We start from the raw sequence: 55,366 nt of genomic DNA on the forward strand, positions 1-55,366 counted from the left end.
CGGCGCCGCGGAAACCAAGCCGCGCCGCACCCGCAAGACGGCGGCGAAGGCCGAAACGGTGCTCGACACCGCCGAGGCGAACGCCGAGCCGGTCGGCGCCGCGGAAACCAAGCCCCGGCGCACCCGCAAGACGGCGGCGAAGGCCGAAACGGTGCTCGACACCGCCGAGGCGAACGCCGAGCCGGTCGAGACGACGGAGACCAAGCCCCGGCGCACCCGCAAGGCCGCCCCGAAGGCCGAGACGGTCGTCGAGGAGGCGGAGGCCAAGCCGCGCCGCACCCGCAAGACCGCCGCGGCGAAGGCCGAGGAGGCCGTCGACACCGCCGAGGCCAAGCCCCGGCGCACGCGCAAGACGGCAGCCGCCACCGCGGCCGTCGACACGGCCGAGGCCACCGGGGCCACGCCGCGCCGCCGCACCCGCAAGGCCGCCGAGCCGGCGGAGCCGGCCGTCGCCGTCGGGATCCCCGCGCAGACGGCGCCGGAGGCCGAGGACGCGGAGGCCAAGCCGCGCCGCACGCGCAAGACGGCCGCCAAGAAGGCGGAAGCCGCCGTGGACACCGCCGAGGCCAAGCCCCGGCGCACGCGCAAGGCGGCAGCCGCCACCGCGGACGGTGACACCACGGAGGCCGCCGAGGCCAAGCCGCGCCGCACGCGCAAGGCCGCCGCCGACATCCCGGCGCAGTCCGCGCCGGCGACGGAGGCCACCGAGGAGGCGAAGCCCCGGGTCCGCCGTGCCCGGAAGGCCACGGCCGCCGCGGAACCCGCGGAGGGCTGACGCACCCACCCCGACGGCCCGGTCCCCACGCGCGGGACCGGGCCGTCGGCATGTCCGCCCCACAGCCCCCCGCCCGCGCTCTGCCCCGTCCCGTCCCGTCCCGCGGCACAGGACCGTCCGCCCGGCCCCGGCCGCCGCTCCCCCTCCCGAACCGCGCTCACCCCGCGGTGCGTCAGGCTGTCCGTCCGAGCGGTTCTCCCTCACCCGCCGGCCAAGCGGCCAGGAAGGCCCACGCACACCCCCAGAGCCCGCCCGCGCCCGCCTCGGCGGGCCTTCCGCGTGACCGCCGGCGGCGGCTCGTCGCCGCGCCCGCCGTGCCCGCCGTGCCCTGTCGGCCGCGGCGGACGGGGCGTCGCCCGGAGGTCCCGTCCGGCGCCGGCCGCCGCTGTGGTCGCACCCGCTACCCTCACCCACGTGACCAGCCATTCCGCCCCCGTCCTGCCCTCCGGCTCACGCCGACTGCGCACCGCCCGTGGTGAGTTCGCCGTCGTGGACGTGCCGCCCGCCCCCGGGGCCACGGCCCGCGGGACCGTGCTGCTGCTGCCCGGGTACACCGGCAGCAAGGAGGACTTCGCGCTGGTGCACGAGCCGCTCGCCGCGCGCGGCTATCGCACCGTCGCCGTGGACGGGCGGGGGCAGTACGAGTCGGACGGGCCCTCGGACGACGAGTCCGCCTACGCGCAGGAAGGGCTGGCGCGGGACGTGCTCGCCCAGGCGGAGGCGCTGGACGTGCCCGTGCACCTGGTCGGGCACTCGCTCGGCGGTCAGATCGCCCGGGCCGCCGTCCTCCTCGACCCCACCCCCTTCCGCACCCTCACCCTCCTCTCCTCGGGGCCGGCCCGGATCTCCGCCTCCCAGGAGCAGCGGGTGAAGCTGCTGCGGGACGCGCTCGCGGTGATGTCGATGGCGGAGTGCTGGGAGGCGATCCTCGCCATGGGCCCGCCGGAGGAGGTCGGCGGGCCGGCCCGCGGGATCGGGGGTCAGCAGTGGCTCAGGAAGCGCTGGTTGGGCACCAAGCCCGCGCAACTGCTTTCGACCGGACGACAGTTGTGTACCGAACCGGACCGCGTCACCGAACTCGCCGCCGTGCCGCTGCCGTTCCACGTCCTGTCGGGTGAACGCGACGACACCTGGCCGGTGCCGGACCTCGACGTGATGGCCCTGCGGCTGGGCGCGCACCGCACGGTCGTCCACGGCGCCGAGCACTCACCCGCCGTCGACCGGCCCGCGCCGACCGCCCGTGCCCTCGCCGACTTCTGGGACGCCTCCCGCTAGCACTGCGCCTGAAGATGGGCCCAGAAGCCGTCGCGCAGGGAGCGGCGCAGGTCCGCCTGGCCGCGCAGGGAGTACTGGAGCAGGCTCTCCGCCTCCACCAGCAGGTCCTGGTCGACGGACCCGGGCAGATAGGGATGGCCGGGGAGGAGTTCCGCCATGGCTTCCCGGCCGCGTGCGCCCAGCCACTTCGCGGCGATCTGCGCACCGACGAACCGGACGTCCTCGCGGGTGGGCCGGCCCGTGGTGGCGTCGTACGCCGGTGCCGTGCGCCGGGAGACGTAGGGCTTGAAGAAGTCGAGGTCGAGGGTGCGCTGGCTGTCGACCTCCCAGAGCAGCGGCTCCGCCTGGTTGCGGCCCTCGGGCGCCTCGATGCCCCAGAGGTGGACCCGTGCGCCGTAGCCCTGTGCCGCCTCGACGGCGGAGACGAGGTCCTCGTCGCCGCCGAGCAGGGCCGCGTCGCTGATGGCGCGGTGCCGGGCCAGTGACTCCAGGTCGGTGCGGATCAGGGAGTCGACGCCCTTCTGCTGGTTGTTGGCGTTGAGGTTGCCGAGGCGGACCTTGACGTCGGGGAGTTCGGCGATGGTCTGCTGCTCGGCGGTGTGGATGCGGCGCCTGGCCCCGTCGTACCAGTAGACGCGCAGCAGCCTGCTGTCGGCGAAGATGGTGCGCGCCCGGTCGATCAGCGCGTCGATGAGTCCTTCGGCGTCGAGGTCGAAGGCCCGGCGGTCCTCCGTCCCGGCCACGAGCCGGCCCGCGGCGGCGTACAGGTACCCGGCGTCGACGAAGATCGCATGGGTCGAGGGTGTCTTCGCCACCTCGGCGAGCATGCGCTGAAGCAGTTCGTTCGTGCGGTCGATACGGGCGTGCAGGGCCGCGAGGTCGTCGTTCATCACGTCCATTGTCCCGGTGGTCACGCTATGAACACAACCGGTCCCGGTCGGTCCTCTTCGAAACCCTTACTCGTCAGTATTTAGTCGATTGAACATTTTCTTTAGCATAGGGAATGTCTGCGCCACGGATGCCGTTGAACCGTTCAGGAAACACGGGCCCCGGATGCCCGTGGGCCGCCCACCCAGTAGTTCTCCTCCAGGAGGATGACCAGACGAAGGGAGAAGCCCTATGCGCTTCGAAATCATGCGACTCGACGACGTCGACGGCACACCCGTGGACTCGACCGTCGTGGACGCCGCCTCCGTCAACAGCATCGTGCAGCAGGCCGCCGCCATCGGACAGCGCCTGTGGATCCGCCCGGCCGACACACCGGCCTCGTAACGCCCGTCGCGCGGGGACACCGGCCACACGGGCCGGGAGACCCTGGATCGCATGCTTCGAGGCCCCCGTACCGCCAGCGGTACGGGGGCTCCGCGCGTCTCCGCGCCGGTGCGGCGTTCAGGCGCCCTGGATCACCTGGGTGACGCCGTTGATGATCTGCTGCACCGCGATCGCGGACAGCATCATGCCCGCCAGACGCGTCACCAGGACGACTCCCCCGTCCTTGATGACCCGGATGATCAGCAGCGAGTAACGCATCACCAGCCACAGCACGACGTGGATGGCGAGGATCGCCGACCACACCGAGAGCTGCCCGGTGACGCCGTCGGCCTTCTGGACGGCCAGGATGACCGACACGATCGCCCCCGGTCCGGCGAGCAGCGGCATGCCCAGCGGGACGAGCGCCACATTGACGTCCTTGGTCTGCTGGGGCTCGTCGGTCTTGCCGGTGAGCAGGTCGAGGGCGATCAGGAGCAGGAGCAGCCCGCCCGCGATCATCAGCGCGGGCACCGAGACGTGCAGGTAGGCCAGGATCTGATGGCCGAGCAGCCCGAATACGGTGATCACTCCGCCGGCCACGCAGACGGCCTGGAAGGCCATCCGCTTCTGCACCTTGGCGGGCCGGCCCGCGGTCAGGGCGAGGAAGATCGGGGTGATCCCCGGGGGATCCATGATGACGAACAGGGTCAGGAAGAGAGAGCCGAAGACGGCGATGTCGAGCATGACTGCCTTGCTGAAGAACCGGTGAAGACGTACGGGGGCGCACGAGAGCGCGTGCGGCGATACGCACGCACGACGGGACCCGCGTGCGGAATGGTGTGGGTCGAGTGGGTGAGGGGCCGGCCCCGGACGCGTCGGCGCCGGGCCCGCCGGGCGGATCAGACTCCTCCGGCCCCCGGCACCGGGAACGCCCCGGTCGCGCGGCGCGTGATCTCGCCGTACACCTCGGGGTCGGTGGTGAATTCGCCGAGGACGCAGGTCTTGCGGCTGCCGTGGTAGTCGCTGGACCCGGTGACCAGGAGCCCGAGCTCCTTGGCCAGGCCGCGCAGCCGCGCCCGGGTGTCGGGGTCGTGGTCCATGTGGTCGACCTCGATGCCGTCGAGACCGGCCTCGGCGAGCGCGGCGATCGCGGACTCCGGCACGGTCCGGCCGCGCTTGGCCGCGGCGGGATGCGCGAAGACGGCGACCCCGCCCGCGTCCTTGACCAGCCGCAGGGCCTCGAAGGGGTCGGTCTCGTGCTTCTCCGTGTACGCGCGGCCGCCGTCGGCCAGCCACTGACGGGTGAAGGCGTCGTTGACGCTCGGCACGACCCCCAGCTCGACGAGCGCGGAGGCCACGTGCGGCCGTCCCACCGAGCCGTCGCCGGCGATCCGCGCGACCTGCTCCCAGGTGACCGGCACACCCAGCGCGTTCAGCTTGGCGATCATGCCTTTGGCGCGGGGCACCCGGTCGTCCCGGACGAGTTCGCGCTCGGCGAGCAGCGCGGGCTCCTCGGGGTCGAAGAGGTAGGCCAGCATGTGCATGCTGATGCCGTCGAGCCGGCAGGAGAGTTCGGCGCCGGTGACCAGGGTGAGCCCCGCAGGCAGCACGGAGAGCGCCTCGGCGTGTCCGCGGGTGGTGTCGTGGTCGGTCAGCGCGACGACGTCCAGACCGGCGGCGGCCGCCTTGCGGACCAGGTCGGCCGGCGTGTCCGTACCGTCGGAGGCGGTGGAGTGGGTGTGCAGGTCGATGCGCACGACGCGTTACTCCAGGCGGTGACGGACGGAGGGGGACGCTCCAGGATAACCGGATCCGTGACCTCCTCCGTCATACCCGAACCCGCCCCGCGCCCCCTACCGATCCGCCGCCACGCGTCGCACCGGGGTCGCTATGCCTCGCTCCGGGGTCGCTAGGCCTCCAGCAGTCGCGGGGAGAGCGCCCCGCAGGGCACCAGTTCCACCTCGGCCCCCGCGTCCCGCAGGTCGGTCAGGACCAGCTCGTCGTACATCAGCAGTCCGGACTGCTCCGGCCACACCACCGCCCACAGCCACATGCCGAGCGCCTCGCCGGCGAACACGGCACGGTCGTCGGGCGTCCCCGAGACGTGCCAGAGCGGGGTCGGCCGGCCGGCGGCCAGCACCTTCGCCTGGGGCGGCTTCTCGACGTTCATGTACGGGCCCGGGTCCGGACCGTCCGTGCCGGCGTACCGCGCGCCGAGGCCGACGCCGAGCTCCTCGGCGACCAGGATCAGCTCTCCCATGCCGCCGAGCGGTCCCGGGCCAGTACAGGCGACGGCGGTCGCCCGGCCCCCGCTGCGGTCGTCGCCCGCGCTGGCCGCCCCTGTGAAGAGCCAGCCGACCGGCAGCGGCCAGGGCATCCACACCGGCACTCTGGTGCGGTGCACGACGACCTCGAGGGCCTCGACGCTCGGTGGTATCACGGGCTGCATCGGGTGCACGGTGCCGTGTGCGTCGCACTGCCAGGCATCCGAGAAGAGGCCGGGAGCCCTGACCCGGCCACCGCACTTCGGGCAACTGGGTTCGCCCCTCATAGGGCCCCACGGTCCTAGCTCTGCCGCGCCACGTCAAGGACGATCACCCGTCCAGCGCACTCATCTTGTGGAATGAACACATCCATCGCGGCGACGCGTCCCGACCGCCGGGCTCAGTCCAGCGAGGCGGACCTGCGGGACGGGTCGCGCAGGTCCGTGCCCTGGTTCAGCCAGCGTTCCTGGAGGGCCTGGGCGCCGTGCACGCGCTTCCAGGCGGCCTCGTTCGGGGTCATCGGCAGCAGCGGCAGGAACCGGACGGGGTCCAGCGGCTCGTCGAGCTCCAGGTCCTCCACCAGCCCGCCCGGCTCGGCGACCAGCACCGAGGTGAACGGGGCGCCGGGCCACAGCGCTTCACCCACGTCGAGCGAGGCGCCGGGGGCCACGACCACGCCCTCGACCTGCGGGGACGCGGCCAGGACCGCGAGCGGGCGGAGCACCTTGTCGGTGTCCGCGACGCCGGCCCGCACCGACAGCACCAGCTCGACACGCGGCCCCCTGACCGGGTCCGCGACCACAGCCGTGGGGTCGGTCATGGGCTGCGCGGACATGCCGAGGGTGGCGTAGCGCGCGATGTCGCCCTCGTGGAAGCGCAGCACCTCGATCCGGTCCGTGCCCAGGAAGGTCACCGCCGCGCGTGCGTCCGGTTCGCCCAGCGCCGTGCGCAGCCGGGCCTCGACCAGAGGAAGAACATCAGCCATGCCGCGAGCATAGAACTCGTCGGTACGGGGCGAAGCGGGGCCTTGACACGGCAGTCGGCTGATACGCTTGCCCGGTGATTCGGGCAGCACGTGGCGTCCGATCGTCCCGAACGCTGTACGACACTCCCCGGTCACGGGGAAATCCCCCAAGGGGATCGTGGATCGTCCCTCACGAGGGACCGGCCGGAGGAGGTGGGGCTGGCATGGACCGAAGTCGACCGTGCAGTATCACCCGCTCTTCCGCCCTCTGATGTAGCTCCCTGTCCGGCTGCCGCCTCACTCTCCGCGCGCGTCTCCATCGGAAGAGCACTTCGTTTCGTTCCGTCTGATCTGCCCCAGTAGCTGAATCAGCGACGAAGCTCGCCACCGCGACGGTGCGGTGCTCCCCGCTTTGTGGACGTGCCCACACGCACAGTCCAGGACGTCCTCATTCCGGGTTGTTCCACCCGTCGTTCCGGCGCCTTTCGTTGCCTGCCCGCGAAGGAGCCCGCCATGTCGATGATCCGCGACCTGCGCGCCGTGGTCCGTCCCTCCTCCCGCATCTCGCTGCGCAAGGAGAGCGGCCCCTACGACCCCACCCGCGACACCGGGACGGCCAGCGCCGTCGTGGACTGCGCCGTCTACCGCGACGGCCGCCGCCTGGAGGCCGGGGACGGCCCGCTCACCCCCCAGGAGGCGATGCGCCTCGTACGCCGTGACGGGGGCTTCGTGTGGATCGGCATGCACGAGCCGAACGAGGCCGAATTCGCGGACATCGCGCAGGAGTTCGGGCTGCACCCGCTGGCCGTGGAGGACGCCGTCCAGGCCCATCAGCGGCCCAAGCTGGAGCGCTACGACGACTCGCTGTTCACGGTCTTCAAGACCGTCCACTACCTCGACCACCAGCGGCTCTCCGCCAGCAGTGAGGTCGTCGAGACCGGTGAGGTGATGTGTTTCACCGGCCGGGACTTCGTCATCACCGTCCGGCACGGCGGCCAGGGCTCCCTGCGGGCCCTCAGGCACCGCCTCCAGGACGACCCCGAGCTGCTGGCCAAAGGACCCTCGGCCGTGCTGCACGCGATCGCCGACCACGTGGTGGACGGCTACATGGCGGTCGCCGACGCGATGCAGGACGACATCGACGAGGTCGAGACGAAGGTGTTCTCGCCGGGCCGCAAGGGCACCCCGCGCGGTACGGACGCCGGTGAGATCTACCAACTCAAGCGTGAGGTGCTGGAGTTCAAGCGGGCCGTGGCACCGCTGCTGCGGCCGATGCAACTGCTGAGTGAGCGTCCGATGCGGCTGGTCGACCCGGAGATCCAGAAGTACTTCCGGGACGTCGCCGACCACGTGGCCCGGGTGCAGGAGCAGGTCGTCGGCTTCGACGAACTGCTGAACTCCATCCTCCAGGCCAACCTCGCCCAGGCGTCCGTCGCGCAGAACGAGGACATGCGGAAGATCACCTCGTGGGCCGCGATCATCGCCGTGCCGACCATGGTGTGCGGGGTGTACGGGATGAACTTCGACTACATGCCGGAGACCCACTGGAAGTACGGCTACCCGGTGGTCCTCGGTGTCACGGTGGCGATCTGTCTGGGCATCCACCGCTCCCTGAAGCGCAACGGCTGGCTGTGAGGGCGACCGGACCGGGCCTGGATAGGCTGCCCCCATGACAGGTGCGCTGCTCGACCGGGCCCTCATCGAGGAGGCCACGAAGAAGTCCGGCCTCGTCTGGGCCGGGGGCCCCGGCGTTCCCGCCCGCGCGCTGTGGCACGTGTGGCACGAGGGCGCCGCGTGCGTGGTCGGTGACGGACCCGGGGAGCAGCCGCTGCCGGGGCTGGCCGACGGCGGGCCCGCCGAGGTGACGGTGCGCAGCAAGGACAAGGGCGGCCGGCTGGTGACGTGGGCCGCGACGGTCGTGGAGCTGGCGCCGCACTCCGAGGCGTGGGCCGCGGCGGTCGCCGAACTCAAGGGCAAGCGGCTCAACGCGCCCGACGCCGAGGCGATGCCCGAGCGCTGGGCCCGCGAGTGCCGGGTGCTGCGGCTGGAGCCGACGGGGGCGACGTCGCCGCTCCCCGAGGGTTCCCTGGCCGAGGCTCCGCTGCCGACCCCGGTGACGACCCGCCGGCCGGTCCCGGCCGGACTGCCCCGGCTGCTGCTGAAGAGGAAGCGGCGCCGGGGTTAGGTGTGCTCTCCCGGGACACCGTGCCTAGGACGTCGGGAGCTGTTTCCCGTAGTCCAGGGTCTCGTCCTCGGCCGGCTTCTCCAGCGGGAAGTCGGTGCCCCAGGCCGAGAAGGTGAGGGTGCCCGCCTCGCCGGCCCGCACCAGGCGCACGGGGTAGGGCTTGCCCTCGAGCGAGACGTCCAGGGTGCCTCCGGAGCCCTCGTCGCCGGTGACCCGGATGGTGCGCACGCCGGACTGCTCGTGGTGGCCGTCGGTGGCCAGCGTGCCGTGCAGGGTCAGCAGACCACTGAGCAGCACACTCTTGTCGGTGAAGCCGATGAACTTCTTGTACGAGGGATCACCTTGCGGGACCTTCACGTACTTCGAGGCGAGCTTCTCGGCCGCCGCCGCGTCCGCCTCGCCGCCCGACCCGCCCTCGGCCCCGTCGGCCCCCTGGCCCCAGAACCCGGCGTCGGCCTTCAGGAACAGCTCGTCGTCGATCCGCAGCAGGCGGAAGGTCTCCCCCTTGGTGGTGACCGAGCCGACGCCGCCCTCCTCCTTCAGCCGCATGTCGAGCGTGTACGTGCGTCCGCTGCTGACCACGCTGCCGTGCAGCCGCACCGTGCCGACCGAATCGGCGGCCTTCTGCGCCCTGTTCCGGATCTGGTCGGCGGGCAGCCTGCCGACCCCGTTGGTGCCCTCGTTCGGATCCTCGGAGCATCCCGTGAGCGCCGTCCCCGTCACGAGCAGTGCGCACACGGCACCGGCCAGCGCGGCCCTGCGGGATCGGCCCGGGGAGATCGGAATCACAGGTGGGCTGCCTCTCTTACGGGGGACCTGAACGGCGTACCGCAGAGTACCGGTGCGCTCGCGGCCGGGCGGAGCCAGTCCGTCCGGACCGGCCGCGAGCGCACCGCCGATCGGGACGGGCTAGCCTGAAGCCCACCCGAGCGGGCAATCCGGAAAACGAACGCAGCAGGCAGTACACGGCAACGAAAGACCCCGCACGCAAAGGAGCCGCCGCCATGGCAGCGGGTGCCCCCCGGTTCTTCGTCTCCCACGTCTCCGGTGTCGCCGTCTTCGACCCGGCCGGCGACCAGGTGGGGCGCGTGCGCGATCTCGTCGTCATCCTGCGGCCCGGCCGGCGGCCCCCGAGGCTGCTCGGTCTGGTGGTCGAACTCTCCACCCGCCGCCGCATCTTCCTGCCCATGACCCGGGTGACCGCGGTGCAGTCCGGCCAGGTCATCACGACCGGGGTGCTCAATGTGCGGCGCTTCGAGCAGCGGCCCACGGAGCGGCTCGTCTTCGGGGAGCTCCTCGACCGGCGGGTGACGCTCGTGGAGAGCGGCGAGGAGGTCACCGTCCTGGACCTGTCGGTGCATCAGCTGCAGGCCCGCCGCGAGTGGGAGATCGACCGGGTCTTCGTGCGCAAGGGGAAGAAGGGCGGCGCGTTCCGGCGCGGCAAGGGCGAGGCGCTGACCGTGGAGTGGTCCGCGGTGACCGGCTTCTCCCTGGAGGAGCAGGGACAGGGCGCCGAGAACCTGCTCGCCACCTTCGAGCAGCTGCGCCCCGCCGACCTCGCCAACGTCCTGCACCACCTCTCCCCCAAACGGCGGGCGGAGGTGGCCGCCGCCCTCGACGACGACCGGCTCGCCGACGTGCTGGAGGAGCTGCCCGAGGACGACCAGATCGAGATCCTCGGCAAGCTGAAGGAGGAGCGTGCCGCGGACGTCCTGGAGGCCATGGACCCCGACGACGCGGCCGACCTGCTCGGTGAGCTGCCGGAGGAGGACCAGGAGCGCCTGCTGAGCCTGATGAAGCCCGCCGACGCCGCCGACATGCGGCGCCTGATGTCGTACGAGGAGCACACGGCGGGCGGTCTGATGACGACCGAGCCGATCGTGCTGCGGCCCGACGCGACCGTCGCCGACGCCCTGGCGCGGATCCGCGAGCCCGACCTGTCCCCGGCGCACGCCGCGCAGGTGTACGTCTGCCGCCCGCCCGAGGAGACGCCGACCGGCAAGTACCTGGGCACGGTGCACTTCCAGCGGCTGCTGCGCGATCCCCCGTACACGCTGGTCGGCTCGATGCTGGACGACGATCTGCAACCGCTGGACCCGGACGCGGCCCTGCCCGTGGTCGCCGGGTTCTTCGCCACGTACGACATGGTGGCGGCGCCCGTGGTCGACGAGTCGGGGGCGCTGCTGGGCGCGGTGACGGTGGACGACGTGCTGGACCACATGCTGCCCGACGACTGGCGGGAGACCGAGTTCCACCTCGACGGCGAGGAGGCGGTGCCCGATGGCGGCTGAGCGCGACGGCGCACGCGAGCGGCTGCCCGCGGGCGCCACGGCCGCCGGACGGCCGCGCACGCCCCGGCTGGACCAGCCGCGGCCGCCCAGGCGCCGGTTCCTGCCCGAATGGGACCCGGAGGCCTTCGGACGGCTGTCGGAGAGCGTCGCGCGGTTCCTGGGCACCGGGCGGTTCATCGTCTGGATGACGTTCGTCATCATCCTGTGGGTGCTGTGGAACGTCTTTGCGCCGAAGGAGCTGCGCTTCGACGAGTACCCGTTCATCTTCCTGACCCTGATGCTGTCCCTCCAGGCCTCCTACGCGGCCCCGCTGATCCTGCTGGCGCAGAACAGGCAGGACGACCGCGACCGGGTCAACCTGGAGCAGGACCGCAAGCAGAACGAGCGGTCCATCGCGGACACCGAGTACCTGACCCGGGAGATCGCCGCACTGCGGATCGGTCTCGGGGAGGTGGCCACCCGCGACTGGATCCGCTCCGAGCTGCACGACATGGTCAAGGACATGGAGGCGCGGCAGAACGGACACAAGGACCAGCACGGGTCGTTCCCGGCGATGCGGGCGGAACGGCCACCGGGACGTGACGCAGACGACCGCTGACGTCCTTACCGGCGGGCGCACCCGGCGCCGTACCATCGTCGGTATGGCTACGGAAGACGCGGTGCGCGAAGCACTGGCGACGGTGAACGACCCCGAGATCAACCGGCCCATCACCGAGCTCGGGATGGTCAAATCGGTGGAGATCGGTGCGGACGGTGCGGTCGCGGTCGCCGTGTACCTGACGGTGTCCGGCTGCCCCATGCGGGACACCATCACGCAGCGCGTGACGGACGCGGTCTCCCGGGTCGAGGGCGTCACCGGCGTCGAGGTCACGCTGGACGTCATGAGCGACGAGCAGCGCAAGGAGCTGGCCAGCGCCCTGCGCGGCGGCCAGACCGAGCGCGAGGTGCCCTTCGCCAAGCCCGGCAGCCTGACCCGGGTGTACGCGGTGGCGTCCGGCAAGGGCGGCGTCGGCAAGTCCTCGGTGACGGTGAACCTGGCGGCGGCGATGGCGGCCGACGGCCTGAAGGTCGGTGTCGTGGACGCCGACATCTACGGCCACTCCGTGCCGCGCATGCTGGGCGCCGACGGGCGCCCCACCCAGGTCGAGAACATGATCATGCCGCCGTCGGCGCACGGCGTGAAGGTCATCTCCATCGGCATGTTCACTCCGGGCAACGCGCCGGTGGTGTGGCGCGGCCCGATGCTGCACCGCGCGCTTCAGCAGTTCCTGGCGGACGTGTACTGGGGCGACCTGGACGTGCTGCTGCTCGACCTGCCGCCGGGCACGGGTGACATCGCGATCTCCGTGGCCCAGCTCGTGCCGAACGCGGAGATCCTCGTCGTCACCACGCCCCAGCAGGCGGCGGCCGAGGTGGCCGAGCGGGCGGGCTCGATCGCGGTGCAGACGCATCAGAAGATCGTCGGCGTGGTGGAGAACATGTCCGGGCTGCCCTGCCCGCACTGCGGCGAGATGGTCGACGTGTTCGGCACCGGCGGCGGCCAGACGGTCGCCGAGGGCCTGACCCGCACGACCGGTACGAACGTGCCGGTGCTCGGCGCCATCCCCATCGACGTCCGGCTGCGCGAGGGCGGCGACGAGGGCAAGCCCGTGGTGCTGTCCGACCCGGACTCCCCGGCGGGCTCGGCGCTCCGCTCGATCGCCGGCAAGCTGGGCGGCCGCCAGCGGGGCCTGTCGGGCATGTCCCTGGGGATCACCCCGCGCAACAAGTTCTGAGGGTGGTGACGCCGAAGGGCGCCGTCCGCGTGGACGGCGCCCTTCGGCGTACACGCTCGGTGCGGGGATCGCTCAGTCGTCGTACGCGGCGATGTCCTTGACCACGGCGAAGCCCAGGCCGTAGGCGCTCATCCCCCTGCCGTACGCGCCGACGTGCACGCCGGTCCGCGTGGAACCGGCGAGCACCCAGCCGAACTCGGACTCCCGGTAGTGGAACGGGGTCGGCACCCCGTCCACGGGCAGGGACAGGGTCGACCAGTCCTCGCCCTCCATGTCGTCGGCGAGGGCCCAGGCGGTCTCGGTCTGCTGCTCCAGCCAGTCGTCGCGCAGGGAGTGGTCCATCTGGCCGGGCCAGGTGAAGGACAGCAGTCCGACACCGGCGAGCCAGGCGGCGGAGGACACCGAGGTGGCCTCCAGCAGCCCGGTGCCGTCGGCGCTGCGGCGGACCGGGTTGGCGGCCACGGTCACCACGACGGCGAACTTCTCCTTGGCCTCCGGGTCGCCGCCGGCCACGACCTCGCTGCGCACCGAGGGCTCGTCGCCGTGGCCGACCGATCCGTGCTCCACGGCTCCGTCGGCGGCCAGTCCGACCTGCATCAGCCAGCGCGGGCCCGTGAAGGCCTCGTCGAGGCCGTACCAGGGGAACGGTGCACGCAGATAGCCGTCGACCGTACGCCGGGCGGAGGGGACGTGTTGTCCGTCCTCCGCGGCCGGCGCCTGCGCGACCGCCGAACTCGTCGTCTCCATGTGCCCGGACGCCTCCTCGCTCTCGTCGGACCGGGCGGCCCGCCCCCCTTCGGGCGTACTCGTCCGCTCCGCACAACAACTCGGCAGCATAGTCACCTTGTGGCCACAGGTCGGGAAACCGCCCGGCACGTGGGTCACCCGGACGTCCGGATCGGGCCGCACGGGGCCCGGGTGGAGTATGAAACGCGTCACGTGCGCGGGGGCGTACGCCCGGTGCCGTCGGGCACGCGGCGTCCGGGCCCGTGGATCAGGTGGCGTCCATGTCGAAGGGCGGGCGGTCGTCGGCGGCCGCCGCACGCTCCGGCTTCTTGGTCATGTCCACGCGGCCACCGGTGGGGTCGGCGGAGGCCGGCGCGGCCTCGCTCTCGCGGCCGTGGACGGCGTCCGTGACCTCGGCCATCTCCTTCTTCAGGTCGAAGCCGCTACGGATCTCCTTCAGCCCCAGCTCGTCGCTGTCCAGCTTCTTGCGGAGATACGTCTTGGGGTTGAGGTCCTCGAACTCGAAGTCCTTGAACTCCGGGCCGAGCTCCTCCCGGATGTCCTGCTTGGCGCTGTCCGAGAAGTCCCGGATCTTCCGGATCGTACGGGTCACGTCCTGGATGACCTTGGGGAGCTTGTCCGGACCGAAGACGAGCACGGCGAGGACGATGAGCGTCACCAGCTCGAGCGGTCCTATGTCATTGAACACCTGAAGCTCCTCGCGATGCCTTCGGTCCTCGGCCCTCGGTGCCGGCCTGTGCTCTGTCCGTGGTCCGGGCCGGGTCCACGGTACCCGGCCACCCCGTACGACCGGTACTGTCCCGGGCCCCGTCGTGGTTCAGTCGCCGCCGGAGGAACCGAGCACCAGGGAGACCTTCCGCTCCTTACCGTCCCGCTCCACGGTGAGCTCCAGCCGGTCGCCGGGGCGGTGGGCGCGGGTCTTGACGATGAGCTCCTCGCCGGAGTGGACGCGGCGGCCGTCCACCTCCGTGATGACGTCACCGGCCCTGATCCCCGCCTTGGCGCCGGGGCCGCCGGCGGTGACGGGGGGTCCGCCCCCGCTGCCCCGGGCGGCGACGCGCGCGCCGTCTCCGCTGTAGTCCATGTCGAGGGTGATGCCGATCACCGGATGGGTCGCCCTCCCCGTGTTGATCAGTTCCTCGGCGACGCGTTTGCCCTGGTTGACCGGGATGGCGAAGCCGAGTCCTATGGAACCGGCCCGGCCGCCGCCGTCGGGGGCGTCGCCGCCGCCGGCGGAGCGGATCGCGGAGTTGATGCCGATCACCCGGCCTCCGGCGTCGAGCAGGGGACCACCGGAGTTGCCGGGGTTGATCGGCGCGTCGGTCTGGAGGGCGTCGACGTACGACACGTCACTGCCGTCGCCCTTCTCGCCGCCGGCGGTGATGGGCCGCTCGCGGGCGCTGATGATGCCGGAGGTGACGGTTCCGGCCAGGTCGAAGGGGGCGCCGATGGCGACGACGGGGTCGCCCACGCGCACGTTGTCGGAGTTGCCGAGGGGCAGCGGGGCGAGCCCGCTGACGCCCTTCACCCTGACCACGGCGAGGTCGTAGCCGCTGTCCCGGCCGACGACGGTGGCCTCGGCGGTGTCACCGCTGTGGAAGGTGACGGTGATGTCGCCGTCGTCGCCGGCGGGCTCGACGACGTGGTTGTTGGTGAGGATGTGGCCGCGCTCGTCCAGCACGAAGCCGGTGCCGGTGCCGGCCGCTCCGGCGCCGCTGACGTGCAGGGTGACGACGCTGGGCAGGGCCTCGGCGGCGATGCCGGCGACGCTCGCGGGGTCGCGCCCGGCGTCGTTCTTGGCGGCCTGTGGCAGCTCCACGGTCCCGATGCCGCCGTTGCGCTCCAGATGGGCGCCGACGATCCCGCCGACGCCGCCGGACACGAGGGCGAGCAGCAGCGCGCCCGCGACGAGCGTCCGCCGGGTGCGCCCGCGCTGCCGTTTCCGGTCCGGCAGGGCGGGCTCGGCCTGCTGCAACGGCGTGGCCGCGGCGGCCGCCCAGGGGTCGTAGCGGCCCCAGGGGTCGGCGGGCGGGGTGACCGCCGGGGTGTCCGCGTGCGCCGGGGCGGGGGCGGGCGGGGCCGCGTCCACGGCCGGTGGCGGGGCGGAGCCCAGCACACCGTGCGCGGGGGTGTTCCCCGGGTGCTGCACGGGCGGTGCGGGCGCCCAGGGGCCCGGTTCGCCGTACGGCGGGGTGCTGTAGGGGTCGGGATCGTGCAGCGGCCGCGCCTGCCCCTCGGCCGGCCCGGCGCCCGCATCCGCTCCGGCCGGAGGAACACCCTGGCCGCCCGTCACGCCGCCCCGCTCGGCCACGGAGTCCGCCGGGTGGCGGTCGTCGGCGCCTGACGCTCCGGCGGGCACCGGAGGGGTCGTCCCGGGGCCCGGTGCGCCGCTCACGGCGGCTTCGGGGCCGGGGGCGCCGGGGGAAAGCGGAGCCGCACCCTCGTCCGGCGCCTCGGGTCGGGCGGCCGGGGCCGCGGTCCCGGCCGGAGGGAGGGTGGTCCCGGGGCCGGACGGCTGGGGGCGCTCCAGTTCGTAGTCGCCCTCGTCGTGGGCGGCTGCCCGGGCCGGGCTCGGCAGTTCGAAGTCCCCCTCGGGTGTCTCCGGACGCGCGGTCGGCTCATCCCCCGGTGGGCCCGGCTTCCCCTGGTTCATGCTCTCCCCACAGCTGGACACTGACTCGGCGCCCGGCCGGAGGGGCCTGGGCGCGCCACCTGGAATTCAACCAGGTTCGCGCGCCCCTGCGCAGTGAACGGTCAGCGGGCCGTGCGGGCGGGCGTCGGCTCCGGCGTCGTACCGGCGGTGACGGGCCCGGGTGCCCGGAGGCCGGCGGACGCGGCCCAGGCGGTCAGGGTGAGCGGCGGGGCGGTGCCGAGCGGGCGTATCAGCGGGGACACCGCTGTCGCGCCGCCCGTGGTCTGCGCCGGCAGACCGGGCAGCAGCGGTGCGGCCGCGGAGGTCGGGGCGACGGGGGTGTGTCCCAGTCCGCTGTGGCCCGTCAGCTGCCCCAGCAGTGGTCCGACGCCACGGCGGCGCGTGTCGGGCGTCGCCGACGCCGCGCCGGCGCCCTGGGTCCGCACGGGCGTCACGTTGCTGCCCTTGCCCGAGCCGCGCGTCTCCGTGTCGACGGGCCCGCTCACCGTGACGCCGCCCAGGGCGATCGCGGCCAGCGACACCGCTCCGGCGGCGACGAAGGCGAACCGCAGTCCGCGGGAGGACGGCCGGTCGGTCTCGTGACGGCTGACGTCGTGGACGCCGAGGCCCCGGCCGGTCGCCGCGGCCACCGGCGGGTGCCGCCGCACCGGCGTGTACGCGAACTCGAAGCGCTCGCTCCGCCTGGGTCCGAAGACCCCGGACGGACCGAAACGCCCGGAGGCTCCGCCCGGCAGCCCGCCACCGCCCAGCGGTGAGCCGCCGTCGCCGAGGTCGCCTCCGCCCGGCAGCCCCTGGAGACGGGCCAGGAGGCTCTCCGAGGGCGGCGGCGGGGCCGCCGCCGCGAAGACGTTCTTCAGACGGCGCTGCGCGTCCACCTCGGCCTTGCATTTGGGGCAGGTCGCGACGTGTGCCAGTACGCGCTCACGCGCGTCATGACCGAGCTCTCCGTCCACCAGGGCGGAGAGTCGGTCTCCCAGGTGCTGCTCTGCGAGGTGTCCCTCGGCCGACTTCGGCTGTGAACCGCTCACGCGCTCGCGCCCCCTCCTCCCAGTGCGGGAACACGCGGCACGAAGGAGCGGCGCTCCGCGCGTGCCTTGGGCGAGCGGTGTGCGAGGGCCTTGCGCAGCTGGGAACGGCCGCGGTGGATCCGGGACCGGACGGTGCCGAGCTTCACGCCCAGCGTCGCCGCGATCTCCTCGTACGACAGCCCCTCGATGTCGCACAGGACGACGGCGGCGCGGAACTCGGGGGCCAGGGTGTCGAGCGCCTGCTGGACGTCCGCGTCGAAGTGGGCGTCGTTGAACACCTGCTGCGGCGAGGGCTCCTTGCTGGGCAGCCGCTCGGCCGCGTCGTCGCCGAGCGCGTCGAAGCGGATCCGCTGCTTGCGGCGGACCATGTCCAGGAAGAGGTTGGTGGTGATGCGGTGCAGCCAGCCCTCGAAGGTGCCCGGCGTGTACGTCGACAGGGAACGGAAGACGCGCACGAAGACCTCCTGGGTGAGGTCCTCGGCGTCGTGCTGGTTGCCCGTGAGCCGGTAGGCGAGCCGGTAGACCCGGCCGCTGTGCATGCTGACGATCTCCTCCCAGCTGGGCGGAGTCCACGCCTGCCCGTCCGCGTCGCCGGAGAAGGTGGCGGTCTGGGCCGGGTCGCCGGCGCGGTCGTGGTCAGCTGCGGTGTCGTTCACGGATTTCGGCCTGCCCGCCGATCCGAGGATGCGCCGCAGCACTCCTCCGCGATCCACAGGTGCAGCCGCACCTCCCCTGTCGGCTCTGGTGGTGTCCAGTGGAGCCCCTACCATAGCCACCTCGCCCGTTAGCTCCGGATAAGCGGTTTTACGAGAATTTGATCTGGGGTGCCACGGCTCGTACGGCTGCGTCAGCACTTGCTCGGCGTCCTCGCCCACTCCCTGCCCCCCGTCATGGCGCACACCACTCGCTCACCCCTTCAAACGACCGGTCCCATCTGCGGGTTCCCGACGCCAACGGATACAGTCACGCCCAGGCAACCACGGGGACAGGAGAGGGTCATTACCGCCAACCGGCAGACGAGCTGGGCGTTCGCCGACGCCTATGTCGCCGAGGACGAGGCGCTGCACTGGGCCCGGGACCGGGCTCGCGACGCAGGCCTGCGCTCGGTGTCGCCCGGCACGGGCGCGGCCCTGCGGTTGCTCGCCGCCAGCGTGGACGCCAAGGCGGTCGCGGAGATCGGCACCGGCTGCGGCGTCTCCGGGATCCATCTGCTGCACGGCATGCGGCCGGACGGCGTGCTGACCACGGTCGACCAGGAGCCGGAGCACCAGCAGTCCGCCCGGCAGGCGTTCCGCGAGGCCGGTTTCGCCGGCAACCGGGCACGCTTCATCCCCGGCCGCGCGCTGGACGTGCTGCCCCGTCTCGCGGACGCCGGTTACGACCTGGTCTTCTGCGACGGCGACCGGCAGGAGTACCAGGACTATCTCGCCGAATCGCTGCGTCTGCTGCGCCCGGGAGGCCTGGTCGCCTTCGAAGGTCTCTTCGCGAACGGACGCACGGTGGACTCCGGTCCGCAGCCCTCGGAAGTACTGCGGCTGCGGGAGCTGGTGCGGGCCGTCCGCGAGAGCCAGGAGCTGGTGTCGTCACTGCTGCCGGTGGGGGACGGGCTCCTCTGCGCCGTGAAGCGGTGACCGGCCGGCCCCTGCGGCGCCCCTTCCCCGCGCCGCGCCCGCACGCGAAACAGCCGCCCCGGTACCGCGTGCGGCACCGGGGCGGCTGAAAGGGTATGGTCGCTTGCGCGTCAGCCGACGACCTTCTTGAGGGCGTCGCCGAGCGCGTCGGCCTCGTCCGGGGTCAGCTCGACGACGAGCCGACCGCCGCCTTCGAGCGGAACGCGCATGACGATGCCCCGCCCCTCCTTGGTCACCTCGAGCGGGCCATCACCCGTCCGCGGCTTCATGGCCGCCATGCTCGTTCCCCTTCCTGAAACCCAGCTAAACCGTCTGAGCCGACGGCCCACTGAAGGGCACATGCGGTCCCTGAAGCAGGACACACGCCACCGGCATCGAACACATTGCTTCCAGGCCATTATCCCGCATGGCAGGACCCGATGACCAACATCAGTAGGCATCGCTTGGGCAACGCGCGCGAGCAAAACCACTCAATTCGGCGATGTGACTGCGATACTTCGCCGCCGCACTCACTCCCGGCGACCGGAAACGGCCCCGGATTGTTTGACGCAGCTCACACGGAGGGCCTCCTCCACGGCCGGTGATCTCCGTCATGCTGTCCAGCAGAGGGGGACGCACGCACCGCTACGTCCCGAGCCGCACACGGAGGGATACACCATGGCCGACACCGTGCTCTACGAGGTGAGCGACGGGCTCGCGACGATCACGCTGAACCGCCCCGAGGCGATGAACGCGCTGAACGTCGCGGCGAAGGTCGCCCTCCGGGACGCGGTCCGCTCCGCGGCGGACGACGACGCCGTACGGGCCGTGCTGCTGACGGCCGCCGGTGACCGGGCGTTCTGCGTCGGCCAGGACCTCAAGGAGCACATCACGCTGCTGACCGAGGACCGGGAGACGGGTTCGGGGCAGACGATGAGCACGGTGCGCGAGCACTACAACCCGATCGTGAAGGCGATCGCCGGAGCCCCGAAGCCGGTGGTCGCGGCGGTGAACGGGGTCGCGGCGGGCGCGGGCTTCGGGTTCGCGCTGGCCGCGGACTACCGGATCGTCGCGGACTCGGCGGCGTTCAACACCTCGTTCGCGGGGGTCGCGCTGACCGCCGACTCGGGGATCTCCTGGACGCTGCCGCGCGTGGTCGGCCCCGGGCGCGCCACCGACCTGCTGCTCTTCCCGCGCGGCATCTCCGCCCAGGAGGCGTACGAGCTGGGCATCGCCAACCGTCTGGTGCCTGCGGCGGAGCTGCGCGCCGAGGCGGAGAAGGTGGCCCGTGCGCTGGCCGGGGGGCCGACGGTGGCGTACGCGGCGCTGAAGGAGTCCGTGGCGTACGGGCTGAGCCACTCGCTGGAGGAGGCGCTGGAGAAAGAGGACGAGCTGCAGACCCGGGCGGGTTCCTCGGAGGACCACGCGATCGCGGTACGGGCGTTCGTCAACAAGGAGAAGCCGAAGTACCTGGGTCGGTGACCTCGGGAGTGCGGCGGCGGCTGCGGGTTCGTGGCTGGTCGCGCAGTTCCCCGCGCCCCTGGAGGGAGCCCGGGGCTGCGCCGCCGCCTTGAGCTGCGGGTTCGTCGTGGCTGGTCGCGCAGTTCCCCGCGCCCCTCAAGGGGCGCTTCTCATGGCGCAGGTGTCCAGGTGGTCGTTGACCAGTCCGCATGCCTGCATCAGGGCGTACGCCGTGGTCGGGCCGACGAAGCGCACGCCCCGCTTCTTCAGGTCCTTGGACAGGGCCGTCGACTCGGGGGTCACCGCCGGGACGTCGGTGAGGGTCGTCGGTGCCGGCCGGACGGCCGGGTCGGGGGCGTGCGACCAGATCAGCGCGTCCAGGGCACCGGGCTCCCACGCGGCCAGCAGGCGCGCGTTGGCGAGTGTGGCGTCGATCTTGGCGCGGTTGCGGATGATCCCGGTGTCCGCCAGCAGGCGTTCGCGGTCGGTGTCGGTGAACTCCGCGACCGTGGCGATCTTGAAGTCGGCGAAGGCGGCGCGGAAGCCGGGGCGGCGCCGCAGGATGGTGATCCAGGACAGGCCGGACTGGAACGCCTCCAGGCTGAGCCGCTCGAAGAGCGCGTCGTCCCCGCGGACCGGGCGGCCCCACTCCTCGTCGTGGTACGCCACGTAGTCCGGGGTGGACAGGGCCCACGGGCAGCGCGGGAGGCCGTCCGGGCCGGCGACGGCGGCTGCTCCCCCGGTCACGGCCGCTCGTCCTCGTGGTGCGGGGCGGACTTGTCCAGGGACATGTGCGCGGCGGCGGCGCGGGCGCCTGCCAGCGCGGCCTCCAGGTCGGCGATCCGGGCGTCGCGCTCGGCGATCTCGGCGCCGAGGCGGCCGAGGGCGTCGTCCACGTCGGCCATGCGGTAGCCGCGGGGGGCGAGCGGGAAGCGCAGGCCGTCCACGTCCGCGCGGCTGACCGGCCGGTCCGGCGGGAGGTGGTCCACCAGGCGCTCGGGGGCGGCGTCGGGCAGCGGGCCGTGGTCGCCGCCGCCCACCACGGCGAGGGTCACCGCGGCGACCACGACGGCGAGCGCCACCACCAGGAACAGGAACATAACCATCGCCGGGGCCCCCACGGTCGGATGAGTCGGAGTCGGATGTGTGGCTCCGATCGTGCCATGCGAGTCTGACACCCGGGGCCGTCGGGCGGACACGGGCGGCCCGGACCGGACGCGCGAGGAAGAGGTCTCAGGGGATGCTCAGGCTGGGCAGGCGGGAATTCGCACCGCACGAGCGGGTGATCATGGCGATCGTGAACCGGACCCCGGACTCCTTCTACGACCGGGGCGCCACGTTCCTCGACGAGCCGGCGCTCACGCGCGTCGAGCAGGCCGTGGCCGAGGGCGCCGCGATCATCGACATCGGCGGGGTGAAGGCCGGCCCCGGCGAGGAGGTGTCCGCCGAGGAGGAGGCGCGGCGGACGGTCGGCTTCGTCGCCGAGGTGCGGCGGCGCTTCCCGGACGTCGTGATCAGCGTGGACACCTGGCGGCACGAGGTCGGCGAGGCGGTGTGCGAGGCGGGCGCGGACGTCCTGAACGACGCGTGGGGCGGGGTCGACCCGCGGCTCGCGGAGGTCGCCGCGCGGTACGGGGCGGGCCTGGTGTGCACCCACGCGGGAGGCTCGCAGCCGCGGACGCGGCCGCACCGGGTGGCGTACGACGACGTCATGGCCGACATCCTCGACGTGACCGTGGGGCTGGCGGAGCGGGCGGTGTCGCTGGGGGTGGCGCGGGAGTCGGTGATGATCGATCCGGGGCACGACTTCGGGAAGAACACCCGGCACAGTCTCGAGGCGACGCGGCGGCTGGGGGAGATGGTGGACACCGGGTGGCCGGTGCTGGTGTCCCTGTCCAACAAGGACTTCGTCGGGGAGACGCTGGACCGGCCGGTCAAGGAGCGGGTGGTGGGGACGCTCGCCACGACGGCGGTGTCGGCGTGGCTGGGGGCGCAGGTGTACCGGGTGCACGAGGTCGCGGAGACGCGGCAGGTGCTGGACATGGTGTCCGCGATCGCCGGGGAGCGGGAGCCTGCCGTGGCGCGGCGGGGACTGGCCTAGGACCAGGGGGCCGGCGGGCGGGTGCGCCGAAGTGCTTCCGCCCCGCCGCCGTTCCCGGGGTTTTCTAGCGCCCCGCTTCCTTGGAGACCAGGGCCACCGCCTCCTCCACGTCGTCCGTGACGTGGAACAGGAGGAGGTCCTTCTCGGCCGCCTTGCCCTGGGCGATGACCGAGTTGCGCAGCCAGTCGACCAGGCCGCCCCAGTACTCCGTGCCGAACAGCACGATGGGGAACTGGGTGACCTTCTGGGTCTGGACGAGGGTCAGGGCCTCGAAGAGCTCGTCGAGTGTGCCGAGGCCGCCGGGCAGGACCACGAAGCCCTGGGCGTACTTCACGAACATCAGCTTGCGGACGAAGAAGTACCGGAAGTTCAGGCCGATGTCGACGTACTGGTTCAGCCCCTGCTCGAAGGGCAGCTCGATGCCCAGGCCGACCGACATGCCGTCCGCTTCGAGGGCGCCCTTGTTGGCCGCTTCCATGGCTCCCGGGCCGCCGCCGGTGATCACCGCGAAGCCGGCTTCGACCAGGCCCCGGCCCAGCCGTACCCCGGCCTGGTACTCGGGCGAGTCGACGGGTGTGCGGGCCGAGCCGAAGACGCTGATGGCGGGCGGGAGTTCGGCCAGCGTGCCGAAGCCCTCGATGAACTCCGACTGGATGCGCAGCACCCGCCAGGGGTCGGTGTGCACCCAGTCCGACGGGGCGCGCTCGTCCAGCAGGCGCTGGTCGGTGGTGCTTCCCTGCACCTGGCCGCGCCGGCGGAGCACCGGCCCCAGTCGCTTCTCCTTTGGTGGCTGCCGCTTGCCCTCCGGGTTTCCCGTAGCCATGTGCGCTCCCTCCGATTGCCAGGTCGTACCGCCTCAGCGTAGATCCACGCGGGTTACGTACGGGGGACGTCAGCATGTCCACGGGAGACGGTTCCAAACGCCCCCGCGCCCGTGCGGGCTCAGGCGGTCAGCCAGGAGCGCAGCCGTTCCTCCCCCGCGAGGATCTTCGACGTGTCCACGCGCTCGTCCCGCTTGTGCGCCAAGTGGGGGTTGCCGGGGCCGTAGTTGACGGCGGGGATGCCCAGGGAGGCGAAGCGGGAGACGTCCGTCCACCCGTACTTGGGCTGCGGGGTGCCGCCCACCGCTTCGATGAAGGCGGCCGCAGCCGGGTGGGAGAGGCCGGGGAGGGCCGCGCCGCTGTGGTCGTCGACGACGAAGTCGCTCACCTGGCAGTCCGCGAAGACCTCACGGACGTGCGCCAGGGCCTCCTCCTCGCTGCGGTCCGGGGCGTAGCGGAAGTTGACGGTGACGACGCACTCGTCGGGGATGACGTTGCCCGCCACTCCCCCGGAGATGCCGACCGCGTTCAGGCCCTCGCGGTACTCCAGGCCGTCGATCACCGGGTGGCGCGGCTCGTAGGAGGCCAGGCGGGCGAGGATCGGGGCGGCGGCGTGGATGGCGTTGGAGCCCATCCAGCCGCGCGCGGAGTGGGCGCGCTCGCCGGTGGTCCTGAGCAGCACCCGCAGCGTGCCCTGGCAGCCGCCCTCCACCTGGCCGTCGGAGGGTTCGAGGAGCACCGCGAAGTCGCCCTCCAGCCATTCGGGGTGGGCCTCGGCGACGTGCTTCAGGCCGTTGAGGTCGGCGGAGACCTCCTCGTTGTCGTAGAAGACGAAGGTCAGGTCGCGGTTGGGTGCGGGGACCGTGGCCGCGAGGCGCAGCTGGACGGCCACGCCGGCCTTCATGTCGCAGGTGCCGCAGCCCCACAGCGTGCCGTCGGCGTCGAGCCGGGAGGGGACGTTGTCCGCGATGGGGACGGTGTCGATGTGGCCGGCGAGGATCACCCGCTCCGCGCGCCCGAGCCTCGTACGGGCCACGACGTTGTTGCCGTACCGGTCGACCGTGAGGTGCGGCAGTGTGCGCAGCGCGGTCTCGATCGCGTCCGCGAGTGGCTTCTCGGAGCCGCTCTCGGAGGGGAAGTCGACGAGCTGCGCGGTCAGCCGCGCGGCGTCCAGCGTGAGGTCAAGCGGGGTGTCGGCCATGGCCTCGACCCTAACCCGCCGGGCGTGCGCGCACGGTGCGCACCCGGCTCACAGCGAACCGTACTCTCCAGTACCTTGTACGCGTGCCAGAGCCGTCCCTTCCCACCAAGCGCACGCGTCGCGGCCGTGTCTTCCGCTGGAGCGCGGGTCTCGTGGTGCTGTCCGCGGTCGCCGGATACGTCGTGGTGCAGTACGACACCGGGGGCACCCGCGGTCCGGGCTGCAAGGTCGTCTCCGGCAGGGGCGACGGTGCGACGTACGAGTTCACACCCGAGCAGGCGGTGAACGCGGCGACGATCACCGCCGTGGGCACCGCGCGCAACCTGCCCGAGCGGGCGGTGACGATCGCGCTGGCGACCGCCCTGCAGGAGTCGGCGCTGCGCAACATCGACTACGGCGACCGTGACTCGCTGGGCCTGTTCCAGCAGCGTCCCTCGCAGGGCTGGGGCACGCCGCGGGAGATCATGGACCCGTCGTACTCGGCGGACAAGTTCTACGAGCACCTCGAGGAGGTGCCGGGCTACACCCGGCTGCCGCTCACGGTCGCCGCGCAGCGGGTGCAGCGCAGCGGCTTCCCGCAGGCGTACGCCAAGCACGAACCGGACGCCGCCCTGCTGGCCGCCGCCCTCACCGGGCGCTCGGCGGCGACGCTCACCTGCGAGGGCCGTCCCTCGGCGACCCGGGCGTCGGGTACGGACGGGGTGCGTCAGGCGCTGGCGCGGGACTTCGGGCGGGACGTGCTGGAGCCGGCGGGTGCCCAGGTGGGGGGCTCGGCGACGGCCTCTCCCTCCGCGGACGCCTCCGGTGGCTCCGACGGGCGGACGGTGACGCTTCCGGTCACCGGGGACGCCGGTGCGGGTGCCGGGCGGAGCGCCGGGGCGCGGGGCTGGCAGCTCGCCCACTGGGCCGTGGCGAACGCCTCGGAGCTGCGCATAAAGCGGGTGTCGTACGCCGGGCGGGAGTGGGTCGCGGGGACGACCGACGGCCAGTGGCGGCAGGACGACGCCAAGGCGCCGGCCGGGGACGGGGACGGCGGCGCCGGGACGGTCAGGATCACGACCGTGCAGTAGTGCGGGCTGTCCCCCGCAGGCGTTGAACGCGGCCGGTCGGGCGGCGCATTGCCAACTCTTTACGGTGCCGCGCCGCAACCTTCCTGGCGGTCGAGCGGTAGTCACTGCGTCCGAGTTCTCTGCCGTCGAAGGAGCACCATGTCCCTCCCCCTGACCCGTCGGATCGCCCGTGCCGCGCTGATCGTCGCTGCGGGAGCGGCCGCCGGGGTCGGTGCCGCCGGTTCCGCGAGCGCGGCTCCGCAGCTGCCGGCCGCGCCCGGCCTCGGGCTGAACGCCCTCGACGGTGCCCCCGGCACCACCATGGACAACGTGTCGAGGGGTGTCGGCAAGACCACGCCCGACGCGGGCCAGGTGGCGCCGGCCGCGGGCACGGCCGTGAAGAAGGCCGTGCCGGTGGTGAAGGAACTGCCGACGGACTCGCTGGGCAAGGGTGGTGGCCCGGCGCAGAACCTGCCGGTCGAGGGGCTGCCGATCGGCTGAGGCCGGCTTGCGGCCGGGCTGTACGGCGACGGGGTCCGGGGTGCTTTCCCAGGCCCCGTTCTTCGTGTGCGCGCACCTGCGGGCGCCGGGGCTGCGCGTCGCCGCCGGCGCCGCCCCGGCCACCGGTCCGGCGAGGCCGGGGTCAGGCGGTCAGGCGGGTGACCGCTGCCTGGACCCGGGCGTCCGACGCCGTGAGGGCGACGCGGACGAAGTCGGCGCCCGCCGGGCCGTAGAAGTCGCCGGGGGCGACGAGGATGCCGAGGTCGGCGAGGTGGGCGACGGTGGTCCAGCAGGACTCGTCGCGGGTGGCCCAGAGGTAGAGGCTGGCCTCGCTGTGCTCGATGCGGAAGCCGTGGGCGAGGAGGGCGTCGCGCAGGGCGGTGCGGCGGGCCGCGTAGCGCCCGCGCTGGACGCGGACGTGCTCGTCGTCGCTCAGCGCCGCCACGACGGCCGCCTGCGTCGGCGCGGACGTCATCATCCCGCCGTGCTTGCGGATCTGGAGCAGCGGGCCGAGGACCGCCGGGTCACCGGCGAGGAACGCGGCGCGGTAGCCGGCGAGGTTGGACCGCTTGGACAGGGAGTGGACCGAGACGATGCCGTCGTAGGACCCGCCGTTGACGTCGGGGTGCAGCACCGAGACGGGGTCGGCCTCCCAGCCCAGTTCGATGTAGCACTCGTCGGAGAGGAGGAGGACGCCGTGCTCGCGCGCCCAGGCGACGATCCGGGTCAGCTCCTCCCGGGAGAGCACCCGGCCGGTCGGGTTGGACGGGGAGTTCAGCCAGAGCAGCTTCAGGTTCGCCGGGTCCAGCTCGGTCGGATCGTCGTAGGCCTCGTACTGCGCGCGGGCGAGGCGGGCGCCGACCTCGTACGTCGGGTAGGCCAGGCGCGGGAAGGCGACCTTGTCGCCGGGACCCAGTCCGAGCTGGGTGGGGAGCCAGGCGACCAGTTCCTTGGAGCCGACGACCGGCAGGACGTGGTGGTGGGTCATCCCGCGGGCGCCCAGCCGGTGCTCCGCCCAGCGGGTGATCGCGTCACGCAGTTCCGGGGTGCCCCAGACGGTCGGATAGCCCGGGGAGTCCGCCGCGGCGGTCAGCGCCTTCTGGATCGGCTCGGGCACCGGGTCGACGGGCGTGCCGACCGAGAGGTCGACGATGCCGTCGGGGTGCGCGGCGGCCGTCTTCTTGTACGGCTCCAGCCTGTCCCAGGGGAAGGTGGGCAACCGGTCGGAGACTGCGGACACGGGCGGGGCTCACTTTCTGGTTCGGCGAACGCCTCGGCCCCGTACGGCGGCGGGGCCGTACGGGACCGGGGCGGCACGTCGGTGCGGGGCCGCTTGCGGGACGGTTACGCCTGCGGCGGCAGCGCGGCGATGAACGGGTGGTCCCGCTCGATCAGGCCCAGCTTGCTGGCCCCGCCGGGCGAGCCGAGCTCGTCGAAGAACTCGACGTTCGCCTTGTAGTAGTCCTTCCACTCCTCGGGAGTGTCGTCCTCGTAGAAGATGGCCTCGACCGGGCAGACCGGTTCACAGGCGCCACAGTCGACGCATTCGTCCGGGTGGATGTACAAGGACCGCTGGCCCTCGTAGATGCAGTCGACCGGGCACTCCTCGATGCACGCCTTGTCCTTCACGTCGACACAAGGCTGCGCGATGACGTAGGTCACGCTGTCGTTCCTCCTCGATAGGGCGCTGGCGGGCCTCCTCAGGCTCCGCCGCCTGGCGCGCGGGAGCGCGGCGTCGTCGATGCCCGCCCCTAGTATCTCCGTTTCTGGGCATGATCCGAACAGGAGGGGTGAACTGACCTGTGGAAATCTCTGCCGCCGGGCGCCTCGAGGTCCGTATCACCACTGCTGACGTGGGGAAACGGGTCTCCGTGAGGAGCTTGGTCGAACATGGCCCCCCGGGTGAGAAGTTCACTGACACGGTCGGTGTTCTCACATCATGGGACGACGGTGTGCTGCGGATCACACGGAAGAGCGGGGAGAGTGTCCGCGTCGCCGAGTCCGCGCTGGTCGCGGCCAAACCCGTGCCGTCCGCTCCGGCGCGTCGGCGCGGTCCGGCCGCCTCCTACGAGGAGCTGGCCCGGGTCTCCGCGCGGGCGTGGCGGCCCGTGGAGAGCGAGCGGCTCGGGGAGTGGGAGCTGCGGGCCGCGGCCGGGGAGGTGCCGTGCCAAGGACGTCCTCGGGGGGCGGTGGCCGGGCGGCGGGAGGGCTTCACCCGGCGGGCCAACTCCGTGCTGCCGCTCGGGGACCCGGGCGTGCCGCTCGACGAGGCGCTGGGGGCCGTACGCGGCTGGTACGCGGCTCGCGGGCTGCCCGCGTACGTCCAGACCGCGACGGGTGCCGAGGGGACTCAGGAGCTGCTCTGCGCGGAGCTGGAGCGGCGCGGCTGGGTGCGGGAGGTGACCGCCGAGATGTGGGTGGGTCCGCTGGCGCCGGTCGCGGACCTGGACGGGGACACGTCGGGGGTGGTGTTGTCGCGGGAGGCCGGTGAGGCGTGGCTGGCCCGGTATCAGCGCAAGGGGGTGAGCGAGGTGGCCCTGCGGGTGCTGACGGGCGGGCCGTCGGTGTGGTTCGCCACGGTGCCGGGCGGCGCGGACGCGCCGGCGGCCATCGGGCGGTGCGTGGTGGACGGTCGGTGGGCCGGGTTCGCGGCGGTCGAGGTGGATCCGGAGCGGCGCCGACGGGGGCTGGCGACCGCCGTGATGGCGGCGCTGGCCCGGCGGGCGCTGGACGAGGGCGCCTCGGCGGCGTGGCTCCAGGTGGAGGCGGACAACGCGGGCGCGCGGGCGCTGTACGAGCGCATGGGGTTCGCCGCGCACCACGCGTACCACCACTACCGCGCCCCGGAGGGTGAGGGAGCGCCGTGAGCGGGCACGTACCGGGTATGCGCTCCCCCTGTCCGCCGCCTCCCGGACGCTCGGCCGAACTGCGCGGGCGGTTCGCCGAGGAGGCCCGCAGCGAGCGGCCCGGACTGTCCGCGCTCTGTCTGCTGGTGGGCGCCGTGGGTGACGGCACGCTGGACGAGGCGGGGATGGACGCCGTGGAGGTGGAGCTGGACCGGCTGGCCGGTGAGCTGCCCTACCGGCCGGGTTCGCCGCACGCGTGGGCGTCGGCGCTGCGGGAGCTGCTGGGTGAGCGCTACGGCTTCCGCGGCAGGCCGGAGGACTACCAGCGGCTGGAGTCGTCGCTGCTGCACGAGGTGGTGCGGCGGCGGTGCGGGCTGCCGATCCTGCTGTCGGTGGTCTGGCTGGAGGTGGCGCGGCGGGCGGGCGCGCCGGTGTACGGGGTGGCGCTGCCCGGGCACTTCGTCGTCGGGTTCGGGGAGCCGGGGGCGGGGCAGGTGCTGGCCGATCCGTTCGACGGGGGCCGGGTGCTGACCGGGGCGGACGCGGAGCTGCTGGTCGCGGGGGCGACGGGGGCGGCGCTGGACGCGTCGATGCTGACGCCGGCGGGGCCGCTGGAGGTCGTCCTGCGGATCCTGAACAACGTGCGGGCGTGGGCGGCGGCCCGGCCGGAGCGGTCGGACGTGGGCCTGTGGGCGGTGGACCTGTCGCTGCTGCTGCCCTCGCACGCGGCGCGGCTGCGGTACGAGCGGGCCCGGCTGCTGGTGCAGCGGGGGGAGTTCTCGGCGGGGGCCGGGGAGCTGGAGGCGTACGCCGAGGTGGTGGAGGCGGTGGACGAGGATGCCGCCGAGCGGGTGCGGGGCGAGGCGCTGGCGGCCCGGGCGATGCTGAACTGATCGGTGCCGTGGTCGCCGTACTCGGCACCGAGCGCCGCTCGCACGAGGAGGCCGCCGCCGAGGGCGCCCAGGCCCCGGTGGTCGTCGCCGCCCACTGACGCGAACGCGGAGCGGCGCCGTACGGGTCCCGGACCGGGACCCGTACGGCGCCGCTTTCCCGTGCGCCCGCGGGGGGCCGCGTCAGCTGGGGTCGGTCTCGATGACGGCGACGCGGTCGGTCTTGCTCATCAGGGCCTGCCGGAGGGCGCCGTAGACGTCCTGCGGGGTGACGGGCGTCTTCTCGCCGTTGCCCCGGGTGATGAGCACGCCGTCGAAGGTCTGCCCGTACAGCTCCTTCAGGGCGTTCAGGTCGGGCTTGTCGACCAGCTTCCCGCCCACGGCCTGCACCCGGAGGAACTTCCACAGGGACTTCTCGGGGCTCATCGGGATGGAGTGCGCCGGGTCGGTCTGCACGGTCACGATGTCCGACATCGCCGGCTCGGCGAACTCCTTCAGCATCCGGTCGACCTCGGCCTTGGAGACCTTCGGCTGCTGGGGGCTGGTCGGCACGTTCACCGCGGCGGCGGAGCCCGTCTCCACCTGGGCGCGGTACGCCTCCGTCACCACGCCGGACGCCTCGGCCACGTCGATGCCCTGGCCCGCCTTGGGATAGACGGGGACGGCCTTGCCGGACTCGAATGTGATGGAGCCCTCGGTCACGGAGCCGGAACCGCCGGCCGCGTTCTCCAGGGCCGCCTGGAGCTTCTCCTCGTCGACGGGCATGACCGGGTCGACGACGCGCTGCTGGCCGAAGAGCGAGCCGATCACGTTGACCGGGTTGTAGTCGCTGGTGGCGGCCGCGGCGGCGGTGGCGTCGGTGTCGAACTGCAGACCGGCGTTGTCCGGCTGGAGCTCCACGGTCCTGCCGTCGACCGACAGCTTCAGCGGCTTGTTCAGCCGGCTGTCGAGGGCGGCGTCCAGCTTCTTCACGGCGTCGTCGCGGGTGCCGCCGCCGATGTCGACGCCGAGCACGGTGGTGCCCTTGGGCACGTCGGAGCTGTTCATCAGCAGACCGGCGCCGTAGGCGACCGCGAGGACGGCGACCACACCGGTGCCGAGCAGGACGAGCTTGCTGCGGCCCTTCTTCTTCGGCGGCTTGGCGGAGCTCGCCGGGGGCGCGGCGGCCGGTTCGGGCCGCTCGGGGGGTGTCTGCGCGCGGGGGCCGGCCGGGCCGGTGCCGGGCGCGTCGAAGGCGGCGCTCGCGGGGACGACCGGGATGCCGCTGGTCACGGTGTGCCCGGAGACGTTGTCGTGGCGGGGTCCGTAACCCGGGGTGCCCGGCTCGGCGGGCTGCTGGGGCGTGAGGATCGCGGTGTCGTCACTGAGACCGGTGCCACCGACCGCCTGGGCGCCGGGACGGCCGCCCTGCTGCGCACCGGCGGGAGCGGCACCGCCCGGAACACCCGGACCGCCCGGAACGCCTCCCGCCGGCGGGGCCATCGGGCCGCTGCCGGTGACCGGGCCGCCCGTGGGGCCGGCGGGGCCCTGCGGCCCGTTCGGGTGGCCCTGGCCGCCCGGAGCGCGCCGCCCGGGCGGAGCGGCGGGGCCGCCGTCGGGGAGGAACGGGGGGTCGTCGCGGCGCGGCTCGCCCCCGCGGTCGGCGCCCGGCCGGGTGCCGTTGGCGGCGGGACCGCCGGCCAGTGCCTCGGTCACGTCGAAGGAGCCGGTGCCGCCTCCGTGTCCGGGGGCGACGGGACCGCCGGTCGCACCGGTCGTGCCGGTCGGTCCGGAGCCCGTCGCGGCGCCGGGACGGGGGCCGCCGGGCGCGCCCATGGCACCGACCACGCCTCCCGGACGCCCGGCACCCGGCCGCGCACCACCGGGTGCGGCCGGTGCGGGGGGACCGGCCGGGGCGCCGCCGGGCGCTCCGCTTCCCGAACCGCTCGCGGCAGCGGCTCCGTTGGCGGAGCCGCCGCCCTGAGTCCCCTTGCCGGAGCCGCCCTTGCGCGGCGCGAACCAGTCGCTGGCCGGCTTGTCCTCGGCCGCCGGCTTGGCGGGCTGAGCGGACTGGGCGGGCCGGGTGGGCAGCGCCGGAAGCGCGGCCGTCTCGTCGGCGGGGGCCGGAGCGGGAGCCGCCGAAGCCTCGGCCTCGGCGGGGCCCTTGCTCTCCGCGTCCTTGACGGGCTGGCGCACGACCACCGGCGGAATGGGCCGCGATCCGGGGATGTTGATCCGGATCCGGGTGGTCAGCGTGGTCTCGGTCTTGCGTTCCTCCGGTCGCGCGGCCGAACGGCCCGCGTCCGTACCCGCGTCCGGAATCGCCGGAATGCCGTAGGGCGGGGTGCCCGACGGGTAGGCGGCTCCGCCGCGCCCGTCGGGCCCGGAGGACGGAGTGTCAGTTTCACGACTCAAGGCAGGTTCTCCCGGTTGGCTCCGCCGCCCGTCACGACCTCACGGTGGGGGTCCCCCCTGCTCGGGCGAGGCCGAGGGTTCGAGGGAGGCTCGGCGGCGCGCACCACCTTACTGGCCACATCCGGCCCGTATCCCAGTACCGCTGGCGAAACCCACACGGGACCCGCACCCCCCAGACACGGCGAAGTGGTACGTCACTTGCCAAGTCGGGCGGGGTCGGCGGCCGGTTTCCGCCCCCCGCCAACGGTGGCGCAGATCACAGCCACGCCGATGCCGCCGAGCAGGAAGAGGTACGATCCGGCACCCGCGGCGAACAGGAAGTCGCCTTCCGGACGGCTGGCCGTGAGCAGGACGACGACGAGCATCCACCCGGCGGCGACCGCCACGCCACCGGCCCGACTGCCCATCACACGGGCCGCCGCCAGCACCAAGCCCGCCTCGGCGGCCAGCGCCAGCAGCAGCCCGCCCGGGAACCAGGCGGGCTGGACGAGCGCGCCCGCGACGCCGGTCACGGCCCCGAGCAGCACAAGTCCCAGGTGGGCGACGGCCCGCCCGGCGGAGGGCGGGCGCAGCGGCTGCGCCAGCATCGGCGCCCGCTCGCCGCTCACGACGCTCCCCCGGCGTCGGCTCCGGCTCCGGCGAACAGGTCGCTCTCCCGCCCTTCGGGACGTTCCCCGCGCACCAACTCGTAGTACTCGGTGGTGAAGAGGGGCTGCGCGAGTTCGTTGGAGAGCACGAAGTACGGCTCGGCGACGGTGATCTGGGTGACGTGCGCGCGCATGGCGGCGGCCTTGGCGGAGGCGTACGCGGTGCCGTCGATCGCTGCGGTGATCCGCTCGTCGTCGACCACACCGGGTACGTCGGCCATGGCGCCGGCCTTGTCGAAGGGCAGGGTGGCGAGGTCGTCGTCCAGCCGGGCGAAGGACTCCTCGGCCACGGATCGCGGAACGCGGTTCCAGTACACCTTGGGGACGTCCCACCCGGCCTCGGCGGCGAGCTCGACGGCGCGCATGGCGACGCGGTGGGTCTGGATGTGGTCGGGGTGGCCGTACCCCCCGTTCTCGTCGTACGTGACGAGGACCTGCGGCCGCACCTCGAGGATCACCTCGGCGAGCGTGGCGGCGGCCTGGTCGACGTCGGCCTGCCAGAAGCAGCCGGGGTCGTCGTTGTCGGGCAGTCCCATCATCCCGGAGTCGCAGTAGCGCCCGGCCCCGCCGAGCAGCCGGAAGTCCGTGACCCCGAGCGCGCGCATGGCCTCCTTGAGCTCCCCGAGCCGGTGCCCGCCGAGGGCGGCCCCGCTCAGGTGCCGCAGCTCGCCGGGGATGACCTCACCCCGCTCACCGAGCGTGCAGGTGACCAGCGTCACGTGGGCGCCCTCGGCCGCGTACCGGGCCATGGTCGCGCCGTTGTTGATCGACTCGTCGTCGGGGTGGGCGTGCACCAGCATCAGACGCCGGGCGGGGAGTTCCGTCATGAGGTCAGCTTATGAGGCGCCGGCGTCCTGGTAGCGCGGCAGGCCGCTCGTGGGGATGGTCCATTCTCCGATGGTGACGTCCTCGCCGTAGACGAAGTCCTTACGCACCGCGTAGCGGGGTCCGTCCGGGGTGGAGTGGATGTCGGTGAAGACGGCACCGCTCCCCGTACGGGGATCGAAGATGACATAGATCGGAATGCCGAGCAGCGGATAGTCGCGCATCTTGCCCACCCAGTCGTTCTCCGGGTTGGACCGGGACACGACCTCGATCGCGGCGACGACCGTGCGGGGGTCGACGGATCCTTCGACATCGAGGTCGGCCCAGGCGATCACCATCACGTCCGGGTGCCGCATGATGCCCTCGGGCACGTCTTCCACGTCGGGTGTGCCGTTGTGGGCCAGCAGTTCGTCCGGCATGACCTTCTCCAGACGGCGGCTGACGTGCGCGGCTGTGACCTCGTGCGGGCCCCCCGGCGACATCATGTCGTGCACGATCCCTTCCTTGGTGACTTCGAATTTCCCGGGAAGGGTGTCGTCCATCGACTGCACGACGTCCCTCATGGCCCGGTAGTGAGGGGAGCTGTTCCGCCGCGCGTTGCCGGGTGCGATGGTCATGGCGCTCGCTCCTCGTCGTCTGTGCCCAGGGGCAAGGATCGTCACGTCCATGCTAGGGGGCCTCCTGAAGGTCGGAGCGGCAGTCGCGGCAGAGACCGGGCTCGGGTGCGCGGAAACCGCGGTCGCAGCCGTCGCAGTTCCGCAGGGGAAGCCGCGGCCGTGCGGGCGGGGCGGTGGCCGGCTCGCGGTACGGGGCCGGGGGTGGGAGCTGGGCGGCGAGGCGGTGCGCCAGGAAGGCGGCGGGGCGGCGTACGCCCTCGGGCGGCAGGTCGGCGGTCAGGGCTCGGCGTACGGCGGCGGGAGTGACGTCCCGCTCCAGCCAGGCGGCGACGCCGGGGGTCAGGTGAGCGGTGTCGGAGGCGGAGAGGAGCATCTGGGAGTCGTGGCGGCGGAGGTCCGCGAGGAGGTCGGCGGCGGCCCGGAACAGTGCGGGGACGTTGCACTGGGGGCGGGGTACGGCGGGGAGCGGCTTGCGGGGTACGCGTGGTTCGCGCGGGGCCTGTGGCGCGCGCTCTTCGCAGGGTCCCTGCGGGCGCGGCTGTGGCTGTGCTTCCGGCGCTGTCGAGGGCTCCGGCCGGTCGGCGGTCCGGGGAGAGGGCTCGGGGTGGGTGCGGGCCATCGCCGGCTGATTGCAGGAGACGGTGCGGCTGACGATGCAGCCGGTCGGGGTGCGATGGCGCTCGCGGCGCAGGTAGCCGTGGCGCTCCAGCTCGCGCAGGGCGGCGGCGATACGGGTGGCTCCCTCGGGGAACCGGGTGCTGAGGCTCTTGATGTCGGCCGGGGCGCCCTTGGGCAGCGACTGGAGGTGCACGCCGAGCCCGATGGCGAGAAGCGAGAGCTGCCGGTGCTGGGCGAGGTGGTTGCCGATCACCGTGAAGCGGGTGGTGTGGGGCGAGTTGTCGTGCTGGAGCCCGCCGGTGGTGGGGTGGGCCGGGCTCGGGTGGTTGTTGCCCGTAAGACGGGCCTGGGCGCGCGGGGGCGCGCTAGGGTTCTGGGTACCCATCGGGAAGCTTCCTCTTCCTCGGTGGTCAGGCCCTCGCATCGGGATTGCAGTCCCGGCGGGGGCCGTCTCATGTCTGCTGTCGTGTGGTGCGTTGCGCTGAGCGTCGGGCCTCGGCAGGCCGAAAATCCAGCCGAAGCGGAGATGTTCACCCGCCCGAGTGAGGCCGGCTACGGGCGGGAGGGTCGGGTTTGGTGGGGGTGCTTTCCCCCGAGTTCTTTGTCTTTCAGTCGCCGAGACCACCGGAGCGCGAAGGTGCGGGTCGCGGTGGTGAAAAGCCCAGTTCGGCCCAGACGGTCTTGCGCGGGAACCGCCCCCCGGTGACGCCCCAGCGGTCGGCCAGCGCCTCGACGAGCAACAGTCCCCGGCCTGACTCGGCTGCCGGGTCCGGCACGTGCGGCACGGGCATCTCGTCACCGCGTGTGTCCGTGACCTCGATGCGGAGCGTGGTGCCGACCACGTAGAGCGTGAGCCGGAAGCTGCGGCCGGGGACACGGCCGTGCGTGGCCGCGTTGGCCGCCAGTTCCGCGATGACGTGGCTTGCCCGCTCGTGCGGGAGCCCCCAGCTCCGGAGTGTGTCCACGGCGAGCAGGCGGGCCAGGCGGGCTCCTCGCGGGGTGGACGACAGCAGCATGGTGAAGTCGCGGACGGCGTCGTCGGGTTCGGGTCGTGTCCCGGGCGCGGCAGGTCCCTGAGTTTGCTGATTCACATCACCGAGCGTGGCCGACCGGACATACTGAGATGCGTAATTGAGCTGTCACGTAGAGCTACGGTCCAAGGTTCAGCGGGCTTTGTCCGAGCTGTCGAAGTAGCTCCTGCGAACAGGTCGGAACAGGACGTCGCAGCACGACGGAGGGGCACGCATGACGGTGAGCGATGAGGCGGTGCGGGTCGGGACGGAAGCGGACCGGACGGACGAGCCGGGGTGGGAGGTCGACCCGGACGACGACTGGGCACTGGCCGTCGTGGCCACGGTGGGACGCCAGTTGCGGCTTCGCCGGGACGCGGCGGGGATGCGGGTCAATGACTTCGCCACGGCGGCCGGGTACGGCGCGGATCTCGTCTACAAGATCGAGACGGGGAAGCGGATCCCCCGGCCCGAGTACTTGGACAAGGCGGACGAGGTACTGGGCGCCGGCGGACTCGTCGCGGCGATGAAGGAGGACGTCAAGAAGGTCCGGTATCCCAAGCAGGTCCGGGACCTGGCGCAGCTGGAAGCGCGGGCGGTCGAGCTTCAGCTCTACGATCCGCTGCACGTCCACGGGTTGTTGCAGACTCCGGAGTGCACTCGCGCCCTGCTGTCCATGCGGCGCCCTGCCTACTCGGCGGAGGAAGTGGAGCGCTTCATCGCAGCTCGCGTAGCGCGCAAGGCGGTCTTCGAGCGGGACACCGCGCCGGACCTCAGCTTCATCCTGGAGGAGTGGACCCTTCGACGGCCACTGGGTGGGAGGGACGTCCTGCGCGGTCAGCTTGAACACCTGCTCCGGATCGCACAGTTGTGTAACGTCGAGCTACAAGTGATGCCGCTGGAACGCTACGAGCACGCCGGCGTGGACGGAGCTATCGAGGTACTCAAGTTCGAGGACGGTTCAGCGGTCGGCCGCTCACCGGCGGTGGCCAACGGACGACCGGTGTCCGACCTACGGCAGCTCCGTATCCTGGAACTCCGGTACGGCATCATCCGCGCGCAGGCACTCACGCCACGTGAGTCGACTGCCTTCATCGAACAACTGCTGGGGGAGACATGAACCGCAAGACCACATTCGGGGGCGCCTCCGACCTGGCCTGGTTCAAGAGCAGCTACAGCAGCGGCAGCGAGGGTGACTCCTGCGTCGAGATCGCGACCGAACCCGCCACCGTGCACGTCCGTGACTCGAAGAACCTCGACGGCCCTCGTCTCGCCTTCGCCCCCGTCGCGTGGGCCGGTTTCCTGCCGTACGCGGTCGAGGGCTGATCCAGCGGGGCCTGATCCGGGCGTGCGGAACGTGTGATCATAATGCGCGGGTGTCCACACATCCCGTGCCGTTGCCCGCCGAGCACATACCGCCCGGCACCGCCGACTGGCGGACTCCCGACGCCCAGCGCTGGCTCGACGCCGTACCCGCCCGGTGGGCCCGGCCGCTGTGGGCGGTCCTGGCGTATCTCGTCTCCGTGGTGTGGGAACTGGAGTCGGGCCCCGTCGCCGCCTGCACGTCCGCCGACCCGTGCGGCACCGACTGGCCGGGCCTCGGGGTGGCCGCCGTCATGGTGCTGACCCCGTACTGGGTGGGGCGGCAGCCACGGCTCGCGCTCGCCGGGCTCGGGGTCGTGTCGGTGGCGCTGGTCGCCGAGGAGGGTTTCGCCGTGTTCGGCCGGCCGTCCGCGCTCGCGTTCTTCCTCGCTGTTGCGTTCACCACCGCCGGGATCCTCCACCGGCTGGCCGCCGCCGCCCGGCAGCGGTCGCTGGCCCTGGAGGCGGCCGGACCGGTCGCACAGCCGCTGCCCGCCGCCGCGCGGGCCTTCCGCCGGGGCAGGTTCTCCGTCGTCCTGGGCGGACTGCTGCTGGCCGTCGCCGGGTTCGGCTTCTGGCAGGCCCAGCAGGTCGTCGACGCGTACGAGGAGCGGGCCGCGGGCGCCACGGCGCTGTCCGGACGGGTCACCGCCGTCGACCGGGGAGACGAGGACGCCGACGTCGTCACGGTGACGGCCGACGGGCGCGCGTACCGCTTCGAGACGGGGTACCCCGAGGACTTCCCCGCGGGCACCCGGGTCGACATCGTCGTGGACGGCGACTGGAAGGCGCTCGTCGCGGAGCCGTACGACGTCTTCGGCTGGGAGCTGCTGGTGCTGGGCGGCTCCGTCGCGGGGCTGGCGTTCCTCGTGAACGGCGCGGCCGGGCGGATGCGTTCGCGGCGGCTGCGGCGCGGGCCGCTGCCGGTGCTGCACGTGCTGGTGCGCGAGGGGCACGACGACGGCCGCACCTGGGTGTTCGCGTCCGACGACCCCGGGGGCCTCCGGCCGGTCCTGCACTTCCACTCGCTGTACGCCGCCGACGACGAGGACGACGGCGAGGAGGAGGCGGACGGTCACGAACGGGGCGACGACTCCGCGGCCGCCGTCGAACTCGGCAGGCTCACCGACATCCTCCGGGGCGAGGACCCCGCCCCGCCGTTGCGGGAGGCCGTCCTGTACGGCGTCCCCTACGCCGGCGCCGAGGTCGCCTTCGTGGCGCGCGACGACGCGGACGACGACGAGGTGGCGGTGGAGTGCAGCGTCAGCGCGGTGAAACCGGCGGACGCGGGCCGGAGCGGGTCCCGGCCGCGGCTCCGTGAGCGGGAGAGTGCCCAGCGGTCCGCCGACGAGGTCGCCGCCGGTATGACGCCCACGGCGGGCCCGCGCGTGTGGAAGGCGCACGGCTTCTCGCGGGCGGTGGGGCTCTTCCTGCTGCTGGTGGAGGGCGGCGGCATCTGGGCCATGCTCGACGAGAAGCCGTCGTGGACCTGGCTGTTCCTGCTCGCGGGTCTGCCGTGGCTGGTGACGGCCGTGGCGACGGCGCTGACCTGGCGGATCACCGCCGACCGGGACGGGCTGTGGGTGACCGGGGCGTGGCGCGTGCGGCGGGTCCCGTGGGACGGGATCACGTCCGTGCGGCACGCCGAGGACAGCATCCGCGTCGGAAGGGCCAAGGACGACTCCGTCGACGTCTCCCCCACCGGCTTCGCGTGGCTGGAGCGCCGCCTGGGCCGCGAGCCGGCCGCGGAGCGCGCCGCCGACGAGCTGCGGGCGCTGCTGCTCCACCCGGAGCTGCGACCGGCGCAGGAGGCGACGGCGGGGCAGCAGGGCATGCCGGTCGGGCCTCCGCTGGCGGCCCTGTCGGTGCTGTGGGGCGCGGCGGTGCTGCTCCTGCTTTGACGGACGGCGGGGCCGTGGGGGCGCCGCCCGTCCGTCACCGCGAGGACGACCGGGCCCCTCAGACGTCCTGCAGGCGCCGGAACGGCCGGTCCGCCTCGAGTTCGAAGGCCAGCTCGAGAAGCATGCGTTCCGCGCCCGGGCGGCCGGAGATCATGACGCCGACCGGCAGTCCGTCCGCCGTCGCGTGCGCGGCCGGTACGGAGATGGACGGGGTGCCGACCACGTTGTTGACCGGGGTGAACGCCACGTAGGCGAGGAGCCGTTCGACCAGCGTGTCGTAGGGGACCGTCGGGTCGAGGTGGCCGATCGGCGGGGTGGTGTGGCCGAGGACCGGGGAGAGGATCACGTCGAGGCCCCGGAAGCCCGCCGCGTACGCCTCGCGCGTGCGCTTCAGCCTGCGTACGACGCCGGGCGTGGTCCGCCACCTGCTCACGTACATCTCCCGCAGGCCCCGGCTCAGCCCGTCCATGCGCCGGCGGTCGAAGTCCGCGCCCATCGTCCTGCCGGTCACGCCGATCAGGAACGACAGCATGCCCCAGTAGGTGAGGAAGTCGTCGGTGAAGTGCGGGTCGATGGAGAGTTCCACCGGTTCCACGGTGTGGCCGAGCCGGTCGAGGTGCTCGGCCGTCTCCGTGACGGCGGTCCGGGTGTCGGCGTCGACTCGGACACCGTTCGGGGAGTCCACCAGGAGGCCGATGCGCAGACGGCGGTCCGCGGGGCCCTCGACGAGGCCGACGGGCGGCAGCTTCGGGTTCCACCAGTGCTCTTCCGCCGCGGCCAGGAACGCGGCGCTGTCGCGGACCGAGCGGCTCACCACGCCGTCGCTGACCAGGTCGATGGGAAGCTGACGGCCCTGCGCGTTCGCCACCACCCGGCCGCGGGTCGGCTTCAGGCCGACGAGTCCGCACGCCGCGGCGGGGATGCGGATCGAACCGCCGCCGTCGTTGGCGTGCGCGATCGGCACCGCCCCGGCGGCGACCAGGGCCGCGCTGCCGCCCGACGAACCGCCCGCCGAGTGGTCCGTGTGCCACGGGTTGCGGACCGGTTCGGCGCCCTCGAACTCCGTGGTGGGGCTGAAGCCGAACTCGGGCAGCCGGGTCTTGCCCAGGACCGTGACGCCGGTGCTCAGGAACTGGCGGGTGAACGGGGCGTGCCGCCGGGCCGCGCGGGGCGCGAAGGCGGCGCTGCCGTGGCCGGTGGGCAGGCCCTGGTAGTCGGTGTTGTCCTTGACGAAGGTCGGCACCCCGGCGAGGGGGCCGGCGGGCTCGGAGGCGTGCGCCGGGAGGTCGAGGTGGACCTGGACGGCGTTCAGCCGGGGCTCGGCGGCCCGGACGCGTGCCGACGCGTCACGGGCGGCCTCGGCGGCACCGACCTCGCCGCGGCGGATCGCCTCGGCGAGTCCGACCGCGTCCAGGTCGCCGAGGGCGTCGTCCCGGAAGACGTGCACCCTCGTCCCCGCCTCGCTTCGTTCCCCGCTCTGTTCCTCGGAAGTCGTCACCGTCGGCTCCGCCCTGCGCGCGTGGATGATGGCCCCGCCATCATTGCTTACCGGCGGGTAACACGCGAGGGGGCGGGCGGACCGAGTCGGAGGATCACCCGCTTCTCCCCTGCGGAGGACGGGACGTGGACTCCGGCCGGGTCCCGGGACCCGCCACGGGGCCCCAGCCGGAAGAAGGTTCGCTCAACCGCGGGACGGCGCCTAGAAGTTGATGCTGCCGATCATCCCCGCGATGTTCGTCGTCAGCTCGCTGATGGTCGGGGCGATCGTCGACGAGGCCAGGTAGAAGCCGAGCAGCATGCACACCACGGCGTGCCCTGCCTTCAGACCCGACTTCTTGATCAGCAGGAAGACGATGATCGCCAGCAGCACCACCGCCGAAATCGAGAGTGCCACGGCGGCTCACCTCCAAGGATCCCAGGGCGCGGGGGGTAGGAATATGGGGGCAGATAAATCCACACAGCAGCCAGCAGGTTCATACCCACTATGCGCTAACGATCATAACTATCCGTACGTGCGCATCGCTCGGCGCACGGCCGCACAAGGGGGCGCATGGCCAATATGGTCAGGGCATGACGACCGAGGCTGACTCCTTCCCCCGACGGCACGCCCGCACCCTCCGCTTCACGCTCGGCGCGCCGCGTTCGTTCAGCGTGGCGCCCGACGGTTCGCGCGTCGCGTTCCTGCGCTCGGGTTCCGGTACCGACCGGGCCAACTCGCTCTGGGTCCTCGACACGGAGGAGGGCCGGGAGCGCGTGGCGGCCGACCCGCGCGCCCTCCTGGGCGGGGCCTCGGAGAACCTCTCCGCCGAGGAACGCGCACGGCGCGAACGCAGCCGTGAGGGCGGTGCCGGCATCGTGGGCTACGCCACCGACGCCGCCGTCGAGTTGGCGGCTTTCGCCTTGTCAGGGCGGCTCTTCACGGCCGGCCTGCGGGCCGGGACGGCACGTGAACTGCCCGCGTCCGGACCGGTGATCGACCCCCGGCCCTCACCCGACGGGCGGCACGTCGCCTACGTCGCCCGGGGGGCGCTGCGGGTGACCGCGGCCGAGGGGGCGGACGACCGCGCCCTCGCGACCCCCGAGGCGGAGGAGGTCACCTACGGTCTGGCGGAGTTCGTCGCGGCCGAGGAGATGGGGCGTTCGCGGGGCTTCTGGTGGGCGCCGGAGTCCGACCGGCTGCTGGTGGCGCGCGTGGACGACACGCCGGTCCAGCGGTGGTGGATCTCCGACCCCGCCCGTCCGGAGCGTGAGCCGCACCACGTGCGGTACCCGGCCGCCGGCACCCCGAACGCGGACGTGCGGCTGTTCGTGGTCGCCCTCGACGGGACCCGCACGGAGGTCTCCTGGGACCGTGCGCGGTATCCCTATCTGGCGCATGTGCACTGGTCAGCCGCGGGAGCCCCGCTGCTGCTCGTACAGGCGCGCGACCAGCGCGGGCAGCTCGTCCTGGCCGTGGACCCGGAATCCGGGGCGACCCGGATGGTGCACGCCGACGAAGATCCAACTTGGCTGGAACTTTTCCCCGGGGTGCCCTGCTGGAGCCCCTCCGGCCGACTGGTGCGGATCGCGGACGAGGGGGGCGCACGACGACTCGTCGTGGGTGAACGACCGCTCACCGGAAGCCAGTTGCACATCCAGGCCGTGCTGGACGTGTCCGACGACGACGTGCTGGTCTCGGCGTCGGCGGGTGAGGACGCGGCCGCTCCGGAGACCGGCGAGACGCACGTCTACCGGGTGAACGAGCTCGGCGTGGAGCGCCTCTCCCAGGAGCCCGGCGTGCACTCCGCCGTACGCGCGGGGGGCGTCACCGTGCTCGTCTCCGCCACCCCGGACCGGCCAGGTTCCCGGGCGGTGGTGCTGCGTGACGGGAAACCGACGGCGACTGTCCCCTCGTACGCCGAAGACCCCGGAATGTCCCCCCGCCTGACCCTGACCCAAGGGGGCGCACGACGAATCCCGTGCGCCGTGCTTATGCCTCGTGACTACGCCGGTGACACCCTTCTCCCGGTGCTCATGGACCCCTATGGCGGTCCGCACGGCCAGCGGGTGGTGGCCGCCCACAACCCGCACCTGACCTCCCAGTGGTTCGCCGACCAGGGCTTCGCGGTGATCGTCGCGGACGGCCGCGGCACGCCGGGCCGCTCCCCCGCCTGGGAGAAGTCGATCAGGGACGACATCGCCGCGATCGTCGTCCAGGACCAGGTCGACGCGCTCCAGGCACTCGCCGCCGACCTCCCGCTCGACCTCGGCCGGGTCGCGATCCGCGGCTGGTCCTTCGGCGGCTACCTGGCGGCCCTCGCGGCGCTGCGCCGCCCCGACGTCTTCCACGCGGCCGTGGTGGGCGCCCCCGTCACCGACCTCCGCCTCTACGACACCCACTACCAGGAACGCTACGTCGGCCTCCCCGGCGAGCAGCCGGAGGTCTACCGCCGCAACTCGGTGATCGACGACGCCGGTCTGGTCGACGCCGCCGAACCGCACCGCCCGATGATGGTCATCCACGGGCTGGCCGACGACAACGTGGTGGTCGCGCACTCGCTGCGACTGTCCTCGGCACTGCTCGCGGCCGGCCGCCCGCACGAGGTCCTCCCCCTGTCCGGCGTCACGCACATGACCCCGCAGGAGGAGGTCGCCGAGAACCTGCTCCGCCTCCAGCTCGACTTCCTCAGGCGCTCCCTGGGCCTGACAAACGGGGACGAACCGCGTTAACAGCGAGGCAACTTCACGGAAGCCGTCCCGATATACGGACACGGGAAGCTGAACAGCGTGCGGCCGTGCGGGTGCCGTGAGCGGGCCGGGGTGCAGCCATGTCACCCCGGCCCGTCGCCGTGTCACCCCGGCCCGTCGCCCTGTCCCCGCGGCCCGTCGCCCTGTCCCTCCGCCGGCACCACGTGCTTCTCCTCCGCGAAGTGGCAGGCCGAGTCGTGCGCCGCCGGACCGCCGGCCGCCTCGAACCAGGCGGGCACCGCGAGCGCCGGCACCTCCAGCGCGCAGCGCTCCTGCGCCTTCCAGCAGCGGGTGCGGAAGCGGCAGCCGGAGGGGATGTTCGTCGGGGAGGGCACGTCCCCGGTGAGGATGATCCGCTCCCGGTGCTCCCGGGCCTCCGGGTCCGGCACGGGCACGGCGGAGAGCAGCGCCTGGGTGTAGGGGTGGGTGGGGTGCTCGTAGATCTCGGTGTCCGTGCCCGTCTCCACGATCCGCCCGAGGTACATCACCCCGACCCGGTCGGAGATGTGCCGGACGATGGACAGGTCGTGGGCGATGAAGACGTAGGCGAGGTCGAACTCGCTCTGCAGCCGGTCCATCAGGTTGATGACCTGCGCCTGCACCGAGACGTCCAGCGCGGAGACCGGCTCGTCGGCGACGATCACCTCCGGCCGCAGCGCCAGCCCCCGAGCGATGCCGATGCGCTGGCGCTGGCCGCCGGAGAACTGGTGCGGATAGCGGTTGATGTACTCCGGGTTGAGGCCGACCACGTCCAGCAGTTCCCGCACCCTGCGGCGCCGGTCGCCCTTGGGGGCCACCTCGGGATGGATGTCGTACGGCTCCCCGATGATGTCGCCGACCGTCATGCGGGGGTTGAGGGAGGTGTACGGGTCCTGGAACACCATCTGGATGTTGCGGCGCACGGCCTTGAGGGCCCTGCCCGACAGGCGGGTGATGTCCTCGCCCTTGTAGCGGATCGAACCGGCCGTCGGACGCTCCAGGTTGACCAGCATCTTCGCGACCGTCGACTTGCCGCAGCCGGACTCGCCGACGATGCCCAGCGTCTCGCCCCGGCCCAGGTGGAAGTCCACGCCGTCGACCGCGCGCACGGCGCCGACCTGCTTGCGGAAGACGACGCCCTGCGTCAGCGGGTAGTGCTTGACCAGGTCGCTGACCTGGAGGATCGGCTCAGTCATCCATGCACTCCCTCCAGAAGTGGCAGGCGCTCCCCCGCGTCGCCGAGACCTCGTACAGCGGCGGCTCGTCGGTGCGGCAGACGTCCCGGGCCAGGGGGCAGCGGGGATGGAAGGCGCAGCCCGGCGGGATGTTCATGAGGTTGGGCGGCAGACCCTTGATGGCGTAGAGCTCCTGGCCCTTGAGGTCCAGGCGCGGGATCGACTCCAGCAGGCCCCGGGTGTACGGGTGGGCCGGGGCCTTGTAGATGTCGTGGACCGGTGCCGACTCCACGATCCGGCCCGCGTACATCACGGCGATGCGGTCGGCGACGTCGGCGACCACGCCCAGGTCGTGGGTGATGAGGATCAGGCCCATGCGGTACTCGCGCTGGAGCTCCGCGAGCAGCTCCATGACCTGGGCCTGGACGGTGACGTCGAGGGCGGTGGTCGGTTCGTCGGCGATGATCAGGGCGGGCTCCAGGGCCAGCGCCATCGCGATCATGATGCGCTGGCGCATGCCGCCGGAGAACTGGTGCGGGTACTGCTTGACCCGCTCCCGGGCGGCGGGGATGCGCACCCGGTCCATCAGCTCGACGGCCTTGGCACGGGCGTCCTTGCGGGACATGCCCCGGTGCACGGTGAACATCTCGCCGAGCTGGTCGCCGACGCTGATCACGGGGTTCAGTGACGACAGGGCGTCCTGGAAGATCATCGCCATCTCGGCGCCCCGGACCCGCCGGCGTTCCTCCTCCCTGAGCTTCAGCAGGTCGCGCCCCTGGAAGACCACCTCGCCGCCGGTGATCCGGCCGGGCGGGACGTCGAGGATGCCCATGACGGCCTGCGCGGTCACCGACTTGCCGGAGCCGGACTCGCCGAGCACGGCCAGGGCCTCGCCGGCGTCCACGCCGTAGCTGACCCCGTTGACGGCCCTGGCGACCCCGTCACGGGTGTGGAACTCCACGTGCAGGTCCCGCACTTCGAGCAGCACGGCGGTTCACCTCAGCTTCGGGTCGAGGGCGTCGCGCACCGCGTCGCCGAGCATGATGAACGCCAGGACGGTGATCGCGAGGGCCCCGGAGGGCCACAGCAGCGCGTGCGGGGCGTTGCGGATGTACGGGGAGGCGGCGGAGATGTCGATGCCCCAGGAGACGCTGGGCGGCTTCAGGCCCACGCCCAGGTAGGACAGGGTGGCCTCCAGGGCGATGTAGGTGCCCAGCGCGATGGTCGCGACGACGATGACCGGTGCGACGGCGTTGGGCGCGATGTGCCGCAGCACCAGACGCGAGTTGGAGGCGCCGAGCGCCCGCGCGGCCTGGACGTAGTCGTTCTGCTTCGCGGTGATGACCGAGCCGCGGGCGATGCGGGAGAGCTGCGGCCAGCCGAGCAGCACGATGAACCCGATGACCGGCCAGACGGTGTTGCTGGTGATGACGGAGAGCAGCACCAGTCCGCCGAGGACGACGGGGATGGCGAAGAAGACGTCGGTGATCCGGGACAGGACCGAGTCCCAGATGCCGCCGAAGAACCCGGCGAGGGCGCCCAGGACGCTGCCGAGGACGGCGACGCCGAGGGTGGCGAGGACACCGACCGCCACGGATGTGCGGGCGCCGTAGACGGTGCGGGTGTAGACGTCGCAGCCCTGGCCGTCGAAACCGAAGGGGTGACCGGACTGGGAGCCCTGCTGGGCCTTGGACAGGTCGCACTTGAGGGGGCTGCCGGAGGCGATCGCCGAGGGCCACAGGGAGATGAAGACCAGGAAGAGGATGACCAGCGCGGAGACGATGAAGACGGGGTTGCGGCGCAGGTCCCGCCAGGCGTCGGACCACAGTGAGCGCGGCCTGCCCTCGGGGCCGGGGCCGCCCGCGCCCTCCGGCCGCCTCTCCAGGGTCTCCGCCTCGTCCACGCCCAGGTCCATGGTGCCGCCCATCCCGGTCCCGGCGATGGCCTGCTCGGGTTCGTGGCGTCCGTCAGGCATAGCGGATCCTCGGGTCGAGTACGGCGTACAGGAGGTCGACGATCAGGTTGGCGACCAGGAACACCAGCACCAGCACGGTGACGAAGCCGACGACGGTCTGCGTGTTCTGCCGGAGGATGCCCTGGTAGAGCTGGTAGCCGACGCCGTGGATGTTGAAGATCCGCTCGGTGACGATGGCGCCGCCCATGAGGAAGCCGATGTCGGCCCCGATGAAGGTGACCACGGGGATGAGCGAGTTGCGCAGCAGGTGCCGGACGACCACCCGGTGGCGGGGCAGGCCCTTGGCGATGGCGGTGCGGACGTAGTCGGAGCGGCGGTTCTCGGCGATGGAGGTGCGGGTCAGCCGGGTGACGTAGGCGAGGGAGACGGAGGCCAGCACCAGGCCGGGCAGGATCAGCTCGTCGAAGGGCGCCTCGGAGGAGACCGAGGGGCGGATCCATCCCCACTTCACGCCGAGCAGCAGCTGGAGCAGCAGACCGGTGACGAAGGTGGGCACGGAGATGACGACGAGGGTGAGCAGCAGCACGCCCGTGTCGACGGGGCGGCCCCGGCGCAGTCCGGTGACCACGCCGAGGGTGACGCCGATGACGATCTCGAAGAGGATCGCGATGAGGGTGAGCCGGATGGTGACGGGGAACGCCGTCCCCATCAGCTCGGTGACCTCCTGGCCGTTGAAGGCCGTGCCGAAGTCGCCGGTGAAGACGTTCCCCATGTAGGTCAGGTACTGCTGCCAGACGGGCTTGTCGAGGCCGAACTCCTGCTCCAGGCGGGCGGCGGTCGCCGGGTCGCACTGGCGCTCGCCGCAGAGTCCGGCGATGGGGTCGCCCATCACGTTGACCATGAGGAAGATCAGCAGCGTGGCCCCGACGAACACCGGGATCATCTGGAGCAGCCGCCGGACGACATAGCGTCCCATGGACGGTCAGCTCACCTTGATCTGGTCGTACACGGGGACGCTGAAGGGGTTGAGCTTGACGTCGGAGAGCCGGTCGGACCAGCCGGCGCTGCCGTTCTGGTACCACAGCGGGATGGCGGCCATGTTGTCCCGGACGACCCCCTCGGCCTGCTGGAACAGGTCGATGGCCTTGGCGGTGTCGGTCTCCTGGTTGGCCCGGTCGACGAGGTCGTCGAACTGCTCGTTGGACCACTTGCCGTCGTTGGAGGAGGCGTTGGTGTAGTAGAGCGGCTGGAGGAAGTTCTGGATGAGCGGGTAGTCCATCTGCCAGCCGGCCCGGAACGGCCCCGTCATGTTCCGGTCGGTGATCTCGTTGCGGAAGTCGGCGAAGGTGCCGACCGGGTTGGCGGTGCAGGCGCGCTCGTCGTCCAGCGCGTTGTTGATGGAGTTGCAGACCGCGTTGACCCATTCGCGGTGGGAGCCGGTGTCCGCGTTGAAGGTGATCGTCACCTTGCCGCCGGGCAGCCCGCCGCCCTCCTCGATGAGCTTCTTGGCCTCGTCGGGGTCGTACTCGCAGGCGTCCCCGCACAGGCCCGCCTGGTAGCCCCCGTCCTCGCCGAGGACGGGTGAGGTCCAGTCGGTGGCGGGAGTGCGGGTCTTCTGGAAGATCGTGTCGGTGATCTGCTTCCGGTCGATCGCCATGGACAGGCCGGTGCGGACCTTCTCCGAGCCGGCCTTGTTCCAGTTCTCGTCGTAGAAGGGGAAGGCGAGGGTCTGGATGATGCCCGCGGGGGTGTTGAGGTAGCGGTCGCCGAGGTCGTTCTGCACGTTCTTCAGCTGGGCGGCGGGGACGTCGTCGACCAGGTCGAGGTTGCCGGCGATCAGGTCGGTGTAGGCGGTGTTGTTGTCGGTGTAGACCTTGAGGTCCACGCCGCCGTTCTGCGCCTTGTCGTCCCCGGGGTAGTCGTCCCACGTGCGCAGGGCCATCTGCGAGCCGCGCGTGTAGGAGTCGACCAGATAGGGGCCGTTGCCGACGGGCTTCTTCACCCAGGCGTCGTGGTCGTCGAAGAACGCCCGGGGCAGCGGGGCGAACGCGGCGTAGCCGAGGGTGTCGGGGAAGGTGGAGAACTTCTGGGTGAGCTTGACGGTGAAGGTGCGGTCGCCGGTGACCTTCAGGCCTGACATGGTGTCGGCGGTCTGGTCGCCCTCCTCGGGGTGGACCTGGTCGTAGCCCTCGATGTAGGCGAAGAAGTACGCGTTGCGCTGGTTGTTCTTCAGACTCGCGCCGTAGTTCCAGGCGTCGACGAACGACTGGGCGGTGACCTTCTCCCCGTTGCTGAAGGTCCAGCCGTCCTTGACGGTGATGGTGAAGTTCTGCGAGTCGGAGGTCTCGATCTTCTCGGCGAGCATGTCCTGGGCCTCGCCGGTCTCCGGGTCGTACCGCTTCAGCCCCCGGAAGATCATGTCGAGGACCTTGCCGCCCTGCACCTCGTTGGTGTTCGACGGCTCCAGCGGGTTCTGCGGATCGCCCCAGGAGGCGCTCAGCACGGCCCCGGAGTCACTGCCGCCACCGTCCCCGTCGCCTCCGCAGCCCGTCGCAGCGAGGGCGACCGCCATCGCGCAAGCGGCCCATCCGGCGTGCATGGCTCCGCGCATGGGTGCCTCCTCGTACGTGCGCCGATCCTTTCCGCCAATATCGGGGCACACCGCGCATCCCGCACATGCAGGGCACCTGTCCGGGGGGCGCTCCAGCCATATGCACGTACGGCCCCGGGACGAACGACGGCTGCCGCCCGCCCCCTGCGGGGCGGACGGCAGCCATGGCGTACGACGAGGTGTCAGTCCTTGCCGGCCGACTCCTCCAGCGCCTTCAGCGCCGGGTCGAGGACGACGTCCTCGCCGCGGGCCTCCGTCGTCGGGTCCTCCGGGAAGTGGCAGGCCGTCAGGTGCCCGTCACGGTTGCCGGAGATCTGCACCAGCGGCGGCTCGTCGGTCGCGCACTTGTCCTGCGCCTTCCAGCACCGGGTGCGGAAGCGGCAGCCGGACGGCGGCATGATCGGCGAGGGGACGTCACCGTAGAGGCGGATGCGCTCCCGGTTCTCCGTCTCGTCGTCCATCGCCACCTCGGGCACGGCCGACAGCAGCGCGTGGGTGTAGGGGTGGCGGGGCCGGTTGTAGATGGAGTCCCGGTCGCCGACCTCGACCACCTTGCCGAGGTACATCACGGCCACGCGCTGCGAGAAGTGCCGGACCACCGCGAGGTCGTGGGCGATGAACAGGAAGGCGATGCCCAGCTCGTCCTGGACCTTCTGCAGCAGGTTGACGACCTGCGCCTGGATGGAGACGTCCAGGGCGGAGACCGGCTCGTCCGCGACGATCAGCTTCGGGCTGAGCGCCAGGGCACGGGCGACGCCGATGCGCTGGCGCTGGCCGCCGGAGAACTCGTGCGGGAAGCGGTTGTAGTGCTCGGGGTTGAGGCCGACGAGCTCGAGCAGCTCGCGCACCTTCTTCTCCCGGCCGCCCGCGGGCTCGATCCCGTTGACCTCCATCGGCGACTTGATGATGGTGCCGACGGTCTGCCGCGGGTTCAGCGACGAGTACGGGTCCTGGAAGATCATCTGGATCTCGGACCGGACCGGCGCCAGCTGCCTGCGCTTGGCGTGCGTGATGTCCTGGCCCGCGTACTCGATCCTCCCGGCGGTCGGCTCCAGCAGCCGGGTGATGAGCCGGCCGGTGGTCGACTTGCCGCAGCCCGACTCACCCACCAGTCCGACGCTCTCGCCGACGCCGACGGTCAGGTCGACGTTGTCGACGGCCTGGACGGCGCCGACCTTCCGCTTGATCGGAAAGCCGCCGTAGATCGGGAAGTGCTTGGTCAGGCCCTCCACCTTCAGCAGCGCCTCGGTGGACGCGCCGGTGGAGCCCTGCTGTGCGGGGAGGGTGAGGTTGTCGCTCATGTCTCGGATCTCTCCCTAGCGCAGCCGGGGCTGGATCGTGTCGATGAATATGGACTGCTTCTGCTCCGCCGTCAGGTGGCAGGCAGCGGCCCGGCCCTCGCCGAGCGGCGGGCGCTCGGTGCTGCACCGGTCCCCCGGCACCTCGCCCGTGAAGGCGCAGCGCGGGTGGAAGGGGCAGCCGGAGGGCGGGTTCAGCAGGCTGGGCGGGGATCCGGGGATCGGGTTGAGGGCCTGCGACACGTCGGCGCCCAGACGCGGCATCGAGCTGAGCAGACCCCAGGTGTAGGGGTGCTTCGGCTGGCGCAGCACCTCGCGGACGCTGCCGCGCTCCACGGCCCGGCCCGAGTACATCACCAGCAGGTCGTCGGCCATGTCGGAGATGACGCCGAGGTCGTGGGTGATGAAGATGATCGCCGTGCCGAACTCCTGCTGGAGTTCCTTCAGCAGGTCGAGGATCTGCGCCTGGACCGTCACGTCCAGAGCGGTGGTCGGCTCGTCCGCGATCAGCAGGTCGGGGTCGCAGACCAGCGCCATGGCGATCATGGCGCGCTGGCGCATACCGCCGGAGAACTGGTGCGGGTAGTCGTCCACCCGGGACTCGGGCTGCGGGATGCCGACCTTGGTCAGCATCTCGATCGCCCGGGCCCGCGCCTCCTTCTTGGAGGCGCCGGTGTGCTTCATGTACGGCTCGGCGATCTGCCGGCCCACCGTGTAGTACGGCGACAGCGCCGTCAGCGGGTCCTGGAAGATCATCGCGACCTTGTTGCCCCGGAGCTTCTCCAGCTCCTTCTCCGGGGCGGTGACCAGGTCCCGTCCCTCGAGGAGGATCTCGCCCTCCACGGTGGAGCTCCTGGGGTTGTGCAGGCCCAGGATGGTCAGGTTGGTCACGGACTTGCCGGAGCCCGACTCGCCGACGATGCCGAGGGTCTTGCCGCGCTCGACGTCGAAGGACAGCCCGTCGACCGCCTTGACGATGCCGTCCTCGGTGGAGAACCGCACCCGCAGGTCGCGGACCGAGAGGAAGGAATCCGGCCCGGTCGGGGCCTTCTCGCCTTCGGTCTTGGTCAGTGTGGTCACGGTCATTCTCCTAGCTGAGCCGCACGCGCGGGTCGATGTACGCGTAGACGAGGTCCACGAGGATGTTCAGGAGCAGGATGAAGAACGCCCCGAACAGCATGACGCCCATGGTCACCGGCAGGTCCTTCGTCAGCGACGAATCCACCGCGAGACGGCCGATGCCGGCCAGGTCGAACGTGAACTCCGTGACCACCGCGCCGGACAGCAGCGCGCTGAGGTCGATACCCAGGATAGTGACGATCGGGATGAGCGAACCGCGCCAGGCGTAGCGGAAGAAGACGTAGCTCTGCTTCATGCCCTTGGCGCGGGCGGTGCGGACGTGCTCCTCCTGGAGCTGCTCGATCATGGTCGAGCGCGACATACGGGTGTACTGGGCGGTGAAGATGGTCGCCATCACCACCCACGGGATCAGCATGCCGGCGGCCCAGGTGAGCGGGTTCTCCGTGAAGGGGTGGTACTTGGGGTTGTCCAGCCAGCCCGTCTGGTAGACGACGATGCCGAGGACGATCGGACCGAGGAAGTAGATCTGGAACGAGCTCAGCACGATGGACGCGCCGCTGACCGCCCTGTCGGCCACCGTGCCGCGCTTCCACGCGGCCAGCAGGCCGGCGCCGAGACCCACGACGAGGAAGATCACCAGACCGCCGACGGTCAGCGACAGCGTCAGCGGGAAGCGGTCCAGGATCGAGTCCCAGACGAACTCACCGGTGCTGAAGGACTGGCCGAGGCAGGGTGCGGCACAGTGACCGGTCGCGAAGTCCCGCCCTGCGACGATGCCCGTCATGAACTCCCAGAACTGGGTGGTGATGGGCTTGTCCAGCCCGAGGTTCTCCCGGATCACGGCGAGGTTCTCGGGCGAGCAGTTCTTGCCGCAGGACAGCGCAGCGAAGTCCTGAGGAACCGTATAGAACAGGAAGAACGTGAAGGCGCCGATCAGGAACATGATGACGACGGCGCCGATCAGCCTGCGGATGAGGAACTGAAGCATGGCGGGTGGATGCTCTCTTCGAAACGCGGCGGCAGGGAGGGGGTACCGTCCGCGGGGGTGCGCTCCGCCTGGCGCACACCCCCGCGGTCAGCCGAGCTGACGGGTTACGGCTGCTTCAGGTACAGGTCGTTGATGTTGATGTAGCTCGACTCCGTGCTGTACTTGGCGCCGCCGATGTTCGAACCGTAGAGCTGGATCTGCTTCGAGTAGTAGACCGGAGCAGCCGGGTTGATCTCCTCCACCAGACGGTGGTGAGCCTGCTCCCACGTCTTGGCGGCCTCCTCCGGCTCCTGGACGAGGGCCTTCTTGATCAGCTCGTTCACCTGCGGGTCGTTGACGTGCGAGTAGTTGGACGCGCCGTCGGCGACCAGCTCACCGTCGTAGACCGGGGTGATGACCGTGGACGGGGAGGACCAGTCCTGGCCCCAGCCGGTCATGTAGATGTCGTACGGGTTGTTCAGCTTGCCGATCTGCTCGTAGTAGCTGGCCCGGTCGATCTCCTTGGCCTGGACGTCGAAGCCGACCTTCTCGAGCGCGTCCTTGATGATGACCTGCTGCGCCTGGCCACGCGGGGTGTTGGAGTAGGCGTAGGAGATCTTGGTGCCCTCCTTGAAGCCCGCCTCCTTCAGCAGCGCCTTGGCCTTCTCCGGGTCACCGTTGGGCTTCTTCAGCTTGCCGAACGGGTCGTACTCGGGGTCGTAGTTCGGCAGGGTCGGGGCGAGCAGACCGCCGGCGACCTCGCCGCCGTAGCGGCCACCGTCCGCCTGGACCATGGACTGGTTCGGGATCGCGTAGGTGATCGCGTCGCGGATCTTCTTGTCCTTGACGCGGTCCATGTTGAACGTCAGCTGCCACACGTAGGGCTGGTAGCCCTGGACCGTGCGCTTCTTGGCGTTCGCGTCACCGATGACGGTGGACATCTGCGCCGGGTCCACCGAGTCGGTGAACTGGATGGCGTTCTTCGCCTCGCCCTGGTCGGCGATCAGACGCTTGGTCTGGCTGGCCTGGTCGATGGTGGAGCTGAAGTTGTAGCCGTCGACGTACTGGTGACGCACGGCGTCCGTCTTGGCGTCCCACTGGTCGTTCTTGACCAGCTTCATCGACTTGCCCGGCTTGTACTCGGCGACCTTGTACGGGCCGAGCGCCTTCGGGGCGTCGTCGTACTTCTCCTTCGTGTCGGCCTTCGCCGGGACGATGGAGTAGCCGGCCATGGCGAGGGCCTGCGGGAGGTCCGGGCGCGGCTTGTCGAACTTGAAGACGACCGTCTTGTCGTCCGGGGTCTCCAGGACGGTGTCCGGGAGGTGCTTGCCCTTGTAGGGGCCGTCCGGCAGCGCCTTGCGGTAGTCGTTGCCCGAGAGCCAGGACTGGACGAACGTCGGGCCGTCGAAGATGACCTTCGAGTACAGGCGCTCGATGGTGTGGCGGACGTCGGCGGACGTGATGGCGTTGCCGTCCTGGTCCTTGACGCCGTCCTTGAGCTTGTACGTCCAGGTCTTGCCGCCGTCGGAGGACTGGCCGGAGTCGGTGGCGATGTCACCGACGACGGTCAGGTTGCCCTTCTCGTCCTCCTGGTAGTTCGTCAGACCGCGGTGGATCAGGTTGGAGAACTGACCCGCGTCGGAGACGTAGATCTGACCCGGGTCCATGTGGGTCAGGTCCGACTGCATGTAGACGTTGATGAAACCGCCGGACTTCGCGCCGGCGATCTCCTTGGCCGGACCGTTGGAGGCGGCGGCGTCACCGTAGGCGACAGGATCCTGCTGCTCGGCGGCGTCCTTCTGGCTCTTCGAGTCGTCCTTGCCCTTGCTGCCGCCACCGTTGTCGCTGGAGCAGCCGGTCAGCGCCAGCGAGCCGGCCACGATGGCGACGGCGATGGCACGCGCGGTACGCGTTCTGATGGGCTTCATGATGCCGATGCACCTACCTGTCATTAGTTGTCCACGAGTGCTGCCTAGCGGTCCGGTAGCCCGGCACGGGGGCGGCAGCTCCCCCACCACCAATGGACGATTACCGTCCGGTCTTGGGGTCGAATGCGTCCCGGACGGAGTCTCCGAGAAGGTTGAAGGAGAGAACGAACACCACCAGCGCCACGCCCGGGAAGAACATGAACATCGGGTCCTGCTCGTACACGTCGGCGCCGATGGCGAACATCCGGCCCCAGTCGGGGGTCGGCTCGACGAAGCCGACGCCGATGTACGAGAGGAAGGCGATGGAGAGGATCGTTCCCGGGAGGATGTAGGTGGCCTGCACCAGGATCGGCGTGACGATGTTCGGCAGGATCTCCTTGCGCACGATGCGCCACGGAGAAGCGCCGGACACCTTGGCCGCCTCCACGAACTCCCGCTCGGCGAGCGAGAGTACGGAACTGCGCACGAGGCGCGCCAGGCCCATCCAGCCGAGGAACCACATCACCAGGGTGATCGCCAGGGCCCGCAGGAAGGTGGGGGTTTCGTCCTGCGGGTCGACGAACATCGCGACCACCACGGGCATGAAGGCGATGAAGAACAGCTGCTGCGGGAAGGCCAGGAAGAAGTCCGTGACCCGGCCGAGCCAGTAGTCGACCCGGCCGCCGAAGTAGCCCATCACCATGCCGATGACCACGCCGGTGATCACGCACAGTGTCGTGACGACCACGGCCATGTACAGCGAGGTCCGCATGCCGTACAGCAGCATCGTGAACACGTCACGGCCCAGCTTCGGCTCCACACCGAACCAGAACTCGCCCGACATGCCGCCGAAGGATCCGGTCGGCATGGCGAAGTCGTCCAGGAGGAAGGGGTAGTCCGGCTCCTGGGCGTACAGCGTGTAGGGGTTCTTGCCGTACAGCTTCGCGATGAGCGGAGCCGCGGCGGAGACGACGAAGAAGAAAATCACTACGCACGCGGAGACGACCCCGGTACGGTCGCGCTTGAAGCGCTGCCACATCAACTGGCCGGGGGAACGACCCTCGGGCTGCTTCTCGCCCTTCACGGCCGCGTTCTCGGCGGTCGCTGCGAGCTCAGGGTCCAAGACAGCCGCGGACCCGGAGTCC

At 71.9% G+C, this 55,366-nt stretch carries 54 protein-coding genes and 1 pseudogene (1 of these 55 only partly in view); 19 read left to right on the forward strand and 36 right to left on the reverse strand.

What is annotated here, in order from left to right:
• Both ACZ6A9_RS01150 and ACZ6A9_RS01155 read left to right on the forward strand, forming a co-directional pair.
• Window positions 1-775 (forward strand): annotated as a pseudogene (locus ACZ6A9_RS01150) (DEAD/DEAH box helicase); the annotation flags it as partial.
• Window positions 776-1,189: 414 nt separating this feature from the next.
• The gene (locus ACZ6A9_RS01155; RefSeq protein WP_468976118.1) at window positions 1,190-2,050 is read left to right on the forward strand and encodes an alpha/beta fold hydrolase; all 861 of its coding nucleotides are present in this window, start codon (window positions 1,190-1,192) and stop codon (window positions 2,048-2,050) included.
• Here the strand turns inward: ACZ6A9_RS01155 and ACZ6A9_RS01160 are convergent.
• Window positions 2,047-2,940, reverse strand: a complete 894-nt coding sequence (locus tag ACZ6A9_RS01160) for an NYN domain-containing protein (protein WP_468977915.1) — start codon at window positions 2,938-2,940, stop codon at window positions 2,047-2,049. The genes ACZ6A9_RS01155 and ACZ6A9_RS01160 overlap by 4 nt on opposite strands.
• A 229-nt stretch (window positions 2,941-3,169) precedes the next feature.
• Between ACZ6A9_RS01160 and ACZ6A9_RS01165 the strand changes: the two genes are divergently transcribed.
• A complete protein-coding gene (locus tag ACZ6A9_RS01165) occupies window positions 3,170-3,322 on the forward strand; it encodes a hypothetical protein (RefSeq protein WP_189559336.1) in 153 nt (50 codons plus the stop codon).
• A gap of 117 nt (window positions 3,323-3,439) precedes the next feature.
• On the opposite strand, the gene ACZ6A9_RS01170 is transcribed toward ACZ6A9_RS01165, so the two are convergent.
• The 4 genes from ACZ6A9_RS01170 to ACZ6A9_RS01185 all read right to left on the reverse strand — a co-directional run bounded on the left by ACZ6A9_RS01170 (window position 3,440) and on the right by ACZ6A9_RS01185 (window position 6,550).
• Window positions 3,440-4,045, reverse strand: coding sequence for a MarC family protein (locus ACZ6A9_RS01170; RefSeq protein ID WP_468976121.1), 606 nt, complete (start codon window positions 4,043-4,045; stop codon window positions 3,440-3,442).
• 155 nt (window positions 4,046-4,200) lie between these two features.
• Window positions 4,201-5,058 carry a PHP domain-containing protein gene (locus tag ACZ6A9_RS01175; RefSeq protein ID WP_468976124.1) on the reverse strand — a complete coding sequence of 286 codons (858 nt, stop codon included), beginning with the start codon at window positions 5,056-5,058 and terminating at the stop codon, window positions 4,201-4,203.
• Window positions 5,059-5,210: 152 nt separating this feature from the next.
• The gene (locus ACZ6A9_RS01180) at window positions 5,211-5,852 is read right to left on the reverse strand and encodes a DUF6758 family protein (protein ID WP_468976127.1); all 642 of its coding nucleotides are present in this window, start codon (window positions 5,850-5,852) and stop codon (window positions 5,211-5,213) included.
• Window positions 5,853-5,965: 113 nt separating this feature from the next.
• Window positions 5,966-6,550, reverse strand: a complete 585-nt coding sequence (locus ACZ6A9_RS01185) for a suppressor of fused domain protein (RefSeq protein ID WP_468976129.1) — start codon at window positions 6,548-6,550, stop codon at window positions 5,966-5,968.
• Between the two features lie 492 nt (window positions 6,551-7,042).
• Here ACZ6A9_RS01185 and ACZ6A9_RS01190 point away from each other — a divergent pair, with 492 nt between their 5' ends.
• Both ACZ6A9_RS01190 and ACZ6A9_RS01195 read left to right on the forward strand, forming a co-directional pair.
• Window positions 7,043-8,164 carry a magnesium and cobalt transport protein CorA gene (locus ACZ6A9_RS01190; RefSeq protein ID WP_468976131.1) on the forward strand — a complete coding sequence of 374 codons (1,122 nt, stop codon included), beginning with the start codon at window positions 7,043-7,045 and terminating at the stop codon, window positions 8,162-8,164.
• 34 nt (window positions 8,165-8,198) lie between these two features.
• On the forward strand, window positions 8,199-8,714 hold the full coding sequence (locus ACZ6A9_RS01195; protein WP_468976134.1) for a hypothetical protein: 516 nt from the start codon (window positions 8,199-8,201) through the stop codon (window positions 8,712-8,714).
• A gap of 24 nt (window positions 8,715-8,738) precedes the next feature.
• On the opposite strand, the gene ACZ6A9_RS01200 is transcribed toward ACZ6A9_RS01195, so the two are convergent.
• The gene (locus ACZ6A9_RS01200; RefSeq protein WP_468976137.1) at window positions 8,739-9,503 is read right to left on the reverse strand and encodes a hypothetical protein; all 765 of its coding nucleotides are present in this window, start codon (window positions 9,501-9,503) and stop codon (window positions 8,739-8,741) included.
• 215 nt (window positions 9,504-9,718) lie between these two features.
• Here ACZ6A9_RS01200 and ACZ6A9_RS01205 point away from each other — a divergent pair, with 215 nt between their 5' ends.
• Genes ACZ6A9_RS01205 through ACZ6A9_RS01215 form a run of 3 tightly spaced genes read left to right on the forward strand, consistent with a single transcriptional unit; the run spans window position 9,719 to window position 12,780 of the window.
• The gene (locus tag ACZ6A9_RS01205; RefSeq protein WP_468976139.1) at window positions 9,719-11,005 is read left to right on the forward strand and encodes a magnesium transporter MgtE N-terminal domain-containing protein; all 1,287 of its coding nucleotides are present in this window, start codon (window positions 9,719-9,721) and stop codon (window positions 11,003-11,005) included.
• Window positions 10,995-11,603, forward strand: coding sequence for a DUF1003 domain-containing protein (locus tag ACZ6A9_RS01210; protein ID WP_468976141.1), 609 nt, complete (start codon window positions 10,995-10,997; stop codon window positions 11,601-11,603). Before ACZ6A9_RS01205 ends, ACZ6A9_RS01210 begins: the two co-directional genes overlap by 11 nt.
• Window positions 11,604-11,646: 43 nt before the next feature.
• Window positions 11,647-12,780: an Mrp/NBP35 family ATP-binding protein gene (locus ACZ6A9_RS01215; RefSeq protein ID WP_468976144.1), complete on the forward strand. Its 1,134-nt coding sequence runs from the start codon at window positions 11,647-11,649 to the stop codon at window positions 12,778-12,780.
• A 72-nt stretch (window positions 12,781-12,852) separates the two neighbouring features.
• On the opposite strand, the gene ACZ6A9_RS01220 is transcribed toward ACZ6A9_RS01215, so the two are convergent.
• The 5 genes from ACZ6A9_RS01220 to sigE all read right to left on the reverse strand — a co-directional run bounded on the left by ACZ6A9_RS01220 (window position 12,853) and on the right by sigE (window position 17,864).
• Complete coding sequence (locus ACZ6A9_RS01220; protein WP_468976146.1) at window positions 12,853-13,527, reverse strand: hypothetical protein; 675 nt, start codon at window positions 13,525-13,527, stop codon at window positions 12,853-12,855.
• 247 nt (window positions 13,528-13,774) lie between these two features.
• Window positions 13,775-14,215 carry a sec-independent translocase gene (locus ACZ6A9_RS01225; protein ID WP_468976149.1) on the reverse strand — a complete coding sequence of 147 codons (441 nt, stop codon included), beginning with the start codon at window positions 14,213-14,215 and terminating at the stop codon, window positions 13,775-13,777.
• A gap of 129 nt (window positions 14,216-14,344) precedes the next feature.
• Window positions 14,345-16,180: a S1C family serine protease gene (locus ACZ6A9_RS01230; protein WP_468976151.1), complete on the reverse strand. Its 1,836-nt coding sequence runs from the start codon at window positions 16,178-16,180 to the stop codon at window positions 14,345-14,347.
• A gap of 101 nt (window positions 16,181-16,281) precedes the next feature.
• Window positions 16,282-17,208, reverse strand: a complete 927-nt coding sequence (locus ACZ6A9_RS01235) for an anti-sigma factor family protein (protein ID WP_468976153.1) — start codon at window positions 17,206-17,208, stop codon at window positions 16,282-16,284.
• Complete coding sequence (sigE, locus tag ACZ6A9_RS01240; protein ID WP_468976155.1) at window positions 17,205-17,864, reverse strand: RNA polymerase sigma factor SigE; 660 nt, start codon at window positions 17,862-17,864, stop codon at window positions 17,205-17,207. Before sigE ends, ACZ6A9_RS01235 begins: the two co-directional genes overlap by 4 nt.
• A gap of 168 nt (window positions 17,865-18,032) precedes the next feature.
• Here sigE and ACZ6A9_RS01245 point away from each other — a divergent pair, with 168 nt between their 5' ends.
• Complete coding sequence (locus ACZ6A9_RS01245) at window positions 18,033-18,839, forward strand: O-methyltransferase (RefSeq protein ID WP_468976158.1); 807 nt, start codon at window positions 18,033-18,035, stop codon at window positions 18,837-18,839.
• A 110-nt stretch (window positions 18,840-18,949) separates the two neighbouring features.
• Here ACZ6A9_RS01245 and ACZ6A9_RS01250 read toward each other — a convergent pair whose 3' ends face one another.
• On the reverse strand, window positions 18,950-19,117 hold the full coding sequence (locus ACZ6A9_RS01250; RefSeq protein ID WP_003966491.1) for a DUF3117 domain-containing protein: 168 nt from the start codon (window positions 19,115-19,117) through the stop codon (window positions 18,950-18,952).
• A 379-nt stretch (window positions 19,118-19,496) separates the two neighbouring features.
• On the opposite strand from ACZ6A9_RS01250, the gene chcB reads away from it, so the two are divergent.
• A complete protein-coding gene (chcB, locus tag ACZ6A9_RS01255; RefSeq protein WP_468976160.1) occupies window positions 19,497-20,300 on the forward strand; it encodes a 2-cyclohexenylcarbonyl CoA isomerase in 804 nt (267 codons plus the stop codon).
• Between the two features lie 135 nt (window positions 20,301-20,435).
• Here the strand turns inward: chcB and ACZ6A9_RS01260 are convergent, their stop codons facing one another.
• Entirely contained in the window at window positions 20,436-21,026 is a 591-nt protein-coding gene (locus tag ACZ6A9_RS01260; protein ID WP_468976162.1) for a DNA-3-methyladenine glycosylase I, read from the reverse strand.
• The gene (locus ACZ6A9_RS01265) at window positions 21,023-21,385 is read right to left on the reverse strand and encodes a DivIVA domain-containing protein (protein ID WP_468976165.1); all 363 of its coding nucleotides are present in this window, start codon (window positions 21,383-21,385) and stop codon (window positions 21,023-21,025) included. Before ACZ6A9_RS01265 ends, ACZ6A9_RS01260 begins: the two co-directional genes overlap by 4 nt.
• Window positions 21,386-21,519: 134 nt before the next feature.
• Here ACZ6A9_RS01265 and folP point away from each other — a divergent pair, with 134 nt between their 5' ends.
• Entirely contained in the window at window positions 21,520-22,380 is an 861-nt protein-coding gene (gene folP, locus ACZ6A9_RS01270) for a dihydropteroate synthase (protein ID WP_468976168.1), read from the forward strand.
• Window positions 22,381-22,444: 64 nt separating this feature from the next.
• Here folP and ACZ6A9_RS01275 read toward each other — a convergent pair whose 3' ends face one another.
• Both ACZ6A9_RS01275 and dapE read right to left on the reverse strand, forming a co-directional pair.
• On the reverse strand, window positions 22,445-23,203 hold the full coding sequence (locus ACZ6A9_RS01275) for an LOG family protein (protein WP_468976171.1): 759 nt from the start codon (window positions 23,201-23,203) through the stop codon (window positions 22,445-22,447).
• A 119-nt stretch (window positions 23,204-23,322) separates the two neighbouring features.
• Window positions 23,323-24,402, reverse strand: a complete 1,080-nt coding sequence (gene dapE, locus ACZ6A9_RS01280) for a succinyl-diaminopimelate desuccinylase (RefSeq protein ID WP_468976173.1) — start codon at window positions 24,400-24,402, stop codon at window positions 23,323-23,325.
• 83 nt (window positions 24,403-24,485) lie between these two features.
• Here dapE and ACZ6A9_RS01285 point away from each other — a divergent pair, with 83 nt between their 5' ends.
• Window positions 24,486-25,472, forward strand: a complete 987-nt coding sequence (locus tag ACZ6A9_RS01285) for a VldE C-terminal domain-containing protein (protein ID WP_468976175.1) — start codon at window positions 24,486-24,488, stop codon at window positions 25,470-25,472.
• A 138-nt stretch (window positions 25,473-25,610) separates the two neighbouring features.
• Complete coding sequence (locus ACZ6A9_RS01290; protein ID WP_468976177.1) at window positions 25,611-25,952, forward strand: ATP-binding protein; 342 nt, start codon at window positions 25,611-25,613, stop codon at window positions 25,950-25,952.
• Window positions 25,953-26,094: 142 nt separating this feature from the next.
• On the opposite strand, the gene ACZ6A9_RS01295 is transcribed toward ACZ6A9_RS01290, so the two are convergent.
• Window positions 26,095-27,192, reverse strand: coding sequence for a bifunctional succinyldiaminopimelate transaminase/glutamate-prephenate aminotransferase (locus tag ACZ6A9_RS01295; RefSeq protein WP_468976179.1), 1,098 nt, complete (start codon window positions 27,190-27,192; stop codon window positions 26,095-26,097).
• 104 nt (window positions 27,193-27,296) lie between these two features.
• Window positions 27,297-27,614 (reverse strand): ferredoxin, encoded by a 318-nt coding sequence (gene fdxA / locus ACZ6A9_RS01300; RefSeq protein ID WP_004926152.1) that lies wholly within the window; start codon window positions 27,612-27,614, stop codon window positions 27,297-27,299.
• A 140-nt stretch (window positions 27,615-27,754) separates the two neighbouring features.
• Between fdxA and ACZ6A9_RS01305 the strand changes: the two genes are divergently transcribed.
• Both ACZ6A9_RS01305 and ACZ6A9_RS01310 read left to right on the forward strand, forming a co-directional pair.
• The gene (locus ACZ6A9_RS01305; protein ID WP_468976182.1) at window positions 27,755-28,819 is read left to right on the forward strand and encodes a GNAT family N-acetyltransferase; all 1,065 of its coding nucleotides are present in this window, start codon (window positions 27,755-27,757) and stop codon (window positions 28,817-28,819) included.
• A 17-nt stretch (window positions 28,820-28,836) separates the two neighbouring features.
• The gene (locus ACZ6A9_RS01310) at window positions 28,837-29,691 is read left to right on the forward strand and encodes a transglutaminase-like and tetratricopeptide repeat-containing protein (RefSeq protein WP_468977918.1); all 855 of its coding nucleotides are present in this window, start codon (window positions 28,837-28,839) and stop codon (window positions 29,689-29,691) included.
• Window positions 29,692-29,871: 180 nt separating this feature from the next.
• Here the strand turns inward: ACZ6A9_RS01310 and ACZ6A9_RS01315 are convergent, their stop codons facing one another.
• The 6 genes from ACZ6A9_RS01315 to ACZ6A9_RS01340 form a co-directional block, all read right to left on the reverse strand.
• Window positions 29,872-32,082 carry a hypothetical protein gene (locus ACZ6A9_RS01315; RefSeq protein WP_468976184.1) on the reverse strand — a complete coding sequence of 737 codons (2,211 nt, stop codon included), beginning with the start codon at window positions 32,080-32,082 and terminating at the stop codon, window positions 29,872-29,874.
• A gap of 194 nt (window positions 32,083-32,276) precedes the next feature.
• Window positions 32,277-32,669, reverse strand: a complete 393-nt coding sequence (locus tag ACZ6A9_RS01320; RefSeq protein ID WP_468977920.1) for a DUF6113 family protein — start codon at window positions 32,667-32,669, stop codon at window positions 32,277-32,279.
• A gap of 17 nt (window positions 32,670-32,686) precedes the next feature.
• A complete protein-coding gene (gene mshB / locus ACZ6A9_RS01325; protein ID WP_468976186.1) occupies window positions 32,687-33,556 on the reverse strand; it encodes an N-acetyl-1-D-myo-inositol-2-amino-2-deoxy-alpha-D-glucopyranoside deacetylase in 870 nt (289 codons plus the stop codon).
• 9 nt (window positions 33,557-33,565) lie between these two features.
• Window positions 33,566-34,171 carry a Uma2 family endonuclease gene (locus tag ACZ6A9_RS01330; RefSeq protein ID WP_468976189.1) on the reverse strand — a complete coding sequence of 202 codons (606 nt, stop codon included), beginning with the start codon at window positions 34,169-34,171 and terminating at the stop codon, window positions 33,566-33,568.
• Between the two features lie 52 nt (window positions 34,172-34,223).
• Window positions 34,224-35,174, reverse strand: coding sequence for a helix-turn-helix domain-containing protein (locus tag ACZ6A9_RS01335; protein WP_468976191.1), 951 nt, complete (start codon window positions 35,172-35,174; stop codon window positions 34,224-34,226).
• A 223-nt stretch (window positions 35,175-35,397) separates the two neighbouring features.
• The gene (locus ACZ6A9_RS01340) at window positions 35,398-35,805 is read right to left on the reverse strand and encodes an ATP-binding protein (RefSeq protein ID WP_468977922.1); all 408 of its coding nucleotides are present in this window, start codon (window positions 35,803-35,805) and stop codon (window positions 35,398-35,400) included.
• Window positions 35,806-36,034: 229 nt separating this feature from the next.
• Here ACZ6A9_RS01340 and ACZ6A9_RS01345 point away from each other — a divergent pair, with 229 nt between their 5' ends.
• Genes ACZ6A9_RS01345 through ACZ6A9_RS01355 form a run of 3 tightly spaced genes read left to right on the forward strand, consistent with a single transcriptional unit; the run spans window position 36,035 to window position 39,062 of the window.
• The gene (locus tag ACZ6A9_RS01345; protein WP_468976194.1) at window positions 36,035-36,919 is read left to right on the forward strand and encodes a helix-turn-helix domain-containing protein; all 885 of its coding nucleotides are present in this window, start codon (window positions 36,035-36,037) and stop codon (window positions 36,917-36,919) included.
• Window positions 36,916-37,125 carry a DUF397 domain-containing protein gene (locus ACZ6A9_RS01350; RefSeq protein WP_468976196.1) on the forward strand — a complete coding sequence of 70 codons (210 nt, stop codon included), beginning with the start codon at window positions 36,916-36,918 and terminating at the stop codon, window positions 37,123-37,125. The genes ACZ6A9_RS01345 and ACZ6A9_RS01350 overlap by 4 nt, the downstream gene beginning before the upstream one ends.
• A 50-nt stretch (window positions 37,126-37,175) precedes the next feature.
• Entirely contained in the window at window positions 37,176-39,062 is a 1,887-nt protein-coding gene (locus ACZ6A9_RS01355; protein ID WP_468976198.1) for a hypothetical protein, read from the forward strand.
• Window positions 39,063-39,120: 58 nt separating this feature from the next.
• On the opposite strand, the gene ACZ6A9_RS01360 is transcribed toward ACZ6A9_RS01355, so the two are convergent.
• Window positions 39,121-40,560, reverse strand: a complete 1,440-nt coding sequence (locus ACZ6A9_RS01360) for an amidase (RefSeq protein WP_468976200.1) — start codon at window positions 40,558-40,560, stop codon at window positions 39,121-39,123.
• Between the two features lie 201 nt (window positions 40,561-40,761).
• Window positions 40,762-40,956, reverse strand: coding sequence for a hypothetical protein (locus ACZ6A9_RS01365; RefSeq protein ID WP_030860044.1), 195 nt, complete (start codon window positions 40,954-40,956; stop codon window positions 40,762-40,764).
• A gap of 176 nt (window positions 40,957-41,132) precedes the next feature.
• On the opposite strand from ACZ6A9_RS01365, the gene ACZ6A9_RS01370 reads away from it, so the two are divergent.
• Window positions 41,133-43,271: a S9 family peptidase gene (locus tag ACZ6A9_RS01370; RefSeq protein ID WP_468976204.1), complete on the forward strand. Its 2,139-nt coding sequence runs from the start codon at window positions 41,133-41,135 to the stop codon at window positions 43,269-43,271.
• A gap of 122 nt (window positions 43,272-43,393) precedes the next feature.
• Here ACZ6A9_RS01370 and ACZ6A9_RS01375 read toward each other — a convergent pair whose 3' ends face one another.
• The 10 genes from ACZ6A9_RS01375 to ACZ6A9_RS01420 form a co-directional block, all read right to left on the reverse strand.
• Entirely contained in the window at window positions 43,394-44,464 is a 1,071-nt protein-coding gene (locus tag ACZ6A9_RS01375) for an ABC transporter ATP-binding protein (RefSeq protein WP_468976206.1), read from the reverse strand.
• Window positions 44,457-45,431, reverse strand: a complete 975-nt coding sequence (locus ACZ6A9_RS01380; protein ID WP_468976209.1) for an ABC transporter ATP-binding protein — start codon at window positions 45,429-45,431, stop codon at window positions 44,457-44,459. The genes ACZ6A9_RS01375 and ACZ6A9_RS01380 overlap by 8 nt, the downstream gene beginning before the upstream one ends.
• Before the next feature lie 6 nt (window positions 45,432-45,437).
• Complete coding sequence (locus ACZ6A9_RS01385; protein WP_468976212.1) at window positions 45,438-46,418, reverse strand: ABC transporter permease; 981 nt, start codon at window positions 46,416-46,418, stop codon at window positions 45,438-45,440.
• Window positions 46,411-47,334, reverse strand: a complete 924-nt coding sequence (locus ACZ6A9_RS01390; RefSeq protein WP_468976215.1) for an ABC transporter permease — start codon at window positions 47,332-47,334, stop codon at window positions 46,411-46,413. The genes ACZ6A9_RS01385 and ACZ6A9_RS01390 overlap by 8 nt, the downstream gene beginning before the upstream one ends.
• Before the next feature lie 6 nt (window positions 47,335-47,340).
• The gene (locus tag ACZ6A9_RS01395; RefSeq protein WP_468976218.1) at window positions 47,341-48,969 is read right to left on the reverse strand and encodes a peptide ABC transporter substrate-binding protein; all 1,629 of its coding nucleotides are present in this window, start codon (window positions 48,967-48,969) and stop codon (window positions 47,341-47,343) included.
• Between the two features lie 182 nt (window positions 48,970-49,151).
• On the reverse strand, window positions 49,152-50,270 hold the full coding sequence (locus tag ACZ6A9_RS01400) for an ABC transporter ATP-binding protein (protein WP_468976220.1): 1,119 nt from the start codon (window positions 50,268-50,270) through the stop codon (window positions 49,152-49,154).
• A 15-nt stretch (window positions 50,271-50,285) separates the two neighbouring features.
• Entirely contained in the window at window positions 50,286-51,347 is a 1,062-nt protein-coding gene (locus ACZ6A9_RS01405; RefSeq protein WP_468976223.1) for an ABC transporter ATP-binding protein, read from the reverse strand.
• Between the two features lie 10 nt (window positions 51,348-51,357).
• Window positions 51,358-52,335, reverse strand: coding sequence for an ABC transporter permease (locus ACZ6A9_RS01410; protein WP_468976226.1), 978 nt, complete (start codon window positions 52,333-52,335; stop codon window positions 51,358-51,360).
• A 104-nt stretch (window positions 52,336-52,439) separates the two neighbouring features.
• Window positions 52,440-54,242 (reverse strand): ABC transporter substrate-binding protein, encoded by a 1,803-nt coding sequence (locus tag ACZ6A9_RS01415; protein WP_468976228.1) that lies wholly within the window; start codon window positions 54,240-54,242, stop codon window positions 52,440-52,442.
• A 100-nt stretch (window positions 54,243-54,342) separates the two neighbouring features.
• On the reverse strand, window positions 54,343-55,366 hold the 3' portion of the coding sequence (locus tag ACZ6A9_RS01420; RefSeq protein WP_468976231.1) for an ABC transporter permease. Its footprint extends 23 nt past the window's final position; the window shows 1,024 of its 1,047 coding nt (coding positions 24-1,047); its start codon lies beyond the right edge, outside the window; it ends in the stop codon at window positions 54,343-54,345.

The organism is Streptomyces sp. NPDC041124, assembly GCF_055592385.1.

Bases quoted from the DNA above. Each gene is read 5' to 3' on its own strand.
- ACZ6A9_RS01350 (WP_468976196.1), top strand. From the start codon at position 36,916: ATGAACCGCAAGACCACATTCGGGGGCGCCTCCGACCTGGCCTGGTTC.
- ACZ6A9_RS01230 (WP_468976151.1), bottom strand. From the start codon at position 16,180: ATGAACCAGGGGAAGCCGGGCCCACCGGGGGATGAGCCGACCGCGCGT.
- ACZ6A9_RS01160 (WP_468977915.1), bottom strand. From the start codon at position 2,940: ATGAACGACGACCTCGCGGCCCTGCACGCCCGTATCGACCGCACGAAC.
- chcB (WP_468976160.1), top strand. From the start codon at position 19,497: ATGGCCGACACCGTGCTCTACGAGGTGAGCGACGGGCTCGCGACGATC.
- ACZ6A9_RS01345 (WP_468976194.1), top strand. From the start codon at position 36,035: ATGACGGTGAGCGATGAGGCGGTGCGGGTCGGGACGGAAGCGGACCGG.
- ACZ6A9_RS01310 (WP_468977918.1), top strand. From the start codon at position 28,837: ATGCGCTCCCCCTGTCCGCCGCCTCCCGGACGCTCGGCCGAACTGCGC.
- ACZ6A9_RS01370 (WP_468976204.1), top strand. From the start codon at position 41,133: ATGACGACCGAGGCTGACTCCTTCCCCCGACGGCACGCCCGCACCCTC.
- ACZ6A9_RS01185 (WP_468976129.1), bottom strand. From the start codon at position 6,550: ATGGCTGATGTTCTTCCTCTGGTCGAGGCCCGGCTGCGCACGGCGCTG.
- ACZ6A9_RS01265 (WP_468976165.1), bottom strand. From the start codon at position 21,385: ATGGTTATGTTCCTGTTCCTGGTGGTGGCGCTCGCCGTCGTGGTCGCC.
- ACZ6A9_RS01215 (WP_468976144.1), top strand. From the start codon at position 11,647: ATGGCTACGGAAGACGCGGTGCGCGAAGCACTGGCGACGGTGAACGAC.
- ACZ6A9_RS01415 (WP_468976228.1), bottom strand. From the start codon at position 54,242: ATGAAGCCCATCAGAACGCGTACCGCGCGTGCCATCGCCGTCGCCATC.
- ACZ6A9_RS01165 (WP_189559336.1), top strand. From the start codon at position 3,170: ATGCGCTTCGAAATCATGCGACTCGACGACGTCGACGGCACACCCGTG.
- ACZ6A9_RS01180 (WP_468976127.1), bottom strand. From the start codon at position 5,852: ATGAGGGGCGAACCCAGTTGCCCGAAGTGCGGTGGCCGGGTCAGGGCT.
- ACZ6A9_RS01210 (WP_468976141.1), top strand. From the start codon at position 10,995: ATGGCGGCTGAGCGCGACGGCGCACGCGAGCGGCTGCCCGCGGGCGCC.
- ACZ6A9_RS01275 (WP_468976171.1), bottom strand. From the start codon at position 23,203: ATGGCTACGGGAAACCCGGAGGGCAAGCGGCAGCCACCAAAGGAGAAG.
- dapE (WP_468976173.1), bottom strand. From the start codon at position 24,402: ATGGCCGACACCCCGCTTGACCTCACGCTGGACGCCGCGCGGCTGACC.
- folP (WP_468976168.1), top strand. From the start codon at position 21,520: ATGCTCAGGCTGGGCAGGCGGGAATTCGCACCGCACGAGCGGGTGATC.
- ACZ6A9_RS01390 (WP_468976215.1), bottom strand. From the start codon at position 47,334: ATGGGACGCTATGTCGTCCGGCGGCTGCTCCAGATGATCCCGGTGTTC.
- ACZ6A9_RS01375 (WP_468976206.1), bottom strand. From the start codon at position 44,464: ATGACTGAGCCGATCCTCCAGGTCAGCGACCTGGTCAAGCACTACCCG.
- ACZ6A9_RS01335 (WP_468976191.1), bottom strand. From the start codon at position 35,174: ATGGGTACCCAGAACCCTAGCGCGCCCCCGCGCGCCCAGGCCCGTCTT.
- ACZ6A9_RS01385 (WP_468976212.1), bottom strand. From the start codon at position 46,418: ATGCCTGACGGACGCCACGAACCCGAGCAGGCCATCGCCGGGACCGGG.
- ACZ6A9_RS01395 (WP_468976218.1), bottom strand. From the start codon at position 48,969: ATGCGCGGAGCCATGCACGCCGGATGGGCCGCTTGCGCGATGGCGGTC.
- ACZ6A9_RS01330 (WP_468976189.1), bottom strand. From the start codon at position 34,171: ATGACCATCGCACCCGGCAACGCGCGGCGGAACAGCTCCCCTCACTAC.
- ACZ6A9_RS01205 (WP_468976139.1), top strand. From the start codon at position 9,719: ATGGCAGCGGGTGCCCCCCGGTTCTTCGTCTCCCACGTCTCCGGTGTC.
- ACZ6A9_RS01190 (WP_468976131.1), top strand. From the start codon at position 7,043: ATGTCGATGATCCGCGACCTGCGCGCCGTGGTCCGTCCCTCCTCCCGC.
- ACZ6A9_RS01220 (WP_468976146.1), bottom strand. From the start codon at position 13,527: ATGGAGACGACGAGTTCGGCGGTCGCGCAGGCGCCGGCCGCGGAGGAC.
- ACZ6A9_RS01290 (WP_468976177.1), top strand. From the start codon at position 25,611: ATGTCCCTCCCCCTGACCCGTCGGATCGCCCGTGCCGCGCTGATCGTC.
- ACZ6A9_RS01170 (WP_468976121.1), bottom strand. From the start codon at position 4,045: ATGCTCGACATCGCCGTCTTCGGCTCTCTCTTCCTGACCCTGTTCGTC.
- mshB (WP_468976186.1), bottom strand. From the start codon at position 33,556: ATGACGGAACTCCCCGCCCGGCGTCTGATGCTGGTGCACGCCCACCCC.
- ACZ6A9_RS01195 (WP_468976134.1), top strand. From the start codon at position 8,199: ATGACAGGTGCGCTGCTCGACCGGGCCCTCATCGAGGAGGCCACGAAG.
- ACZ6A9_RS01320 (WP_468977920.1), bottom strand. From the start codon at position 32,669: ATGCTGGCGCAGCCGCTGCGCCCGCCCTCCGCCGGGCGGGCCGTCGCC.
- ACZ6A9_RS01250 (WP_003966491.1), bottom strand. From the start codon at position 19,117: ATGGCGGCCATGAAGCCGCGGACGGGTGATGGCCCGCTCGAGGTGACC.
- ACZ6A9_RS01400 (WP_468976220.1), bottom strand. From the start codon at position 50,270: ATGAGCGACAACCTCACCCTCCCCGCACAGCAGGGCTCCACCGGCGCG.
- ACZ6A9_RS01410 (WP_468976226.1), bottom strand. From the start codon at position 52,335: ATGCTTCAGTTCCTCATCCGCAGGCTGATCGGCGCCGTCGTCATCATG.
- ACZ6A9_RS01340 (WP_468977922.1), bottom strand. From the start codon at position 35,805: ATGCTGCTGTCGTCCACCCCGCGAGGAGCCCGCCTGGCCCGCCTGCTC.